This window comes from Vreelandella boliviensis LC1, from assembly GCF_000236035.1.
Classification (GTDB): domain Bacteria; phylum Pseudomonadota; class Gammaproteobacteria; order Pseudomonadales; family Halomonadaceae; genus Vreelandella; species Vreelandella boliviensis.
In genome coordinates, this window is record NZ_JH393257.1 from 1,716,684 (window position 1) to 1,763,446 (window position 46,763).

Annotated in this window: 43 protein-coding genes and 1 riboswitch; of the genes, 16 read left to right on the forward strand and 27 right to left on the reverse strand. The window is 56.6% G+C overall.

The annotated features are described in order from the left end of the window. From KUC_RS20005 to hemP, 5 genes are all read right to left on the reverse strand, one after another. Positions 1–377 (reverse strand): iron chelate uptake ABC transporter family permease subunit (locus KUC_RS20005; protein ID WP_244264761.1); only part of this gene is annotated, 377 nt, incomplete at its 3' end. Beyond that, entirely contained in the window at positions 374–1,267 is an 894-nt protein-coding gene (locus tag KUC_RS07660) for a heme/hemin ABC transporter substrate-binding protein (RefSeq protein ID WP_007112593.1), read from the reverse strand. The genes KUC_RS20005 and KUC_RS07660, both read right to left, overlap by 4 nt. Then, positions 1,264–2,337: a heme degradation protein gene (locus tag KUC_RS07665; protein WP_007112594.1), complete on the reverse strand. Its 1,074-nt coding sequence runs from the start codon at positions 2,335–2,337 to the stop codon at positions 1,264–1,266. Before KUC_RS07665 ends, KUC_RS07660 begins: the two co-directional genes overlap by 4 nt. Positions 2,338–2,368: 31 nt before the next feature. Next, the gene (locus tag KUC_RS07670; protein ID WP_007112595.1) at positions 2,369–4,345 is read right to left on the reverse strand and encodes a TonB-dependent receptor domain-containing protein; all 1,977 of its coding nucleotides are present in this window, start codon (positions 4,343–4,345) and stop codon (positions 2,369–2,371) included. Positions 4,346–4,464: 119 nt separating this feature from the next. Beyond that, on the reverse strand, positions 4,465–4,635 hold the full coding sequence (hemP, locus tag KUC_RS19310) for a hemin uptake protein HemP (RefSeq protein ID WP_007112596.1): 171 nt from the start codon (positions 4,633–4,635) through the stop codon (positions 4,465–4,467). Between the two features lie 240 nt (positions 4,636–4,875). On the opposite strand from hemP, the gene KUC_RS07675 reads away from it, so the two are divergent. Next, positions 4,876–6,969: a PhoX family protein gene (locus KUC_RS07675; protein WP_007112597.1), complete on the forward strand. Its 2,094-nt coding sequence runs from the start codon at positions 4,876–4,878 to the stop codon at positions 6,967–6,969. 83 nt (positions 6,970–7,052) lie between these two features. On the opposite strand, the gene KUC_RS07680 is transcribed toward KUC_RS07675, so the two are convergent. Continuing rightward, positions 7,053–7,388, reverse strand: coding sequence for a hypothetical protein (locus KUC_RS07680; protein WP_040479869.1), 336 nt, complete (start codon positions 7,386–7,388; stop codon positions 7,053–7,055). A gap of 185 nt (positions 7,389–7,573) precedes the next feature. Between KUC_RS07680 and KUC_RS07685 the strand changes: the two genes are divergently transcribed. Continuing rightward, positions 7,574–8,467 (forward strand): LysR substrate-binding domain-containing protein, encoded by an 894-nt coding sequence (locus tag KUC_RS07685; RefSeq protein WP_007112599.1) that lies wholly within the window; start codon positions 7,574–7,576, stop codon positions 8,465–8,467. 71 nt (positions 8,468–8,538) lie between these two features. On the opposite strand, the gene KUC_RS07690 is transcribed toward KUC_RS07685, so the two are convergent. Next, positions 8,539–9,210, reverse strand: coding sequence for a TetR/AcrR family transcriptional regulator (locus KUC_RS07690; RefSeq protein ID WP_007112600.1), 672 nt, complete (start codon positions 9,208–9,210; stop codon positions 8,539–8,541). Between the two features lie 101 nt (positions 9,211–9,311). On the opposite strand from KUC_RS07690, the gene KUC_RS07695 reads away from it, so the two are divergent. The 3 genes from KUC_RS07695 (at position 9,312) to KUC_RS07705 (ending at position 14,671) form a co-directional block, all read left to right on the forward strand. Further along, entirely contained in the window at positions 9,312–10,472 is a 1,161-nt protein-coding gene (locus KUC_RS07695; protein WP_007112601.1) for an efflux RND transporter periplasmic adaptor subunit, read from the forward strand. Beyond that, a complete protein-coding gene (locus tag KUC_RS07700) occupies positions 10,459–13,533 on the forward strand; it encodes an efflux RND transporter permease subunit (RefSeq protein ID WP_007112602.1) in 3,075 nt (1,024 codons plus the stop codon). The genes KUC_RS07695 and KUC_RS07700 overlap by 14 nt, the downstream gene beginning before the upstream one ends. 208 nt (positions 13,534–13,741) lie before the next feature. Continuing rightward, positions 13,742–14,671 (forward strand): sensor domain-containing diguanylate cyclase, encoded by a 930-nt coding sequence (locus tag KUC_RS07705; protein WP_007112603.1) that lies wholly within the window; start codon positions 13,742–13,744, stop codon positions 14,669–14,671. Here the strand turns inward: KUC_RS07705 and KUC_RS07710 are convergent. Continuing rightward, entirely contained in the window at positions 14,668–15,429 is a 762-nt protein-coding gene (locus tag KUC_RS07710; protein ID WP_007112604.1) for an SDR family NAD(P)-dependent oxidoreductase, read from the reverse strand. The genes KUC_RS07705 and KUC_RS07710 overlap by 4 nt on opposite strands. Positions 15,430–15,676: 247 nt before the next feature. On the opposite strand from KUC_RS07710, the gene KUC_RS07715 reads away from it, so the two are divergent. Further along, the gene (locus KUC_RS07715) at positions 15,677–17,023 is read left to right on the forward strand and encodes an aspartate aminotransferase family protein (protein ID WP_244264762.1); all 1,347 of its coding nucleotides are present in this window, start codon (positions 15,677–15,679) and stop codon (positions 17,021–17,023) included. Positions 17,024–17,031: 8 nt separating this feature from the next. Here KUC_RS07715 and pdxR read toward each other — a convergent pair whose 3' ends face one another. Then, positions 17,032–18,519 carry a MocR-like pyridoxine biosynthesis transcription factor PdxR gene (gene pdxR, locus KUC_RS07720; protein WP_040479872.1) on the reverse strand — a complete coding sequence of 496 codons (1,488 nt, stop codon included), beginning with the start codon at positions 18,517–18,519 and terminating at the stop codon, positions 17,032–17,034. A gap of 257 nt (positions 18,520–18,776) precedes the next feature. Between pdxR and KUC_RS07725 the strand changes: the two genes are divergently transcribed. From KUC_RS07725 to KUC_RS07740, 4 genes are all read left to right on the forward strand, one after another. Beyond that, positions 18,777–19,634, forward strand: coding sequence for a transporter substrate-binding domain-containing protein (locus KUC_RS07725; RefSeq protein WP_007112607.1), 858 nt, complete (start codon positions 18,777–18,779; stop codon positions 19,632–19,634). A gap of 89 nt (positions 19,635–19,723) precedes the next feature. Beyond that, positions 19,724–20,365, forward strand: a complete 642-nt coding sequence (locus KUC_RS07730; protein ID WP_007112608.1) for an amino acid ABC transporter permease — start codon at positions 19,724–19,726, stop codon at positions 20,363–20,365. Between the two features lie 9 nt (positions 20,366–20,374). Continuing rightward, a complete protein-coding gene (locus KUC_RS07735; RefSeq protein WP_007112609.1) occupies positions 20,375–21,040 on the forward strand; it encodes an amino acid ABC transporter permease in 666 nt (221 codons plus the stop codon). Beyond that, positions 21,033–21,809, forward strand: a complete 777-nt coding sequence (locus KUC_RS07740) for an amino acid ABC transporter ATP-binding protein (protein WP_007112610.1) — start codon at positions 21,033–21,035, stop codon at positions 21,807–21,809. Before KUC_RS07735 ends, KUC_RS07740 begins: the two co-directional genes overlap by 8 nt. Before the next feature lie 15 nt (positions 21,810–21,824). On the opposite strand, the gene KUC_RS07745 is transcribed toward KUC_RS07740, so the two are convergent. Further along, positions 21,825–23,135, reverse strand: coding sequence for an NAD(P)/FAD-dependent oxidoreductase (locus tag KUC_RS07745; protein WP_040479876.1), 1,311 nt, complete (start codon positions 23,133–23,135; stop codon positions 21,825–21,827). A 213-nt stretch (positions 23,136–23,348) separates the two neighbouring features. Between KUC_RS07745 and KUC_RS07750 the strand changes: the two genes are divergently transcribed. After that, on the forward strand, positions 23,349–24,044 hold the full coding sequence (locus tag KUC_RS07750; protein ID WP_050804818.1) for a GntR family transcriptional regulator: 696 nt from the start codon (positions 23,349–23,351) through the stop codon (positions 24,042–24,044). Positions 24,045–24,069: 25 nt separating this feature from the next. Here KUC_RS07750 and KUC_RS07755 read toward each other — a convergent pair whose 3' ends face one another. Genes KUC_RS07755 through KUC_RS07770 form a run of 4 tightly spaced genes read right to left on the reverse strand, consistent with a single transcriptional unit; the run spans position 24,070 to position 27,759 of the window. Further along, the gene (locus tag KUC_RS07755) at positions 24,070–24,744 is read right to left on the reverse strand and encodes a GntR family transcriptional regulator (protein ID WP_007112613.1); all 675 of its coding nucleotides are present in this window, start codon (positions 24,742–24,744) and stop codon (positions 24,070–24,072) included. Beyond that, complete coding sequence (locus KUC_RS07760) at positions 24,741–26,126, reverse strand: aminotransferase (RefSeq protein ID WP_083825755.1); 1,386 nt, start codon at positions 26,124–26,126, stop codon at positions 24,741–24,743. The genes KUC_RS07755 and KUC_RS07760 overlap by 4 nt, the downstream gene beginning before the upstream one ends. 12 nt (positions 26,127–26,138) lie before the next feature. Beyond that, positions 26,139–26,834, reverse strand: coding sequence for an aspartate/glutamate racemase family protein (locus KUC_RS07765; protein WP_007112615.1), 696 nt, complete (start codon positions 26,832–26,834; stop codon positions 26,139–26,141). Then, entirely contained in the window at positions 26,827–27,759 is a 933-nt protein-coding gene (locus tag KUC_RS07770) for a 3-hydroxyacyl-CoA dehydrogenase NAD-binding domain-containing protein (RefSeq protein ID WP_007112616.1), read from the reverse strand. The genes KUC_RS07765 and KUC_RS07770 overlap by 8 nt, the downstream gene beginning before the upstream one ends. A 204-nt stretch (positions 27,760–27,963) precedes the next feature. On the opposite strand from KUC_RS07770, the gene KUC_RS07775 reads away from it, so the two are divergent. Beyond that, the gene (locus KUC_RS07775; RefSeq protein ID WP_083825756.1) at positions 27,964–28,773 is read left to right on the forward strand and encodes an SDR family NAD(P)-dependent oxidoreductase; all 810 of its coding nucleotides are present in this window, start codon (positions 27,964–27,966) and stop codon (positions 28,771–28,773) included. A gap of 70 nt (positions 28,774–28,843) precedes the next feature. Continuing rightward, positions 28,844–30,283: an aldehyde dehydrogenase family protein gene (locus KUC_RS07780; RefSeq protein WP_007112619.1), complete on the forward strand. Its 1,440-nt coding sequence runs from the start codon at positions 28,844–28,846 to the stop codon at positions 30,281–30,283. A gap of 20 nt (positions 30,284–30,303) precedes the next feature. Here the strand turns inward: KUC_RS07780 and KUC_RS07785 are convergent, their stop codons facing one another. From KUC_RS07785 to KUC_RS07820, 7 genes are all read right to left on the reverse strand, one after another. Next, positions 30,304–31,068, reverse strand: a complete 765-nt coding sequence (locus KUC_RS07785) for a M15 family metallopeptidase (RefSeq protein ID WP_007112620.1) — start codon at positions 31,066–31,068, stop codon at positions 30,304–30,306. A 46-nt stretch (positions 31,069–31,114) separates the two neighbouring features. Beyond that, positions 31,115–32,389, reverse strand: coding sequence for a TRAP transporter large permease (locus KUC_RS07790; RefSeq protein WP_007112621.1), 1,275 nt, complete (start codon positions 32,387–32,389; stop codon positions 31,115–31,117). A 91-nt stretch (positions 32,390–32,480) separates the two neighbouring features. After that, positions 32,481–32,972, reverse strand: a complete 492-nt coding sequence (locus KUC_RS07795; protein WP_007112622.1) for a TRAP transporter small permease — start codon at positions 32,970–32,972, stop codon at positions 32,481–32,483. A gap of 95 nt (positions 32,973–33,067) precedes the next feature. Continuing rightward, positions 33,068–34,105: a TRAP transporter substrate-binding protein DctP gene (gene dctP, locus KUC_RS07800; protein ID WP_007112623.1), complete on the reverse strand. Its 1,038-nt coding sequence runs from the start codon at positions 34,103–34,105 to the stop codon at positions 33,068–33,070. Between the two features lie 126 nt (positions 34,106–34,231). After that, positions 34,232–35,158, reverse strand: a complete 927-nt coding sequence (locus KUC_RS07805; RefSeq protein WP_040479881.1) for a LysR family transcriptional regulator — start codon at positions 35,156–35,158, stop codon at positions 34,232–34,234. A 74-nt stretch (positions 35,159–35,232) separates the two neighbouring features. Continuing rightward, positions 35,233–36,570 (reverse strand): D-amino acid dehydrogenase, encoded by a 1,338-nt coding sequence (locus tag KUC_RS07810; protein WP_338036213.1) that lies wholly within the window; start codon positions 36,568–36,570, stop codon positions 35,233–35,235. A gap of 88 nt (positions 36,571–36,658) precedes the next feature. Continuing rightward, positions 36,659–36,760, reverse strand: a riboswitch (glycine riboswitch). Between the two features lie 105 nt (positions 36,761–36,865). Further along, the gene (locus tag KUC_RS07820) at positions 36,866–38,536 is read right to left on the reverse strand and encodes an isovaleryl-CoA dehydrogenase (protein ID WP_007112626.1); all 1,671 of its coding nucleotides are present in this window, start codon (positions 38,534–38,536) and stop codon (positions 36,866–36,868) included. Positions 38,537–38,743: 207 nt separating this feature from the next. On the opposite strand from KUC_RS07820, the gene KUC_RS07825 reads away from it, so the two are divergent. Beyond that, positions 38,744–39,037, forward strand: coding sequence for a hypothetical protein (locus KUC_RS07825; RefSeq protein ID WP_040480395.1), 294 nt, complete (start codon positions 38,744–38,746; stop codon positions 39,035–39,037). 109 nt (positions 39,038–39,146) lie between these two features. On the opposite strand, the gene KUC_RS07830 is transcribed toward KUC_RS07825, so the two are convergent. Beyond that, positions 39,147–39,719 carry a gamma-glutamylcyclotransferase gene (locus KUC_RS07830; RefSeq protein ID WP_007112628.1) on the reverse strand — a complete coding sequence of 191 codons (573 nt, stop codon included), beginning with the start codon at positions 39,717–39,719 and terminating at the stop codon, positions 39,147–39,149. A gap of 81 nt (positions 39,720–39,800) precedes the next feature. Here KUC_RS07830 and KUC_RS07835 point away from each other — a divergent pair, with 81 nt between their 5' ends. Both KUC_RS07835 and KUC_RS07840 read left to right on the forward strand, forming a co-directional pair. Continuing rightward, a complete protein-coding gene (locus KUC_RS07835; RefSeq protein ID WP_007112629.1) occupies positions 39,801–40,655 on the forward strand; it encodes a sirohydrochlorin chelatase in 855 nt (284 codons plus the stop codon). Positions 40,656–40,758: 103 nt separating this feature from the next. Continuing rightward, positions 40,759–42,348 (forward strand): ABC-F family ATPase, encoded by a 1,590-nt coding sequence (locus KUC_RS07840; protein WP_007112630.1) that lies wholly within the window; start codon positions 40,759–40,761, stop codon positions 42,346–42,348. Positions 42,349–42,376: 28 nt separating this feature from the next. Here KUC_RS07840 and KUC_RS07845 read toward each other — a convergent pair whose 3' ends face one another. From KUC_RS07845 to KUC_RS07865, 5 genes are all read right to left on the reverse strand, one after another. Further along, on the reverse strand, positions 42,377–42,973 hold the full coding sequence (locus KUC_RS07845; RefSeq protein ID WP_007112631.1) for a cell division protein ZipA C-terminal FtsZ-binding domain-containing protein: 597 nt from the start codon (positions 42,971–42,973) through the stop codon (positions 42,377–42,379). A 32-nt stretch (positions 42,974–43,005) separates the two neighbouring features. Next, positions 43,006–43,473 (reverse strand): TspO/MBR family protein, encoded by a 468-nt coding sequence (locus KUC_RS07850; protein WP_040479887.1) that lies wholly within the window; start codon positions 43,471–43,473, stop codon positions 43,006–43,008. Positions 43,474–43,606: 133 nt separating this feature from the next. Next, complete coding sequence (locus KUC_RS07855; RefSeq protein WP_007112633.1) at positions 43,607–44,725, reverse strand: alkene reductase; 1,119 nt, start codon at positions 44,723–44,725, stop codon at positions 43,607–43,609. A gap of 167 nt (positions 44,726–44,892) precedes the next feature. Continuing rightward, positions 44,893–45,264, reverse strand: coding sequence for a hypothetical protein (locus tag KUC_RS07860; protein ID WP_007112634.1), 372 nt, complete (start codon positions 45,262–45,264; stop codon positions 44,893–44,895). Positions 45,265–45,401: 137 nt separating this feature from the next. Next, positions 45,402–46,589: a M24 family metallopeptidase gene (locus KUC_RS07865; RefSeq protein ID WP_040479890.1), complete on the reverse strand. Its 1,188-nt coding sequence runs from the start codon at positions 46,587–46,589 to the stop codon at positions 45,402–45,404. Positions 46,590–46,763: the final 174 nt, after the last annotated feature.

Genomic DNA, 46,763 nt, shown 5'->3' on the forward strand with positions numbered 1-46,763 from the left:
CTGCCAGCGCCGCTGTCTTGAAACAGCACAATCCAAAGCGCCACAAATAGCCCCGCGCCGCTGGCAAGGCCGAGCAGGGTCGGGTCGGCCAGCGGGTTACGAAACAGCCCCTGCATGGCGGCCCCGCTACCGGCAAGCATTGCGCCCACTGCGACGCCTAGCAGTAAGCGCGGTAGGCGCAGTTGCCACCACACCTGAACACTGAGCGGGTCGGCTTGGCCGCTGATAAGTCCCCAGGGGGAAATGCCCAGCGCCCCCGAGGCGGCCGCCCAAGCCAAGGCCAGCAGCAGCGCCGTGGTTAAACCGACGAGCACGCGGGTAGTGCGACTAACCGGCAGCCGCACCCGGAAACGGTAAGTGTTAAGAATGGCTATCATGGGCTTCGCTGGGCGGTGCTGTTTTGAATGCTAGTCGATGCGCCCAGTAGCGCTTCAACGTCCTGGCGTAAAGTGAGGAGCTGGTCGGCCGTGCGTGGGCCAAAGCCGAGCAGCGCTTGATCATTGATTACAATTAACCGCTGCTCTCGACCTGCGGGGGTTAATGCCATACCCGGCAGTTGCCATAACGCGGCTTCGCCGCCCATGGCCGCCAAGCCCCGCTCGGAGACAATCACAACCTCGGGTGCTTGCCGGGCCAGGGCTTCGGCACCCACGCTGTGATAGCCCTGCATCTCGTCAAAGGCATTTTCCAGCCCCACCGCTTCAAGCGCGGTATGCGCTGCCGTGTTACTTCCCGCCGCCCGGGGGGTTAAGCCGCTATGCTGCATAATAAATATGGCGCGTGTGGTCGGCAGGTTAGGCAGGTTGGCTAACCGCGCTAGCTTAGCGTTCAATGCGTCCGCTAAGACGTCACCTTCCTCACGGCGATCGGTGAGTTGGCCAACGGCACGGACTTTATCGCCAATGGCCTCCAGGGAGGGAGGGGCGTTAATGATCTCTATGCCAACCCCCACCGCCGCTAGCTGTTCAAGCACTTCCTTGGGGCCTGCGTGTCCGGCGGCCAGAATCTGGTCGGGTTTAATAGAAAGCACGCTTTCAGCGGAGAGCTGGCGCAGGTAACCCACCGAAGGCAGCTCGGCCATGGCCGGTGGGTAGACCACTGTGTCGTCTCGGGCGATAACGTTGATATCGGCATCCAGGGCGGCCAGGGTCTCGGCGATATCGCCACCCAGCACCACCCAGCGCTCGTTGGCCAACGCGGCCCCGGTGGTCAACCAGCCAATCAGCAGTGCTACCAGCGAGCGGCGTATAAAACGTGCTGTGCTCATGCCACCGCCTCTTGGCTGTCAAGTTCATCCAACAGCTGCCGCCACTCGCGGCGCTCCGCACGGCCTTCCTGGCGCTCTGCGTAAAGCTGCAGCACTAGCGAGCCTTGGGCATCGAAGGCCTCAATGCTGGTGACGCCGCCGTCGCGGTTGGGTTTGCTGACTTGCCAAACCTGATCAATCCCGGTGTCGTCAAGGTGCAGGGTGAACTGCTCGCCAAACAGATTCAGCCAACCACGGGCGCGCTGCGGAGCGGGCAGTGTGCCGGTGCGAATCTGCACGCAGCCGGGGCTAGCGACAAACAGCATCAACGGCAGCTCGCGTTGGCTGGCGTGCTGAAGCACCGTTTCCAGGGCATTCACGGGCAGCGCACGGGTATAGCGGCCTTGCATTAACTGGTTGGCCTCAATACGCTCCAGATGATGGCGCTGGAGGAGGGCAAAGAACTGGTGCACATCGCGCATCGCGCCCCACTCGCTGGCCAGGGTTGGCGCTTCGGGCAGGGGGCGTTTTGAGCGAGACATGCTCTGGGTAAACGCCGGCGTGTCCCGCGTGCCCAAAGCCGCTAGTGCGCCCCAAGGGCGTGGCAGTGGATTCTCCAGAGCAAAGCATTTATGCACGGCGCAGCCATGTTGGTTAAATATCTGCAGGCTCCACCGCCACTGGGGCTCTTCTTCATGAGAGGAAGGCATAGGATGGGGAGAAGGCATAGGATCACGAATCAAGCAGGCCCAGTGCCAGTGGGTGTAGAGCAAACGTAGATCCAGGCCGCCGGGGTCGAGCAGCAGGCCTGTGTGTGGCCCGCCGCTGAGTTCAGGGTAATCGCCGGTTTGCTCCAGCACGGCCAGCCGCGAGCGGGTCAACGCCTTAACCCGCCCCAACTGTGGCAGGTAGGCGGCAAGCTCGTTGGGCGAGAGCGGCAGCGTCCATACATCTCGCCCTAACCGGGCGGCCTGGAGCTCGCCTTCGCTGATGGCTAAGCGTTCAGCAATCTCAATGGCAGGTAGCCGCGGCTGAGCGGCACGCGCCGCGTCAAAGGCTTCGATAATGGCAATCTGTTGGGATGGAATCATGACGCACCTCTATCGGGTTGACTGCATGGATTTACCACTGCCAATTGAGGGTGGCGAACAGGCTGCGCCCATCGCCCAGGCTACCGTCGGGCCGGTACCACACCTTGTCACCCAGATTGGCAAGGCGCAGCGAGGTATCCACGGCCGGGGTGATTTGCCAGCCGAGATGAACGTCGTGCAGGCCATAGCCGGGCAGGCGTTCATCGTCACCCTGTTTATCGAAAGACTGGGCAAAGCGCGCTTGCCAGCCCAGGCGGATATCGCTGTTATATAGCGCTATCTCGCTACCCAGGGTCGCTTCCAACGGTGTTTGGCTGCCCAGCGGTTCGCCAGAGTCGCGGTCTTTGCCGGAAACTTCCGACAGGCCCACAAAGCTGGTCAGAAACGGGAACGCGCTTGGCTGCCAGGTCACCCGAGCGTCATAGCCCCACAGCTGGGCGCGCTGTACGTTCACCGCTTGGGTAGTGCCCGCCCTAATGTCGACCTGGGTATCAATAAAGTCGTCGGCACGGGTGTCGAAGTAGCTGGCGCGCAGCTGCCAGTCGCCTTGATGCCAGACCACGCCGCTTTCCCAGGTATGGCTGGATTCAGGCGATAGGTTGGGGTTGGGAATCCAGTAGTTATCCGGCGTGCAGAAGAACGGGCCAGCACAGAAACCCGCGAAGTGGCGCTCGTTGGCGTAAAGCTCTGAAAGGCTCGGTGCACGGAACGCTTCGGCGTAGCCCGAAAACAGCATCAAGGCGTCATCGGGCCGCCAGGCGAGGCGAAAACGCGGCGATACCTGGTCGTGGACGCTATCAGCGTCGTTTTGACCACTGGCATCGTAGCGGTCATAGCGAGCGCCAAGACCCACGTCAAACTGCCCGGCACCGCCATCGGCTAGATAGCGTCCAGCGGTGAGGGTGGTGTCGAGATAGGCTGCCTGGTTGTCGATATCGGCGTTGGGGAAACCATTGGCTTCGCCCTCTGGCCGTTGGCGGGCTTGCTCCAGCTCGGCGCCGAAAACCAGTGTTTGCGAAAACCAGCCGTGCTCCATGCTGTGGAAGCCGTCGCTCTGTAGCCCGACGCGTTCTAAGGTGCGGTTGGCCTGGGGTTCGTCGATATCCTGCTGGCTAAAGGTAAGCTGCGAAGTGACTTCTGTGGCAGCGCTGGGCTGCCAGCGGTGGCCGAGCTGGACGTTATTGCTTTCCACATCGCGGTCGCGCAGCGGATTGCTGGCATCGGTTGAAAGCTGCTGTGGGTTGGCGGGCTGGGTGGCTTCTTCTTCGTAATGCTGCCAGCTTATAAACAGCCGCTGTTCGTCGCTGGGCTCCCAGCCGCCTTTGAGCAGCAGGCTATTGAGTGTGGCATCGTCTTCGGCTTCATCGCCTCCGGCACGGCGAATATCACCGGATTCACTGCGGCCGATTGAGAATAGGCCGTCCACTTGTCCATTGGCGGTATCGCGGCGACCAAAGGCAGTCAGGCTGCCGCGTAGTTCGTCGCTGGCCGTCGCCCCGCCGATGGAAAGGCGTACGCCGCTATCATCGCCGGGGGCCAATAGATCACCAGCATCCATGCTGGTGAAGCTGACCACCCCACCCATGGCATTGCTGCCGTAAAGGCTGGAGAGCGCACCCCGGGCGATTTGTACCTCCTGAATCAAGCCTGGGTCGAGGAAGAAGTTGCCGATGTGGCCGGTGGAGATATCCTGACGAACGCCATCCAGACGCACCAGCACGCCTTTGCTGCCAAACCCGCGCATGCTGAGTGTTTGACCATTTCGACGCCCTTGGCCAGCGACATGTAGGCCGGGTTGGCGGCTAAGCACGTCTTCGACCCGGCTGGCGGTGGCGAGCACCGCATCATCGCGATTGATAATATCGATAATCAGCGGTGCCCGTGAAAGGTCAGTCGGCGCTCGGGTGCCGGTGACCGTCACTGGGTCAAGTTCGGCGTCGTCTGCTTGGGCGGCTAGCAGTGGGAGCAGCGTTAAACAAAGGCCACCAAAGGCACGTGTGTGGTTCATAAGCCAGAGAATTCCAACAGGGGTAAGTGGAAGAGGTCGCTGGCTGGGTGCGATGGGCTACCTGGCTGGCTTTACTTGGTACATTTTTAAACTAATCAGAGAAATTAGCTGCTAAGGCGTTAGGCGTTGAGGATTAACTTGCCGCTTTTAGTGCGGCGCAATACGTAGCGGCGCTGTTCATGGTGAATAACCAGTTGGCCTGAGCTGCCCAGCAATTCACTGCTATCCACTTCGCGGGGCGCAGATTCCGACGTATCTCCCCGGCGAGTGACCTTATCGGCTAACTGCATGAGAGAATAACTCCTGTGTTAATGATAACTATTAGCGTTAATTTAGCAGAGTTGAGACTGCCTCTCAATAGGTTCCCAATAGTCTCTCAATAGAAGTTGGGGAGGAGGGGGAGGGACGAAACATCAAGTCCCGAGTTCTTCATCCAAATGCAGGCGGGCCGTCATCGTGTTGTCATTGAGCTTCTTTAGTGTCTCCTAACGTTCAATCGTTGACTTACAAACGATCAGAGGGAGACCAAAATGAGTAAAGAGATCGAAGATCATCGCCTGTTTAACCACAGCGGCAACCCACCTTTCGCCGATGTATTGGCGCGCCATGTTTCCCGTCGCGATGTGATGCGCGGTGGTTTGAGCGTGGCGGCTGCCTCGATGCTTAGTTTTGGCGGTGCTGCCCAAGCGCTTGCTTCAAACGGGGCACAAAAAACACCGCTGACACTGGCGTTTGAAGCGGTTCAAGGGTCACTCACCGACGCCGTGGTGGTGCCGGAAGGTTACGTGGCCCAAGTCTTGGTGCCCTGGGGGGCGCCGTTAAGCGCGGGCGACAGCTGGCAGCCTGACCAGCCAATGACCGCTGAGCGTCAGGCGGAAAGCGTGGGTATGCACCACGATGGAATGGATGCCTTTCCGCTGGATACCGAAAGCGCCTCGCGCCGTTTTATCCTCGCGCTGAACAATGAATATATCGATCAAGCGGCGCTCTGGGCACCCCAAGGTGGCCCCACCAACGCGGATGAAGGTAAGCGCCCGGCGGAGGAGTCACGCACCGAGATCAATGCTCACGGTGTGACCATTGTCGAGGTCGAAAAAGACGCCAACGGGCAGTGGTCGCATGTGCCGGGATCGCGCTATAACCGCCGCTTTACCAGCGCAACGGAAATGGATCTGGCTGGCCCCGTGGCGGGCAGTGATTACGTTAAAACACGCTTTTCACCGGCAGGTACTCAAACCCGGGGCACCAACAATAACTGCGGGCACGGCGTCACGCCCTGGGGCACCTACATGGCCAGCGAAGAGAACTGGCCCAACGTCTTTATTCACACCGGCGAGCGCTTCCAGGACGACGCCCGGATTGGTATTCCCACTGAACGCGGCCGCTACGCCTGGGAAACGTCGGCGGGTGATGCTTCTGAAGAGAACGACGAGTTTGCCCGTTTTGATATCACGCCACGCGGTGAGCGCGCCGAGGATGACTACCGCAACGAAGCGCGCACCTTCGGCTACCAGGTCGAAATTGACCCCTATAGCGGTGCCCGCGCAGTTAAACGCACGGCACTGGGCCGTTTCCGCCATGAAGGTTGCTGGTTAGGCAAACTGGAAGCTGGCCAGCCGGTGGTGTTCTATTCCGGCCACGATGCCCGCAACGAGTACGTGTATAAATACGTTTCTGATGCGGTCTGGGATCCCGCTGATGCCAACCGCCCGGGCGAGGCGTACGACCGCCTTGCCATCGGCAATAAATATATGGATAACGGCACCCTCTATGTAGCCCGTTTTCACGCCGATGGCAGCGGTGAGTGGCTGGCAGCGGCGCTGGGCTTGGCAGAGAATGATTTAGCTGGTGTGATTATCAATACCTGCGATGCCGCGGATCTGATGGGGGCAACACCGATGGATCGGCCCGAATGGGCCGCCGTGGATACGGCCTCTGGGGATGTTTATCTAACGCTGACTAACAATTCCCAGCGTAGTGAGGAGGCCGCAGCGCCGACCTTTACCAACGAAGGTGATGAGATTGATCAGTTGGGGGTTGGCTATGTCACTGCCCCGACTAACGCCGCCAACCCTCGTGCAAATAACGGCGCCGGCCACATTATCCGTTGGCGTGAAAGTCGCCTGCCGAATGCGTTTCGCTGGGAAGTGTTTGTCTTTGGCGCGGCGGCTGACGATGCGGATAACCACTCGGGCTTAACCGAAATGAACCAGTTCGCCAGCCCTGATGGGCTCTGGTTTGATGAGCGCGATGATGGTCAGGGCATCCTGTGGATTCAGACCGATAACGGCTATGAAGGCATCACGGAGTACACCAACGACCAGCTGCTTGCCGTGGTACCCAACGGGTTAGACGACATCCAGGGAACCGGCCCGGTGATTAACAGCAGTAACCAGCAGCAGCTCAAGCGCTTTGCGGTGGGGCCGAACGGCTGCGAAGTCACTGGCATTTTTACCACGCCGGATAAAACCGCGCTGTTTATCAATATTCAGCATCCGAGCAATTGGCCCGCGGATGCAAGCGCGCTGATCCAAGACGCCACTGTTGCCGCCAGCGGCCAGATCCGCCCCCGGGCCTCGACCGTGGTGATTCAAAAGCGTGATGGTGGGCCTATAGGGGTTTAAAAATCAGGTACTAAGCGCTGGAGTGATAACAAGCGCGCTATTAAAAGCTTCGAACCTCTCCCAGGCTCGAAGCTTTTTTGATGTTAGGCATGCTGAGCCTGTCGTTTTTTCAGCCGGGCTTCTAATGCGTGAATGGCATCGACCTTCAAGGGCAGTTGGCTAGCCCAGAGAATATCGTCGCGGCAATGACCAATATCGCACAGAACATGATCGTCGTAGTCCAGTAACGGCACTATATGGCGGCGGAAAAGCCAGCGCCGCCGGTAATGCCACCAGCCCATATCCAACGCTCGAATCAGCCGCATTGACGGCATGGCAGGCATGTAGAAATGTAATTGTGGCGGCTTGGGGGGCGGCGCCAGTTGGCTGGCCTTTTCCCAGGCGTTGTGGGCATTTTGGGTAGGATCTTCGCATTTCATCGCGCACCTCCATCGTCACTCCCGCTGCACAGTAAGCGGTGCCTATGCACCGACTGGGCAGGTGTGAACTGTGGTTAATAAGTAGGAGGGTCGCGACCTCTGGTTATCAGCTTGGCGCTTCGCCTTGGATCAATCAAACGAAAAGATCTACACTGTGTGTTAAGATTTTCTGAAAGGTTAGTGCGATGAACCAACTCTCAACCCTACCACCCAGCCGGGCCGCCTTGCCGCTACTGGATAGCGAGGTGCTGCGTACTTTTGTGACGATTGCCGAGAGCGGCAGTTTTACCCGCGCCGCCCAGCAGCTGTTTCGCACCCCTTCCGCGCTGAGCATGCAGATCAAACGCCTGGAAGAGATCCTCGGCCAGACGCTGTTTGTGCGCGAGGCGCGGCATGTACGCCTGACTGCCGAGGGAGAAGTGCTATTGGGCTATGGTCGTCGGCTGCTGAAGCTCAACGCCGAAGCCGTGACCCAGTTTCTTGCGCCGTCCATAGAGGGGCGTGTGGGACTGGGTATAACGGACGACGTGGTGGGGCGTATATTACCGACGGTGCTCGCCCAGTTTGCCCGTTCGCATCCGGCGGTGCAGGTCGATGTCGAGGTGGGACGCAGCAAAGATCTGCTTGCCAGGCTGGACGAGGGCGAGCTTGATCTCGCCCTGGTGATGGCCGGAGGGCCTGGCCAGACCGGACGTGGAGAAATCGTCCACAGCGAACCGTTAGTGTGGGCGGGCCGTGAGGATGGCGTTGCCGTGCAGCGCTCGCCACTACCGGTAACTCTGGCGCAGCAAGGGTGTGCGTGGCGTCGAATTACCCTCAATGCCCTTGATCAAGCGGGAATTGCTTACCGAATCGCCTACTCCTGCGACCACTGTGCCGGGCAGGAAGCGGCTATGCTGGCCGATTTGGCCGTGACGGCTTTTCCGAAAAGCTTGATTCGGCCACCGCTCAAACGTCTTCATAACGAGTCACTGCCCCCGCTAGGTGATTATCAAGTGGCGCTGGTGAAGCGTGCAGGCAGTGGCGATGCTAGCGAGGTATTGGCTGAGCGGGTGGTAGAGGCATTTCGGGAGGGTTGAGTTGATAAGGTAATCCAGCTATCGCCTTTGTTATCGGTCAGTAACGAACGCCCTATCCTCCCGTAGACACATTAGCTAAGGACGCTCCCTTGACTGGGCTTCCCATACGCCGCCAAAAACACATCCACGGCGCTGCTTATTTGGCGGTGAAGCTCTTCATCACTGGGCGGTTTACGCACGCCCATGAGGATCTCTGTGACCAGCATGCCCTGCCACATACTGCACAGTTGGTCGGCGGCAAAGGTGGGGGGGCCAAGGGTTAAATGCCCAGCGCGGGCTAATCCTTCTAACTTCTCTTGTAGCCATTGCTGCATTGCCCAGGGGCCTGCCTCGAAATACGCCCTTAGCAGCTCCGGGTACTGTTCACCTTGGGCGGTCATTACCCGTTCAACCGCCAGCACATGGGGCTCTAATAAAAAGCGCACCAGGCTTAAGCCGACCTCGATCAACGATTGGCGCACCGCCTCGTGGGTGTCGGGCAGATTATCTAACCCGCGGCGGATGGTGGCGGTTTCACGCCGGATCACACTACCAAACAGGGCCTCTTTGTTTACAAAATGGCCGTACACGGTGACTTTTGAAACACCCGCTTCCCGGGCAACGGCTTCCATCGTTACGCCCTCTAAGCCATGGCGAAAGAATAGACTTGTCGCCGCATCCATCATGGCATCCCGTTTCGCCATATCTTTAGGTCGGCCAGCGCGGCGTTTTGGTTCAAGCGGTGTATGTTGCGAATCTTTCATCCAGTGAAATCCGTGCCCATTGAGTAAATAAATATTGAACGTGTGCGTACAGGTATTATAGTGAACGGTATCGTTCAAGAATAAACCATTTCGAGGCTATTATGGGTAGGTTATTAGCGTCTTCTTGGCGCCACCGTCTGCGCGGCGCCCTGGCGGCGCTGCTGATGGTCGGTGTCACACTGGCGGCGGTGTTTATCCTGACCAGCCAGCACAGCACTGCTCAGCAGACCCGCCAGCAAGGCGCTGATAACGCCTTACTGCAGGTTACTAGCGAGGCCCTGGAACAAGCCGAAAAGTTGCAGCGTGATGTGCGCTTAACGGGGCGTGTGGTGGCTCGCCAGTCAGTATCACTGGCCTTCGAACCTGCGGGGCGGGTCACTGCTGTGTCCGCCGACAGAGGCGATGCGGTTGAGCAGGGGGATGTGCTGGCCACGCTGGATACCCGCCGATTAGAAAGCCGCTTGGCGGAGGTCGCCGCGCGTAGTGAAGAAGCGCGTGCCAGCCTCGCCCTTGCTCAGCGCCAGGAGGAGCGTGAAGCGCAGCTAAACCAGAATAACTTTGCCAGCCGCACCGCGCTGGATCAGGCGCGTACCGATCGGCTGACCCTTCAGGCTCGCCTTGCGGCGCTGGCTGCCGAGCGCGATAGCCTGACCGCCGATTTAGATGACAGCACATTAAAAGCGCCCTTTGCCGGGCGAGTGATCGAGCGCTATGTCAGTGTCGGCAGTTTGGTGAGTAGCGGCACAACCGCTTTTGATCTTATCGATGTCGAGCAGTTAGAAGCGCATCTTGGCTTACCCGCCGCGCTGGCGGCCACATTTACCCCAGGTGAGGCCGTTGAACTGAGTGTTAATGGCGCGGCGATCCGCGCAGAAGTGCGTGCCCGGCTCCCCCAGGTCGACCGTGACAGCCGTACCCAGACGCTGGTGGTATCACTGGGTGAGCCCCGCAGCGCCGTACCCGGCGATTTAGCAGAACTGCGCTATACAATCACCGAGCCCGCAAGCGGCTACTGGGTGCCGTTGGACTCCCTGCAAGCCGCTGAGCGCGGCCTGTGGAACGTATTGGTGGCCGAGCCGCTAGTGAGTGATCACTACCGTGTGGCCCAGGCCAGCGTGGAGCTGCTGCATAGCGAAGGAGATCAAGCCTTTGTACGCGGCACGCTGGCGCCGGGTATGCGGCTGATTACCAGCGGCACCCACCGGATTTCGCCAGGTCAGCAGGTCACGCTGAGCGAGGATGTGGCCTATGAAGCGCCTTGAGTGGTTATTTAACCGGCGATTGTTAGCGCTCGCGCTGGGCCTGCTTGTGGTCGCCGGGCTGTCGGCCATTCAAACGTTGCCACGTGCGGAAGACCCCCATTTAGTGGCGCGCATGGCCACCGTACTTGCGCCTTTTCCTGGCGCCACTCCAGAGCAGGTCGAAGCCTTGGTGGTGCGTCCCATTGAGGATGAGCTACGCACCATCGCTGAGATTAGCGTGCTGGAATCCACCTCACGCCAAGGCATTGCGGTGATTAACCTTGAGCTTGAGGACGAAGTGACCAACGTTACGCCGGTGTGGAGTCGCGTACGGGACAAGCTGGCCGATGTCGCCCCTACACTGCCTGACGGTGTGCAAACGCCGGAGCTGCTGGATGATCGCGGTTACGCGTTTAGCATCGTGGCCGCGCTACGCTGGACATTGGACTCCCCGCCCAATCCCCAACTGATGGAGCGCTACGCCGAGCGTTTGGAAGCAGCGTTTCGAAACGTCCCTGGCACGGAGTATACCCACCGCTTCGGCGTGGCGGGGGAGCAGGTAGAGGTGATGGTTAACCCGCTTGAACTGAACGCCCTGGGGCTTTCCGTCGGGCAGTTAGCGGCCACCATTGAGGCCAGCGACGGTCGGCGTACCGCAGGTGAAGTGGTTACTGACGGCCACCGGCTAACGGTGGGGCTAAGCGGTGAGTTCGATACGCTTGATAGGCTGCGCGATATAGACGTGGCGACCCGTAAGGGGCAAACCGTCAGGCTTGGCGAGTTGGCTGAGCTACGCCGCGGCGTACAAGACCCGCCAGCCGCGGTGGCCCTGTTAAATGGCGAGCGTGCGGTGTTTGTCGGCGCACGTATGGCGCCCGGTCAGCGAATTGATCGCTGGGTGGACAAAGCTCAGCAGCAGTTGGCGGTATTTGCCGATGAGTTGCCTGTCGGTATAGAAGTTGAGGAGGTTTTTGAGCAGGCCAGTTACACCAACCAGCGCTTAAGCAACGTTGCAGGTAGCCTACTGATGGGGCTAGTGCTGGTGGTGGCGATCCTGTTCCTGACCATGGGCTGGCGCTCGGCGGTGACGGTGGGGTTGGCGATTCCGGCCACGGCTCTGCTCACTCTGGCTCTTTTTAAGCCGCTGGGTATCGATATCCACCAGATGAGCATTACCGGCATTATCGTGGCCCTGGGGCTGATGGTGGATAACGCCATTGTGATGACCAACGCCCTGCGCGAGCGCTTTTTGAAAGGCGACTCAGCGCTTGCCGCTACCCGGGACACACTGCGCCACTTAGCGGTGCCGCTGCTGGCCAGCACCTTAACCACCATATTGGCGTTTATGCCGATTGTGTTGATGCCAGGCCCTGCGGGGGAGTTCGTGGGGCCCCTGGCCATGGCGGTGATGGTCGCACTGGTAAGCTCTTATCTGGTCTCGTTGCTGCTGGTGCCGGCACTGTCACCCATGCTGTTAGCCAAGGTTGCCGATAAGCCTCCATCGCCCCGAGATAACGGCATCAGCGGTATGGTTAAGCGAGGCTTTCGCCGTACGGTTCGTAGCGCGCTGCGTCATCCCTGGGCCGCTATGATCATCACCCTGTGCGTGCCGATGGGCGGCATGGCGTTGATGCCCACCCTGGACGTGGCGTTTTTCCCACCGGCAGACCGCGACCAGTTTCATATAGAGGTGCGCTTGTCCCCCGCCAGCAGTATGGCCAACACCGAAGCACTGGCCCAGGAGATCGAGGCCATGATTCGTGAGCTGTCGGGCGTCACCCGCGTCTCGGCGTTTGTGGGTGAAAGCGCACCGATGATGTACTACAACGTGCTCACCAATGAGGATAACAACCCAGCGTTTGTGCATCTGATTGTGGATACAGCGTCTTTACAAATCACTAACGAGCGGGTGCCCGCCCTGCAGCAGTCGCTTGATCAGCGTTTCCCCCAGGCCCAAAGCGTGGTGCGCAAGTATGAGCAGGGCCCGCCGTTTAAAGCCCCGATTGAGCTACGGGTCTATGGCGATGATCTAGCGGTGCTGTCATCGCTGGGGCTTGAACTAGCGGGCTTAATGCACCAACTGCCTCAGATTACCCATGTGCGTGCTGGCATGCAGCGTGATTTACCCAGGTTAACCCTGGATATCGACCGCACGGCACTGAGTGATGCGGGGCTAACGCCGCAGCGGTTAGCGGAACAAGTGAGGGCCGCACTCTCGGGGCAATCGGCAGGCATGCTGCTGGAGGATACGCAGCAACTACCTGTGCGGGTCCGCTACGCCGATGAGTGGCGCACTAATGCTGAACAGCTGGCGGCGCTGCGCTTGGTCAGCGATCAAGTAGCGGAGGGCCTGCCACTAGCAGCGGTGGCAGAGGTGTCACTCACGCCTGCCTGGAGCGTGATTACCCGCCGTAACGCGGAACGGGTGCAGTTAGTACAAGGATACCTGGTGGCCGATGCTCTTCCGGCGGTCTCCATGGCCCAGTTGGATGCCAAGCTTCAGGCGGCGTTGGAATCGGGGGCGTTTCATTTGCCTCCTGGTTACCGAATCGAAACCGGTGGCGAAGCCGCCGAGCGCGATGAAGCCGTGGGCCAGTTGCTTGCCTCGGTGGTGCTGCTAGTCATTGCCATGGTGGCCACCGTGGTGTTGGCATTTAACTCCTTCCGGCGGGCTGCCATTGTATTTATTGCTGGAGCTCAAGCGATGGGAATGGGCATTGTGGCGCTGCTGCTAAGCGGACATGCGTTCGGTTTTGTAATTATCGTCGGCATTATGGGGCTGGTGGGGGTAGCGATTAATGCCACCATTATCATTATTGCCGCCCTTGATGACGACGCAGCCGCCCGCAAAGGCGATATCGACGCCATGCTGGCGGTGATCAGTGGCCCCACCAGCCGACATATCGTTTCGACCACGATCACTACCTTTGCAGGTTTAATTCCACTGATGTTGGCCACCGGCGGGCTATGGCCACCCTTCGCGCAAACCGTTGGTTTTGGACTACTTTTAGCGACGGTGGTGTCGTTGTTCTTTACCCCTGCGCTTTATCGGCTATGGGTATCGAAACCTGTTGGCTCATGAGCCGTGCAGCACGAGATGCATCGCCAGAATATTTTAACCGGCATAGCCTGCGTTATGTTAACGATCTGTAATTAATATTACTATTTTAGTAAATTATGAGAGAGTTTTGGCGTAGTATCTCGTGGTGGCAAAGGTAGGGCCTTTCAATATGCCCACTGACGTTTAGCACCATGACCGCACGACTATTTTACAAGGATGAGTAAATAGAATGTATCAACACTATGGACAACCAGGGTCGGAATCTGGTGATGGGCGGCCAGGCCACGCGGTGGCGATTCTTAGTGTGCAGGAACGTGTGCCTGGTATTCACATCGTGGACGTCAATACTGACTATCAGCGCTTGTGGGGTGGCAGCCGCGAAGAGTGGTTGGGCGCATTCCCCATCGTGGTTGAGCAAGAGGCGGCCAATCAACAAATTGTTGCCCAGCTAGGCGATGAGCTGAATGCCAGCGCTAATGGCGACTTTGAAGGCATCAGTGGTCGTGAGGTTTCCCGTCGTCATGATGGCTCACGTCGGCATATCGAGTGGCGAATTACCGCGATGGGGCCTCGCAAGAGCAGCGCGATGACGCTGGTGTTAACTCAGCGCGATGTGACCGAGCAGATGGAGAAAGAGGCCAAACTTAAGCGGCTAGCAACGACGGATATGTTAACCGGACTGGTTAATAGATCGCATTTCGATGCGGTACTGAAAAGCGAGGTCAATCGACAAAACCGTTACGCTCGATCACTTTCTTTGATCATGCTGGATCTCGATTATTTTAAACAAATCAATGATAGCTACGGGCACGATGTCGGTGACCAGGTACTGGTAGCGCTTGCCGATTTGCTTAAGAGTAATCTACGTAAAGCGGATTGTTGCGCGCGGTGGGGCGGTGAAGAGTTTATGCTGCTAGCCCCTGAAACCTCTCTTGAACAGGCTTTGCGGCTTGCTGACAAAATTCGATGTGCAATCAAACACACCGACTTTCCTATTCAAGGCAGCGTCACGGCAAGTTTTGGTGTCGTCGAGGTTCATTCGCAAGAGTCAGTCAAAAGTGTAATGAAACGAGTGGATAACGCCCTTTATCTAGCCAAAGAGAAAGGGCGCGACCGCGTTTCAACGGGTGGCTTATTAGAACCGGCGAAGCAGGCTTAAGCCGGGTCGCGATCAATCGCAAACGCTGACCATGCCTGACGAACGGTCATAATTTCCAAACGATTGATGTTGATATGGTCGGGAAGCGTAGCCAAGTAGTAAAGCTGCTCGGCAATATCTTCTGCTTGAAGTGGCGTCGTACCTCGGTACAGTGCATCCGAAGCAGCCTGGTCGCCTTTAGTTCTGACCAGCGTAAACTCAGTTTCCGCCATGCCGGGCGCTAGATCAGTGACCCGCACGCCAGTACCTAACAGATCACAGCGCAGGTTATAGCTGAACTGTTGAACAAAGGCTTTCGATGCGCCATACACATGCCCGCCTGGGTAGGGCCACTGACCCGCCACCGAGCCGAGATTGAGAATACTCGCGCCTTTTCCAGTTTTCAGCAGCAGCGGCAGCGCCGCGTGAGTGACGTTGACCAACCCTGTGATATTGGTGTCGATCATGGTGTGCCAATCCTCCAGCGCCACCTTTTGCGCCGGTTGCGGCGCCAGTGCCAATCCGGCATTGTTGATTAAACATGTGAGCGGCAGAAACTCCTCTGGCAGACCACTAATCGCCTTTGTTACCGCGTCACTGTCGCGAACATCCAGCGCCAGTGTTAGCACGGGCACCTGCTTAGAAAGCTCCTCCTCTAGTGCTTTTAGGCGCTCTACGCGTCGCCCGGTTAAAATCAACGACCAGCCCGCTTTGGCAAAGCGCTGGGCAGCCGCTTTGCCAAACCCTGACGTCGCTCCGGTAATAAGTACGCTAGGCATTGCAATCTCTCCACGTTATTCAAACTATTTAAAGGCAAATAATTAAAGGCGATGGGCGCGTTCTTACATCACTGTAGGCAACGCTGGTTCAAGCTTTTAGAGCCAGTTGGTGCCTGTCACTGTGACATCGCTGTTTTCCAATACGCCTGTCCTGTTGGCACGTAACGACTGGCCCTATAGCCTAAACGTTTGACTCACTAGGCTGACAAGCACGCTATTTCTAAACGGGTTAATTAGGGTGCTTGCTATGAATACCAATATTGCCGCTTCACATCCACCCGAAAGCGGTGTGGATAATACTTATGTACACACCTTAGACCGCCAGTATGTGTTCCACTCCTGGGCGCAGCAAGGCAGTTTAGACCCCATGGTGATTGCAGGGGCTGAAGGGTGTCGGGTGTGGGACTATCTGGGGCGCTCGTATCTGGATTTTAGTAGTCAGTTAGTCAATACCAATATCGGCCATCAGCACCCCAAGGTGGTCAGCGCGATTCAAGCCCAGGCCGCGAGCTTGTGTACCATTGCCCCAGCCCATGCCAACTTAGCCCGGGGCGAAGCGGCTAAGCGTATTGTCACCAAAGCGCCCGCTGGGTTTAGTAAGGTGTTTTTCACCAATGCGGGAGCGGATGCCAATGAGAACGCTATCCGGATGGCGCGTCTTTATACCGGGCGAAGTAAAATCCTTTCCGGCTACCGCTCCTATCACGGCAATACCGGTTCAGCGATTGCCGCCACCGGCGATTGGCGGCGTGTGCCCAACGAGTATGCCAGCGGGCACGTGCACTTCTTCAACCCTTACCTCTATCGCAGCGAATTTTGGGCGCGCAATGAAGAGGAGGAGTGTGAGCGAGCGCTGCAACACCTGCGCCGGGTGATTGAGTGCGAAGGTGCTAACGCGGTGGCTGCCATCTTGCTGGAAACCATCCCCGGTACTGCTGGCGTGCTGTTACCTCCGAAGGAATATCTTCAGGGCGTCAGAAAACTCGCCGATGAGTTCGGCATTGTACTGATTCTAGATGAAGTGATGGCCGGCTTCGGCCGCACGGGGCGCTGGTTCGCCTTCGAACATTACGACATGGCGCCCGATTTAATCGTCTTCGCCAAAGGGGTGAACTCGGGCTATGTACCCGCCGGGGGCGTTATTATCTCTGAACCAATCTCACGTTATTTCGATGACCACTTTTTTGTCGGCGGCCTGACGTATTCCGGTCACCCGCTGGCAATGGCGGCGATAGTTGCAACTCTGGATGCGATGGAAGCAGAGGGCGTGGTTGAAAACGCTGATGCGATGGGTAATGGCCCGTTAGCCGCAGGCTTGCAACAGCTTACCGAGCGATACGCCATCATCGGTGATTGGCGGGGTGTCGGGGTGTTTCACGCTTTGGAGCTCGTCAGCGACCCGGTTTATAAAACGCCACTGCCAGGGGCGGAAGTGCTGAAACTCAAGCAGCAATTAATGGAAAACGGACTGCTGGTCTTTACCGTTGAGAACCGCATCCATGTGGTACCGCCGTGTATCGTAACGGCCGCTGAAGTGGAGGAGGGCTTAGCTATCTTAGATCGCGTGCTGAAAAACTATACGGCATCACGCTAGACGAGGGGTTAAGTGTTTAGAGCGTTATCGTAGGCGAGGCCCAGGCGCTGTATGCCTGGGTCGATACGCTCCCTCTCTATGGCGCCAAACCCTAGGCGGAAAAAGCGTCGCGGCGGGGCGGCATCGAAGAAGTGTTGAAAACCGGGTTCAATCAACACACCGCGTTGAGCGGCATGCCAGGCCAGTCGCTGGGTATCAATGCTGTTATCTGCCTCCATCCAGAAGGCGCTTGAACGACTGCTGCTGTGGCTCTGGCAGCCAGGCAAGGCCTGTTCAATGGCGAGGCGCATGGCGTCGCGGCGCTGATCGATCTCTTCCACATGCAGTTTGAGATAGCGCTCGTAATAGCCTTGGCAAATAAACTGGGCCAACTGGTGCTGCAACGCGGCGGGTGGGTGACGGTACATCATGCGTCGTAGCGCCCGCAGCTCGTCAATTAACTCTGCATCCGCCACCACGTAACCCATGCGCAAACCGGGTGAAAGTGCTTTGGATAAGCTGCCCATGTAGATGATTCGGGCACTCTGGGCACTGGCTTTAAGCGCTGGCAGCGCAAACTGGTCACCGTGAATCTCGGCGTCGTAGTCATCCTCAATCACGATTTGGTCGCGGTGGGAGATCTGGGCCAATAGCGCCTCGCGTCGCTCGCGGCTCATGGTCACGCCCGTGGGAACCTGGTGGCTGGGCATCACATACAGATAGTCACACTGCTGTGTGCCTTCCAGGCGTATGCCGTCTGCATCCATTGTTTGGTATTGCAGGTTGGCGCCGCGCTGGGCAAATACGTTCATTGCCTCGCGGTAACCCGGCGATTCCAGCGCCACGCTCGTCCCTCGATGGCAAAGCAGTTGCGCAATCAAATAGAGCGCATTTTGCGTCCCCATGGTGATGAGTATCTCTTCCGGCCGAGCAAAAATACCCCGACGCGGCAAAATACGTTTGCGCAGTTGCTCGATGAGTAAAGGGTCATCTTGATCGATGCGGTCTCGCAGCCACGGCTTGTCGCGTTGGGAGCTTAATAACCGCCGGGAAACATCGCGCCATTGGGCGAGCGGGAAGAGGCGTGTATCTAACTGGCCATAAATAAACGGATAGGCATACTCTGACCAGTTGCCGGGTTTAAGAATCCCTTGGTAGTTAGTAGGGCGCTGGGTAATACGCTTGTGCCAGTTTGGTGCAGCGGTTGAAGCGTTACTGCTCTCAGTTATCGCGGTTAAAGCGGCGTTAAGCACTGATTGAGGTTCACTATAATCAGGGTGTAAGTAATAACCGCTACGCGGTCGGCTAATCAGATAGCCATCTTCGACCAGCTTTTCGTAAACAATCGCCACCGTATTACGCGAAATACCCAGCTGTTGGGAAAGCTTGCGACAGGAGGGGAGCGCGTCATCGGTGGGTAAGCTGCCCGTGCGAATGGCCTCTAACAGCGTTTTACGCAGCTGTTCTTGCAGGCAGGGGGCAGCGTTAGGGTCGACCTCAAGACACAGCGTTGTCATGCACACCTCCTCTTCAAACATCCTGGCCATTTAGCTAATTCACTTAAGTACCTCTCTAACAAAAGCATTTTTCGTGCCACTTCAGTTGTCGGCAACTGTCCTTTTAATTTGCGCTAACTGGCTCTAATCGCAGAGAGGATAAAAATCTAGGGTGAAGTTAGCTGCTGCATATCGCTAAACGTTTGAAACCACATTGCAGACGACAACAGTCGAGTGATGTTTTGACTATTTTTTTAAAACCTAGGGGATATCGGACGATGAAAAAAATAGCTGCTTTGGCCTCCACGTTAAGCATTGGAGCACTTGCGTTAAGTGCTTCATTGACCGTTTCCGCTGCGGATTTAGACGAAATAGAGAGCCGTGGCTATATGAGCGTGGCCACCGAAGATAACTACGCGCCGTTTAACTTTATGAGCGGCAGCGACCCGGACGGCTTTATCAAAGACATTTTGATTGAACTGGAGGAGTACGCTGACTTCGAAATCCGCCAGGATATTTTGCCCTGGACAGGGCTGCTAGCATCGGTCTCGTCGGGCCAATACGACATGGCACTGACCGGCGCTTCGGTAACCGACGAACGCCTGAGGGTATTCAATTATGCACCGCCTTTTGGCTCCGCTCAGCACTTCTACATCAAGCGGGCGGGTGATGACCGTATCAATAGCGTTGCAGATTTAAGCGGTATGACGCTGGGCGTTCAAGCGGGCAGTGCACTGCTTTCGCGCCTGCCAGAGCTGGAGGTCATGCTGGAAGAGAGCGGTGGCGAGCTGGGCGACGTCATGCAGTATGAAGCCTATCCAGAAATCTACGCTGATCTCGCCAATGGCCGGGTTGATTACGTTATCAACTCCATCGTGCCGGTGAATGACCTGATCAGTGAACGCCCAGATGTGTTCGAAGCGGGCCAGGCCGTCTCCGGCCCAGGCTATGTGGCATGGCCGATGCCAAAAGACAGCCCCGAGCTGCTGGCCTATATCACCGATTTTATGAGCCACCTGCGCGATTCCGGCCGCTTGGCCGAGCTACAGGAAAAATGGTTTGGCGAGTCCTTTGACGACCTGCCGACAACACCGATCACCTCAGTGGAAGAGTTCCACGAAATGGCCGGTATGTAAGTCACGCGTTCGCCAGTCGCCCAAACGTGTTAGCTGGGCGGCTGTTTTTTTGAGCGAATCGGTTTTCTTACCAAGCCTAGGGGGTGAGCATGGACAGTGGCGCTTGGGGGCTCCTCATTCAGGGTGCCTGGACAACGCTTTGGATATCCGGCATATCCATTGCCATTGGTGTGGTAATGGGATTGCTGATTGCGTTGCTCAGGGTGGCAAAAATACCCGTTCTGCATCAGTTGCTAGGCGTTTATATTAGCCTGGCGAGAGCCACGCCACTGGTGACGCTGGTGCTATTTATCTTCTTAACCGCACCGACCATGGGCGTTAATCTCAACCGCAATGTAGCCGGTATTATTGCGCTAACTCTGAATACCACTGCCTTTAACGCCGAAATTTGGCGCTCTGCGTTTAACAACTTCTCTAAAGAGCAGCGTGAAGCGGCCTTGGCCATTGGCATGACGCCATGGGTCTATTTCCGCCGAATTATGCTGCCGCAAATTACCATTACCAGCCTGCCGGGATTGGTGAATGAGATGTCGTTTCTGATTAAAGGCAGCCCCGCCATTGCGGTGATCGGCGTAGTCGACCTGACCCGTGTGACCAATCGTATTTCAGCAGTTACCTACGACCCTCTACCGCCGATTTTAGCGGCCGCAGCGCTGTATATGCTGATTATCAGTCTGCTGGTATGGCTTCAACGCGTGGCCGAGCGCAAAGCCAGCCGATTGGCCGTTTAGGGAGCCTTTATGAGCAATTGGGACATTCTGTGGTCGTCTTATGACGTATTTTTAAGCGGTTTTTATAACACCTTAAAGCTATTTGGTTTATCCGCCGTGCTGGCTTTTTTAATGGGCAGCGGCATGGTGTTTTTATTGGAGGGTTCCCGCCCACGGTTAAAGATCCCGCTAAGGATATTCATCGATGGCATGCGAATGCTGCCATTTTTGATTCTGGCCTATTTACTCTATTACGGCCTGCCCAGCGCAGGAATTCGCATGAGCGCCTGGACGGCCGGGATTATTGCGTTAGTGATCTATCACGGCGCTTACTTTGCGGAAATTTTGCGCGGCTGCCGCGCCACCTTTGCCCAAGGGCAGGTAGAGGCTGCAATCGCTCAAGGATTTTCGCAGCCCAAGATGTTTCTGCGCATTATCTTGCCGCAACTGATTTTGAAAACCCGCGGCTTGTTGGGCAACCAATTGATTATCCTGCTCAAAGACACTGCCTTTCTGGTGATTATCACCGTGCGCGAGCTCACCGCGGCGGCGAGCAGCCTGTCGAGTACCTACTTTATTCCCATGGAAGCATTCATCGTGGTGATCGGTTTCTACTGGCTAATCAGTATTGGTTTAGAACTATTTATCAAAATGATTGGCCGTTTTGGCGCCAAGCGAGGATTCGAAAATGCCTGAGACCGCCGCTGTTAGTATTCGTAATCTTTCCAAAAGCTTCGATGGCACCGAAGTGCTGCGGGATGTGTCGCTAGAAGTACAGCCCGGCGAAGTGGTCAGTATTTTGGGCTCATCGGGGTCGGGTAAATCTACCCTGCTACGCTGCATTAACTGGCTCGAACAGCCAGATCGAGGCGACATCCGTATTGATGGCGATCGTATCGGCGTTAGCGACACCGGAAAACCAATGTCGCGCCGTGAGTTGGCAGGTATGCGCGCGCGCTTGGGAATGGTGTTTCAGGGCTTTAACCTCTGGCCTCATTTAAGCGTGTTGCGCAATGTCACTGAGGCGCCTATTCATGTCCAAGGCTTGAGCAAAGCCGAGGCTGAAGAGCGGGCTATGGCGCTGCTCGAAAAAGTCGGTATGGCCGATAAACGCGAGCAGTACCCCTACACGCTTTCCGGCGGGCAAAAGCAGCGGGTAGCGATTGCGCGGGCGCTCGCTATGCAGCCCAAGGTGATGCTGTTCGATGAGCCCACTTCAGCCCTTGACCCAGAGCTGGTAGGGGAAGTGCTTGGGGTGATCAAAGACCTCTCCAAAGAAGGCTACACCATGGTGTTGGTGACCCACGAGATGGAATTTGCTCGGGCAGTCTCCGATCAGGTGGTCTTTCTGGATAAAGGCATCATTATTGAAAAATCCCACCCCAGCGAGTTCTTTGAGAACCCTAAAACCGATCGAGTAAGGCGCTTCCTGGAAATTGAAGCGCCTACGGTGCCTACGGTATAGAAGGCACTAGCGTGATCAGACGCCGAGCTTGTCGCGCAGGCCATACCACCATGAGCCGATAACAGAGTAGGGCACACGGAAGGTTCGGCCGCCGGGGAAGGGGTACCAGGGCAGGCCGGCAAACACATCAAAGCGTTTGAGATCACCGTCGATCGCCTCGGAGAGAATGCGCCCGAAGGTGTGCGTGCCGGTTACGCCATGCCCGCTATAGCCATGGGCAAAATAGGTGTTGTCGTTGATCCGACCCATTTGCGGCACTCGGGTGAACGATAGCGCGAAATTGCCACTCCATGAATAATCGATCTGGATGTCTTTGAGCTCTGGAAAGATCTTGTAAAGATTGCGGCTTAGCTTGTTCTGAATATTCAGGTCGCTGGTGCCGCCATAGACCGATCCACCGCCAATCAGCAGGCGCTTGTCCGCCGATAGCCGATAGTAATCCGGGATATAGCGAATATCTTCGACACAGTGGTCAGTGGGTAAAAGGCGGTTTGCGAGTTCTTCACCCAGTGGGCGCGTTGCCATTATCTGTGTGGTGACTGGCATCACTCGCCAAGTAAGTGTTGGCACAACGCCACCAAGATACGCATTGCCACAGATCACCAGGGTCTTGCAGGTCATTTGCCCCGTAGCAGTCTGCACGACGGGCCGCGCTGCGGTCGTATCCACCGAGGTGACCGGTGACATTTCATAGATCGTGCCACCAAGACGCTCAATAGCCGCAGCCTCACCGAGGGCCAGGTTCAGCGGGTGAATATGGCCTCCCTTATGATCGACCTGACCGCCGATATAGCGGTCTGTTTTGATATGTTGACGAATCCCATCGCGATCAAGAATGTCCTGGCAGGTGATGCCGTAGCGTTCCCATAGTTTCTGACGTGCTTCGAGTTCGCGCATATCGGCCGGGGTGATAGCGGCGAGGATATTACCTTTCTTTAGATCGCAGTCGATAGCGTAGGTAGCGGCCCTTTCACGGATGATATCGCCGCCCTCGGTTACCAGGCTGGCAACAAAGCGAGCAGTATCCTCTCCGAATTGCCCACCGATTTTCTTCAGACTGGCATTCAGCCCGTTGACGATCTGCCCACCGTTGCGCCCCGAGGCGCCCCAGCCAACCCGCGCGCCTTCGATAATCGCGACACTATAGCCCTTCTCAGCTAAGTGCAGCGCCGTGGATAGACCGGTAAAACCGGCGCCAATAACACACACATCAGCTTCCTGGTGGCCAACTAGCGCTGGCCGTTCCGGGCTTGGGTTTGCTGTAGCGGCATAAAGACTACCGGTATGTTCGCCAGTGCCAGCATAAGACTTATTCATCGCGCTCATAATACCCTCCAATGCAATACGTTGTTGTTAAATGTGATAGCATTTTTGATATAGTGATACTTATAAGGCTTGTGTTAAGCTCGTGTCAAGCTTGTGTCAAAAAGGCGCAATGCTATGATCGGGAAAGTTGATAAAGAGTTAATGAAAAGTTAATTAAAAGTTAATTAAAAGGTGAGGAAAGCATTGAGCAAAAAGCTGAATGGACGACAGCAGATGGATCAGACAGCCCCTTCTATTCCGGATGTCACATACACCGCTGACATGACGACACAGGAACATGCCTATTTACGTTTGCGCCAAGCGATCATGGTGGGTGCTTTCCCGCCGGGCCATAGGTTAACGATTCGTGGGTTGGCGCTGGATTTAGGGCTTTCACAAACGCCGATCCGTGAAGCAGTGCGCAGGCTTTGCTCTGAAAACGCGATTGAGGTGCTGGGCAATCGTCGTCTTCGTGTACCCATGATGACGGCTGGGCGTTTTGAGGAGCTTATTCAGCTGCGCACCGTGTTGGAACTGCATGCCGCCGCGCGCAGCTTGCCGCATGTCTCGGATATTGTGATCGACCGCATGGCGGTGATCGACACTGAGCTTGATGGTGCCGTTGTGGCCAATGACCCGGTGGAGATGACGCGCCTCAACCAGGCATTTCACCGGGCGTTGTACTGTCTTAACCCTGATCAGGCGGTCATGCCACTGGTTGAGAGCATATGGCTTCAGCTAGGCCCGTTTCAGCGTCAGATGATGTCGACACACAAAACGCATTACTGTATCGACCGGCACAAAGAAATACTGGCGGCGTTAAGACAACGAACACTAGAAACACTGTCCCAGGCGCTGGTGGCCGATATTCAAGAGGGCCTGGCCCTGGCAGGGAAAGATGCATTTCGCGAAACGCAGGTGCCTGCCTGAGACATGTCGCTTAGCCGGTGATGAACTATTCAAACTGACCGTTCTCCATCAGGAAGGCATGCCCATCGCGGATGTCGCGGGTTAACAGCTCGACGACTCCCTCGCTGTCCCTATCTTCAAGGCACTTGACGATCTCGTCGTGATAATCAAGTTCGAGGATTCCGCGCAGGTCATTGTCAAACTGCCCGCTGAACTGGCGCAGAAACGGCCCGACTTGTAGCCACAGCGTCTCAATCAGGAACAACAAGGAGGGAGAGCCACACGCCGCATAGATCGCGAATTTGAAATCGTGATTGTGGTAGAGGTAGGCGTCGATGTCCTGATCTTCTGCGGCGGCGGTCAATGCCACGGCTACCTGCCGCAGCTTGAGAAGCCCGCCCCGGTCCAGCTGCTCAACGGCCTGACGCGCGGCGGCGGGTTCGCAGACCAGCCGCGTCGTCATAAGGTCGTCGAAACGCGCCTTCGTCATGGCAGGCAACACCATCGAGCCATTGGGTAACTGTTCCAGGGCACGCAGGGCCTGCAGGCGCATTAGCGCCGAGCGCACAGGCATGTCGCTCGTCCCCAGCTCCTTAGCCAGTTTGCGTGAGGTCAGCTTGCGCCCCGGTGCAAGCTGACCTGACATGAGGGCGTGGCGTAGTCGTTCATAGACGACCTCGTGTAACGGCTGGGTTTCAACGGGAGCTAGGCCAATGGTCATGCCAACAGTGCCTCCAGTTCGGGGGTTGCCGCGTCCAGTGCGCGCGCGTAGCGATCGACGGCCTCAATGATCTCGGCCTCGCTGATGGTCAGCGGTGGAGAAAAGGAAGTGACCGGCAGATACGGTAGTGCTCGGGTTAACACGCCTGCAGCGGTGGCATGTTTGGCGACGATCTTATGTGGGGCACTGGCTTTTGGGAAGCCTGAAAACTCGACGGCTGCCATCAGCCCCACGCCGCGAATATCACCAACGAACGGATTTTCTCCTACCCGGTTGCGCAGCGCTTTCAGCAAAACGGGGCCTAGTAGTGCCGCGCGTTCAGTCAGGTTTTCCTGCTCCATCACATCGAGATTGGCCAACGCAATCGCCGCACCGACTGGGTGGCCGGAATAGGTGAAGCCGTGCATCATAACGCCCATTTTCTCGGATGCGCCTTCGAATACGTCCCACATGCGCCGTGAAATAAGTGAGGCCGACATTGGAAAGTAGGCGCTGGTGAGCCCCTTAGCGAGCGACACGATATCCGGGCGAAGGCCATAGGTGCCGGAGCCGAACCAGTTGCCAGTCCGGCCAAAGCCGGTGATCACCTCATCGGCGATGAGTAGAATATCGTGGCGCTTGAGAACCTCTTGGAGCTTCTCGAAATAACCCTTGGGCGGCAGGAACACGCCGCCAGTCCCCATGACCGGCTCGGCGATGAAAGCGCCGATGGTGTCGGCGCCTTCCCGTGTGATCATCTCTTCCAGCTCGGCGATCAAGCGGTCGGTAAACGCTACCTCGCTTTCACCCTCCTTGCCAAAGGTGAAATAGTGCGGGCAACCGGTGTGCAGTACGTTGGCCAGCGGCATATCAAACGCGGTGTGATAGGACTTGATCCCCGTCAAGCTGCCTGAGGCCAGCGTCAGACCATGATAAGCCCCTTCGCGAGCGATGATCTTTTTCTTCGCGGTTTTGCCACGCAGATTATGGTAATAGTTCATCAGCTTGATGGCCGTGTCGTTGGCGTCTGAGCCTGAGTTGCCGAAGAACACCCGCGCCATGTCTGAACCGGGTACCGTACTGCGAAACAGGTTCAGCAGGCGGTCGGCCAGACGAATGGTCGGCTCTGCGGCGGCACCCCCAAAACAGTGCTGAAAGCTGAGCTGCTGCATCGCTTCCGCGCCTGCCTGCACCAACTCTTTGCGGCCATAGCCGACGTTCACACACCAAAGCCCAGCGCCCATATCAAGCAGCGTTTCCCCGTTGTCTCGGGTGACCGTAACGCCATTGGCGGAGGTGTAGATCGCTGGCCCATTTTTTTGCAGGTCGCTGATTGAGCTGACCGGATGAAAATGGCTCTCCTGGTCCATCTGAGCGAGGGAGCGGGTTGTGCACTCATTCATGATGCAGTCCTTTCAAGACGATGCAACCAGCCGGCGCAGCGCGCGGACGGAGCTGTCTGGGGTTGTAATGATGGGGCAGTCGACGTGAGGCTGCAGGGCTTTTGCGGCACGTGCCAAGCTAAATTGACCGAGCAAGATAACATCCTGCGCGCCAAGGTTATTACAGACGGATAAAACCGCGGCATCATGCCCAGCGCCGTCACCCGCTTTGAGCGCGGCGAGCGCGCCCTCGGCCAATATGGGCGTGATATGGATCTGTTTGCCCTTCGCTTTTGCCATATCCTCAAGCTCTTGGGTCAATGATGGCAGCGAAGGTGCAAATGTGACGACCAGCGCAATGCGCGTGCTATTGCTCAACGCCTCTTCGAATGCAGCTTCGTTGGGGCGCAGCACGGGAATGGAAAGGTCGGCTTTAACCGCATCAATCGCGGGCCCGAAGGCTGAACAGGTAAACAGAATTGCCTGAGTATCTTGCGTGCCGTTGCCCGCCGCCGCGTAGCGCCCCAGTGTTAGGAAACGCTCCCTCATGGCTTGGTTTAGCGCGCCGGTCCGTGCCAGGTCGACCGCGAGGGATGTATCGAGTAGATCGGCGGTTTGTGCTTCGGGCCATAACCGTGAGAACGCGTCGCGTATCGGGATAACCGATTCTTCGAGGGCATGGATAAGGCCGATGCGAGGGCTATTCGTAGATAGTGCTTGATTAGACATGAGGGGCCTCCTTGCGTGCACGCAAGGCGGAAATCAGCGCTTTGTCGCGTACGGCTTCGAGTTCGGCAATACTGCGCCCGGCAGCCTCGCGTTCGACACCGGCGACCAGTTCGGTTTGGACTTCCTCACTTAGCGTGGGATTACCAAGGGATGCCCAGCGGCGCTCCTGGCTCGGCCCGAGGTGGGCAAGATACCCCGCCATGCCGCCTTCACCGCCGCCTAGATGGTAGGCCATATGCGCACCGAGCACTGACCAACGCAATCCTGGTCCATTGACTAAAGCAGCGTCAATCGCTTCGACATCCGCAATACCGGCCTGAACCATGTGCACCGCTTCGCGCCACAGTGCCGACGCTAAGCGATTGGCGATATGCCCCGTGGCATCTTTCATCAGCCGCACCGGCACCCGTTCCGCGGCGCGGTAGATCGCTTCTGCCCGGCCCAGGCGTGCAAGGTCGGTGCCGAAGATCTCCACCAATGGCACCAGGTGCGGTGGGTTGAAGGGGTGGGCAGTGATCAGTTTTGACGGATCTTTTAGGCCAGGGCTGAGATCGGACCAGGTGAGCGCTGAGGTGGAAGACGCAAGCACGGCGCTATCCATCATCAACGGCTCAACCAGGGAGTAGAGCGCATGTTTGAGCGGGATATTCTCCGGTGCATTCTCCTGAATTAGATCGGCCTCTGACAGGGCGTCCGAAAGGTCGCTGCAGAGCGTCAGCGTGCCCCGCGTAGCGGTACGCGGAGATGCCTCTTCTAGTTGAGCTAGGGGCGCGCGCATCCTTGCCTCGACCTCTTTAAGGGCTTCTGGTTTGGGATCCCAAACCCGCACGTCTGCCCCGTGGTGCACGAACAATGCTGCCCAACCAACGCCAATCAGGCCTGCGCCAAGAATTGCTATCTGAGGTGTTTGTGTGACCTGTGTCATGGGAGTGCTCCTTGTTATTTTTGCGATCGCATTTTATAAAATATAGCGTCTTTGTAATAAATTGAAAAGTCGTTTTATATAGGATGTTTATTTTAATAATTAAAAATAATGGCATGTTGATGGAGTAGTATTGACTTTTGCGATCGCAAAATATAATCATAAAAGGAAGATGACTATATTCTAGGCAGCCCAGCGGGGATAAAGATGAAGAACAACACGATCGCCAGCACCGCCGCCAGCTCAAGCTCAAGCTCAAATTCAGGCACAAAACAATGCGCCATCGTTACCGGCGCTACCTCGGGAATTGGTGCGGCCATAGCCCGCGCCCTGGCGGCACAGGGGTTCGCGCTGTTTCTGGTCGGGCGTCGGGAAGCAGCCGGGCAGGCACTGGTCGACGCGCTTCGGGCCGAGGGAGCCGTGGTGACATTTTATGCGGTGGACCTGTCGGATAAGGCCGCCCCAGAGGCGATTATTGAGGCTGCGATCGCAGCCTTCGGCCGGGTTGACGTGCTGATCAACAATGCCGGGCTGCTAAGCCGTGGAAGCGCTGAGGAAACCTCCGATGTGGAGTGGGACCAGGTGATGGATGTCAATCTTGGCAGTGTCTTCAGACTCTCACGCGCGGTTATTCCCCTTTTCCGGGCGCAGAGCGGTGGTGTGATCGTCAATATCGCCTCGGACTGGGCGCTAGTCGGTGCGAAAGGCGCGGTAGCCTATGCGGTATCGAAAGCCGCGGTCGCGCAACTAACCCGCTGTATGGCGCTGGATCACGCCCATGAGGGCATTCGCATCAATGCGGTCTGTCCAGGCGATACGGACACCCCCATGCTGGCGGCAGGCGTTAACGGAGACGAACGCATCGCAACGCTGGCCGAATACGGTGCCTCGATACCGATGGGGCGCGTTGGCACCACTGAAGACATTGCACGTGTCGCGGCCTTTCTGGTCTCGGACGCGGCAGGGTACATGACCGGGACGCTGATCCCAGTCGATGGCGGCGCGACCGCCGGCTAAAACAAGTCGCTGACGAAAACACGTCGCTAACTAAAACACGTCGCTAACTAAAACAATGGGAGAACGGGTCATGGGCGAAATGAACAACAATTTAATCGGTGGCGTATGGCGCGAGGCCGATGATGTCTCAGAAAACACTAACCCCTCCGATGTGACGGATCTGATCGGGCTTTATGCCCGCGGCGGTGCCCAGGATGTGACCGATGCCGCCGAAGCGGCAGAGGTCGCAATGCCCGCCTGGGCCGGCGCGACCCCTCAGCTGCGCGCTGATCTGCTGGACCGCGTGGCCGCAGAGATCACCCGCCGCGAAGATGAGATTGCGACGATGCTGGCCTGCGAAGAGGGTAAGGTTCTGTTAGAAGCGCTGGGAGAAGTTCGCCGCGCCGCGCATGTGTTTCGTTTTTTCGCCGGAGAGGCGCTACGTCTGACGGGGGATGCCCTGGCCTCGGTGCGACCCGGCGTGGATGTGGAGGTGACCCGCGAGCCGTTAGGCATTGTCGGTATCATCACCCCGTGGAACTTCCCCATCGCGATTCCTGCGTGGAAAATTGCCCCTGCCTTAGCTTATGGCAACTGCGTGATCTTTAAGCCAGCGGAACAGACGCCGGGCTCAGCCCACATATTGACCCAGATTATTCATGAGGCGGGCTGCCCGGCGGGTGTTTTCAATCTCGTTATGGGGCGTGGCTCCGTCGTCGGTGAGGCGATGACCACGGATCCGCGCATCTCGGGAATTTCCTTTACCGGGTCGGTGCAGGTAGGGCGGCAGCTGGCTGGCGCCTGCGCGGCGAACATGAAAAAACTTCAGCTAGAGATGGGCGGTAAGAACCCGGTGATCGTGATGGACGACGCCGATCTGGAAACCGCTGTTTCTGTCTGTCTCAACGGTGCCTTTTACCAGACGGGGCAGCGCTGTACCGCATCGTCGCGTCTAATCGTACAGTCGGGCATCCATGATGCCTTTATCGCGGAACTCAGTCGCCAGATGCAGGCGCTCAAGGTGGGGCATGCGCTCGCCGAGGGGATGCAGATTGGCCCCGTCGCCGCCCGGAGTCAGCTCGAAAGCAATCTTTACTACGTGGCGCTCGCCGCTGAAGAGGGCTGCGATGTATTGGGTGGAGAGCAGCTCACACGCGACACTGAAGGGTATTTCCAGGCACCCGCACTTTTCCTTGGGGCGAGTAATGCCATGCGTAGCGCCCGTGAAGAGATCTTCGGCCCCTGTGCCAGCGTGATTCGTGTCGATGACTTTGAAGAAGCAGTAGCGCTGGCCAATGACACCCAGTTCGGTCTGTCGTCGGGGATTTGTACCACCAATCTACGCTATGCGCGGGAGTTCAAGCGCCGTTCTGCCGCTGGCATGGTGATGCTCAACTTGCCGACCGCGGGCGTGGATTATCACGTGCCCTTTGGCGGGCGTAAAGCGTCGAGCTTCGGGTCACGTGAGCAGGGTAGCTATGCAGCCGAATTCTATACATCGGTGAAAACCGCCTATACGTATGCCGGTTAAAGCTAGTGTCTTCACAGCCATTACCCCAACTGCCTGCGCCAACGGTTCTCAATGGTATCCAGCTCTGCCGGGCCGTACTGCGCATGATCATGCGGCCCGTAGTAGGCCCATAATTGATCGCCGTAATCAAAGTGCCACCATTCGCTGGGTAGGTTGGTGAAGCCTTGCCGATGCATAGTGTGATACAGCAGACGGCGGTGGTCCCGCGCCTTATGTTGTTGCGGGGTAAGCATTTCCAGATGCTCAAAATAGTCGCTATGAGAGGCCGGAAGCGCCTCGTCAAACAGGGTACCCATATCCAGTGGGAGACCATCGGCATCACAGAGCGTGACATCGACGGCGCCGCCGGTGAGGTGCGGGCTGGGGGCTAAAGGGTCGCGGCTGGGTACCGATACGAACTCTCTTGTACGCTCTAATAGCTCCGCTTCGCTAAGGTCAGGCTGGTAGTGGTGGATGGCCTCATGCAGGGTGTCAAACAAGTACTGCTGTACCCGCCATGGCCGCCAGCCATCCAGTACGATCAACCCGATGCCGTCGGGTAAGCTACGTGCACCAGCGAGTAGCGCCCGATAAACCCCCTCGCGAACAAAACACTCCGCTACCGCACCCGGAATGCCCAGTCGCGCATAGGCGGGGAACACGCTGACCGGTGCCGGGGCGAGGCTCATCGGCACCAAGCGCTCACCATTATCTTCAATGGGCGCACGACGCAGCAGTTCCCAGCAGGGGGCAGGGTGGCTGGGGATAGGCGGCAAGGCCTTTAATAGTGTGTTCAAAGGCATCATGTTATCCAAGGAGGGTGTTATCCAAGCTGGTTATCAACACTGGCTATCAAAATTGAGTAGGTAGCCACAGCGTCAGCGGTGGAAAAAGTATGAGTAGAATAAGCACCGCAATTGCCGTCAGCACAAAGGGCCAAATGGTTCTAAATAGCGACACTATCTCAAGCCGACTGACCGCGGCGGCCACGAACACACAGGCACCCAGCGGTGGCGTGATTAACGCAATGGTAATGTTCAGCGTGATGATGACGCCCAGGTGGATGGGGTCAATACCCGCCATCATAGCCACCGGCGCAAAGATAGGCGTCAGTAGCATTAATGCCGACACCTCCTCCATAAACATTCCCGTGATGAAGGTGATCGCGCTAAGCAGCAATAAAATAACCACGCTACTGTCCACGTAGGGTGATAGCAGTGATACAAATTGCGCAGGCACTTGCGCATAGGAGAGCAGCCAGCTAATCGTCGCCGATGCCGCCATGATTAGAAAAATCGCCGAGGTTAAGCGTGCCGTATCGAGGATCGCTTGCCAGCACTCTTTAAAGCGTAAACCACCCAGCACAAAGCCGCATAAGGCCACATACAGCGCTGTCAACGCGCCCGACTCAGTTGGGGTAACGAAGCCAAGTACGATACCTGCCACAATTATAAAGGGGGCGATAAGCGCGGGTAGGGCGGCCACGAAGGCCATGCCAAGTTGTCCGATCGAGGGCAACTGGCCACTTTTGGGTAATCGGTGGCGCCAGGCATACCAGGCGTTCATGCCCATAAAGGCAACACCCAGCAGTAGCCCTGGCACGACGCCCGCCAGAAATAGATCGCCTACTGAGGTGTTCGTCAGTGAGGCGTAGAGGATCATAAAGATACTGGGGGGAATAATCGGGCCGATCAGCGAACTACCTGCGGTCAACCCAGCGGCAAAGGCCCTTGAGTAGCCCTCCTTCTCCATGGCAGGTACTAACAGCGACCCCAGCGCGGAGGTATCAGCCACCGCTGAGCCATTGACACCTGCGAAGAAAACGCTCGACACCACGTTGACGTGGCCCATACCGCCCCGCAAGTGCCCCACTATCAGGCGGGCGAATCCCATCAAGCGCTCGGTTAAGCCGCTGACGTTCATTAGGTTGCCAGCGAAGATAAACAGCGGGATAGCCATTAAGGAGAAAACATTGATACCGCTAAAGAATTGCTGGGGCAGCATGCGCGGAATCATCGAGGGGTCGACAAACAAAAAGCCCACTATCGCGGTGGTAAGCAGCGCAATGAAAAGAGGAAGCCCAAGCAAAACGTGGCCAAGGAAAACCGCTAGCATAGTGACAATCATAGGGAGTCCTCAACGGTCTTAAACAGTGAGCCCTCAACGGTCTTAAACAAGGAGCCCTCAGCGGTCTTAAAAAGTGAGCCCTCAACGGTCTTCATAAAGAGTCCTCAACGGTCTTGAGTGGCGCAGGGCCATAGAGAAGCGCATGCCAAGCGAGTAGCAAAAAGCCAATGGGTAGCGATAGGAGGGGCACCGTGCGGCTAATGCCGAGCCCTGATGTGGTAAACATGCTGACTGATAACGCATAGCGATAGCTTACCCATGCTCCACCCGCTGCAATCAGCAGGGTGAGTAGCCACTGGTACACATTCAGCAAACGTGCGAAGGGGGCTGGCAGTAGCTTCTCCAACAGGCCGACGCGCATGTGACCCCCTTCCGACCAGACGGCGCCAGCCGCGAGCATCACAGTGGCGATGATCAAAAAACGCGAGAGCTCGTCTGTCCAGATAGGCGCACCACCGGCGATGTAGCGGGCAAACACCCCATACAATATGGCTGCAACATTGAGGGACAGCAGTGTGCCCGCCAGGGTCAGGGTAACCGGGCGGCTGATCGCCAGTAGACGGGATCGAAGCGTATTAAACATGGCAGCCTTCCATGAAGCGCTAGAACATTAAGCACAGAAAATAGAGGGCCAGTAAGGTACCAGCCCCTGTGGTTGCAGCAGTGTTGAAAAGCCCGTTAGTCGAGCAGATCGCTCATACCCGCATCTTCCAGCGCCATATCGATCCAGCGTTGCTCGATATCACGCTCTCCGAGCCACTCAAGGTAGGCGGGCTGACCGATGTCGCGGAAAGCAGTGAGTTCTTCTTCAGAGGGACGAATCACTTCCATGCCTTGCTCTTCCAGGTAGGCGATACGCGCCTCGACCTGATCCTCGTTGTGCTCTCGGGCATTGTGATTAGCTTCGGCGACGGCCTCCATAAAGTCGCTGCGAAGCTCATCATCCCAACCTGCGATCATTTCGCTATTGCCCACTAGGAACTGGTTGGAGTACTGAATATTGGCCAGGGTCAGGTAGTCCTGCACCTCGTAGAGGCTGCCCAGAATGATATACATCGGCGGGTTCATCTGGCCATCGGCCACCCCTGTGCGCAGTGCCATGTAGGTCTCTGTCCAGGGAATCGGCGTGCCAGAGGCGCCGAAGGATTCGTAGAGGGCTACCTGACTGGGGTCCATGGCCCGGAAGCGCAGTCCTTCGAAGTCGTCAGGGTGGCTGATAGGCCTTTCGTTATTGGTGAACGCCAAAAAGCCCCCCTCTTCCACGACGGCTAGCATATCGATACCGGCACGCTCCTGCAGAGCATTGCTGACTTCCTGCCAATACTCACCTTCATCGAAGAAGCTACGCGCCGCCGCAAAATCGTCGAACAGAAACGGAATAGCGCTGACGAAGATCTCATCAACGAGAGGAGAGACACCCGCAAATGACGCCACGTTGAGCATCGGCGTGTTCATGGTTTGCTCCATACGCTCCTGCTCTTCGCCCAGCATGCTGTTGGGGTAGAGCGCTAACTCGATCTGGTTATCGGTTTTCTCCTCAATCAGCTCCTTTAGGTTGGTGGCGAAAACGTGGACAGCATTCTTTTCCGGGTCAGGGGCGCCGTTGTAGCTCAGATTAATCGTGGACGCTGCAAGGGTGTTTCCTGCCATCAATGCAGAGCCAATCAGGCAAGCTGAAATGAGTCGTTTAGGTGTAAACATAGGTTGAGCAAGCATCGTAAGTCTCCTGGTTTATTGTCGTGAGCTATGAGGCGCTGAGGGCACGTTATTAGATTTATAAGGAGTGCCTACTAGAAGACTATGTATTGAGGTGTTGACTATGCAATACCTAAACTGTGGCTTTTATTGCAACAGTCGTGGCGCATCGGCCGAGAAAAACCGCATGCCTTTGTGTAAATGGTCGATACAGGTGGTCGACGCGACAGGGAGCTCTTGTCCTTTCAGGCTGACAATTTGGGCGCGCGTACCATTCATCACCGGATACTCCATCGGCAGCGTGAAAATTTCGCCGCGCTCAATCTCATCCATTACGGTGAGTTCAGGCATAAACGTAACGCCAATGCCTGAGCGGACGAAATTCTTTAACACCGAAACAGAGTTGGTATGCAGGCGAGCTTCAAGATGGATACGCTCCTGGTGAGCCACCATATTGACCATTTGCCGCATACCGAAAGGATTATCCATTAACGCCAGGGGCCAATCCTTTAAGTCATGCATCGTCACGGGACGGCCCAGCGTGCTCAACGGGTGATTAGGGGGCACAATAACATCGAGCGGCTGGCGCGTTTCTACATGGCAGAAAAGTTGCGGGTCTACCGGCGGTGCATAAAGTAGCGCTATATCGACTTCACGGTCTTTGAGTAACGACATCGCTTCGTTGACACCCGCCATGCGGATTTCAACATTGATACCTGAAAACGCTGACATAAAAGTGCCTAACGGTGCGGCGATCAGGTCAGCGATAAATCCTTCTCCCACGGCGATGCGAACTTCCCCTTTCGCTAGGCCCTGAAGTGCCATTAACTGGGAGAGCACGACCTCTTCTGAAGCCCGTTGGGCATGGTAATGATGCACCAGCAACTGGCCCGCCGCGGTTGCGCGCATCCCGCGTCCGTGACGCTCGCATAGCTGGGTATCCAATTCTTCTTCTAGTGCTTTTAATTGTCGGCTAACGGCGGAGGCATCGACATTTAGGTGGGCGGCGGCGCGCCTGAGCGAGCCGCGGCGAATCACTTCATTGAGGTAGGTTAATGCACGCTGGTTAAGCATAAAACACACCTGTGGTGGGGTGTTTTATATCTTAACGGATGCCAGGCCTTCCAGTGTGGTCATTTTAAGTGAGGCTAGGTAAGCGGCTGGGTTGCTTGCTGAGTGCGGGCGTTTTTATCCTCCACTGCATCCGCTAGCATATCGGCGGTGACCGCGGAGAGCGTCCAGCCCAGGTGACCGTGGCCGGTATTATAGAAAACCGTGGGTAATTTACCGCGGCCGACCTTGGGCAGCATATTGGGGAGCATCGGGCGCAGGCCCGCCCAGGGCACCACGCGGCGGGTGCTGACGCCGGGGAAGCACTCTTCCACCCAGCGAATCAGCGGGCGAATCCGGTTGTCGCGTATATCGCGATTAAAACCGTTAAACTCGGCGGTGCCGGCGATACGGAAGCGGTCATCGCCCAAGCGGCTGGTCACCAGCTTGGTTTCATCATCCAGCAAGCTAACGGTAGGGGCGGCCTGTTGGGAGGCGGCATCGTCAAGCTGCACAGTAATAGAGTAGCCTTTGACCGGGTAAATATTGACCCGGTCGCCTAGCTTGGCAGCCAGGGCTCGGCTGCCTACGCCTGCGCATACCACCACGCTATCAAAGGTTTCGCGCACCGGCTCGCCGCCGAGATCAGCGCTATCATCGGCGGTAATCCAGGCGTGCTGCTCGTCCGCGCCGATATCCTGCACGCTGTGGCCATATTTAAGCGTTACGCCGCGACGTTCGGCGGCTTGCGCGAGGCCGTGGGTAAACTTGTGGATATCGCCAGTGGCGTCGCTTTCGGTAAAGAAGCCGCCGTAGTAGTTGCCCGCCAGGGTAGGTTCGATGGCACGCATTTCCTCGGGCGTCACCGGCTGTCGCTCAAGGCCGCCTTGGCTGAGCAGTTGCGATACCTTCGCGGCGTGGTCATAGCCCTTTTTATCGCGGTAGATATGCAGAATACCTTTCTGCTTTAAATCGAAATCGATCTGCTCTTCCTGCGCCCATTGAAACAGGTGCTCGCGTGCTGCAATGGCCAGCCGAGCAGTTTCTGTGGTGTTGGCAGAGTAGCGGGGGATAGAGGCGATAAATTCGCCAAACCAACTGAGCTTATGCCAGCTTGGGCGGGGATTAACTAAAAGAGGGGCGTCGTTTCTGAGCATCCAGCGCAGGCCCTTGATAACGGTCGGCCAGTGGTTCCACACTTCAGCGTTTGAGGCTGAAAGCTGACCGCCGTTGGCAAAGGACGTCTCCATCGCCGCGTAGCGATGTTTTTCAAACACGGTGACCTCATAGCCACGTTTAGCCAGGGCGTAGGCGCTGGTAATGCCGGTGATACCACCACCGATAACGGCAATGCGTTGCATAACTCTCTCCAGATTGTATGAGCGTCGGGAATCCCACCTAACGGCGTAAGCTGCTGGGCGTACCCCTTCCGTCATGGAACCTGAGAGATTCACGCATCCGTTGGGTGCGCTTGCTCCTTCGGTGGGCTGAGTGACGCAGTCATCAGCCGCTCTTCGGAAAGTGATGATGATAGCGGTCCGGTTGCCTGAGAGTTTCCGGGGCTGTTGCTCCTTCGGCGCTGGCGACATCGACTGTTGATGCGCCAAGCTCTCCCGCTATCACATTGGTGCTTATTGTTTTGAACATGGTCAGTTTGAACATGGTCAGTTTTAACGTGTTCAGTTTTAGCATGAAAGACGACCATGGTCGTGAACGCTTATTCCACGGGGTTCACTCCAAGGGCTGGGCTCGTTGGATGATCGCCGCGCAATCCAGTCCGGTGGGCAGCGTGCCTGTATTGAGGCCACTGCGTTCAGCTAGCCGGCCAGCGCAGAATGCATCGGCCACATAAGCAGGAGCGTGCTGTACTAGCAGGGCGCCCTGTAACGCCAGGGCCATACCATCCGCCAACTGACGAGCGCGGTACTGAAGCGCTTGGGTATCCTGCATCTCCCGCTGTAATTGCTGAATAAAGCGGTCAAGATGCCGATTGGCGCCCTTGGAAAGGCCGAGCTCGGCGAAATAAGCGTCGAGTACTTCAGGTTGTTTTTCAATCGCGCGCAGGATGTCCAAACACTGCACATTTCCGCTGCCTTCCCAAATGGCGTTGATGGGCGACTCGCGCAACAGGCGTGCCATTATGTGGGTTTCCATGACGCCGCTACCGCCGATGACTTCCATCGCTTCATAGGCGTGGTGGGGCGTGCGCTTACAGATCCAGTACTTGCCGACCGGCGTGGCAATACGTGCAAGCAGGCGCTCGTGCTCGTTGTCTTGCTGATCCATCGCTCGGGCCATGCGCAGCATCAGGGCGGTAGCAGCTTCGCTCTCGATGGCCAGATCGGCGAGCACGTTTTGCATCAGCGGCTGTTCGCTCAAACGCGCCCCGAACGCATGGCGATGAGAGGCGTGGTGAATCGCCTGGGCGGTGGCTTGGCGCATTCCGGCAGCGGAGCCAATCATGCAGTCGTAGCGGGTCATGGCGACCATCTCAATAATGGTGCGCACGCCGCGGCCTTCTTCGCCCACCATCCAGGCAAAGGCGCCGCGCAGCTCCGTCTCGCTGGAGGCATTCGCCACGTTGCCCATTTTGCGCTTTAGCTGCTGGATATGGAGCGGGTTCTTGCTGCCGTCGGGCCGCCAGCGCGGCAGCAAAAAACAGCTCAAGCCGCCGGGGGCCTGGGCGAGCACCAGAAAGGCGTCGCACATCGGCGCGGAAACAAACCACTTATGCCCTACTAGCTCGTAGGCTTCCCCTGGCCCGCCTTGATCGATCGGATAGGCGCGAGTGGTGTTCAGGCGTACGTCCGAACCACCCTGCTTCTCGGTCATTGCCATGCCCAGGGTGATGCCCTGTTTGTCAAAATAGGGCACGTTGCGTGGGTCGTAGTGCGGCGCGGTGATTTTATCGCCCCAACTCTCAAGCAGGCTGGGCTGATGGCGTAACGCGGGCAGGGCAGCAAACGTCATGGTGATCGGGCAGCCGTGAGCCGCTTCCACCTGGGTGTGCAGAAAGTAGTTGGCGGCCCGGTTTACATGGGCGCCCGGCCCTGGACTTCGCCAGGGGCTCGCGTGCAGGCCGTGTTCCACCGCGGTTTGCATAAGTTGGTGATAGGCCGGATGGAACTCAATCAAATCAACCCGGTGGCCTTGTCGGTCGTGGGTCACCAGTTGGGGTGAGTAACGGTTGGCGTCAAACCCTAAGGCGATGGCCTCAGACGAGCCTGCCCACTGTCCAAATGCCTTGAGTGAAGCGTCGTCAGTGCCGCCTTCGCGTTTAACACCCTCCTGAAGCGCGCGATCAGTGGTGTAGCTGTTGTAGTTCTCCAGCGACGGTGGCTGGTTTTCCACCTGATGGGTGCTGGCTTGGAGTTGGTCGGCAAGAGGATAGTGGTGAGTCATAGCAAGAACCTAGCGGCTAGAGATGATAATTGTGTTTATTTAAACGTACGTTTTATAGTTCTTATCGTAGTTGCTTGGTAGGAAAGACGCGAAACATTGAAGGCGATGGGGGGCGGGATGTTGTGCTGCTTTGCTCAGTCAGCGTATTTAACCGACAATGCGGCTTATCCTTCTCAGTCTTGAGTATTATCAATGCAAGCAAATGCGATGCAGACAAACGGCTTTTTTGACGAAATCGGCCAGACTATCGGCGAAGCCATCCGCGTGGTGGTGGAGTTTCTGTTAGGCATTTTCACCAACTTCTTTGCTGCGTTCGGCGATTTTATTGACGGACTAACTAGGTCGTTGGGAATCAATGATTCGTTTTTCAGCATTGGCGTATTAGTGATCGGGCTGCTGATTCTGTGGGGCGGTTTGCGGGCGTTTCTGCGCGGCTCTTTGATCGGCGGTATTGTACGTACCGTGTTGGGGCTGTTTATTCTGTCGTGGTTGATGATGTAGATACACCGAGAGGGTTTAGCCTTCCTACCTAATAAGACGAGCGAGCTTGGGATTTGTTTATAAAATTATTATTAAAAATGACCAATAGGTAAAAAACAGCTTAATGGGCTTAAAAGTGTCTCAATTGCTGCTCTAGCGCAAAAATATGCGTATCTTCCGCGCCCAGTTCCTGCAGCGCCCTGGCCAGATTGACCAGGTAGTCGCGGTTGGGGCCACTTGGGCCATGGGCACTGGCAATTTGCTGGGCCATCTCGGCAAGCGGCGCCTCGCCTAGAAAGGCCGGATTGTCATCGCTGGCTAGATAAATAAGCCCTTCGCTCTGTTCGACCCCGTTGCCATTGTCATCAACAAAGGTCAGCGGTACTTTTTCCCGCAAATAGCCGTTTTTCTCCCGCACATCCAGCGGTGCTAATACTTCCGGGGTAATGCGGTAGGCCATACCGTGGCAAATCGAATCCTTGGCGCGGATCAGCGTCGCTACACGCCCAGGGGCTTCAGGGGTGCCACGATGGTCGTGGGAAGCCTGCCAAAATCGCCTTTCCCAGCCGAGAATATAAGCCGGGCGGCGCTCCAGGAAGTCAAAATCGGCCTTCCAAATCAGCGAGCCGTAACCAAACAGCCAGATAGCCGCATGGCCCTCGAAGAAGTTTCTTTGCTGGTTTAAGGCAGTGGTGTCAAACATCAGTATCAAGCATCATGTTCTCGGCGTATTTGTTTCAGCGTCTATCTTATCATGTCACTGACGATCACTTGGGAGACAGACATGCGCGCGATTTTTCTGGTCGATAATGGCTCCCTGCGGCCCCAGGCAACGCTGAATTTACGCCGCGTGGCGGCCTCGCTTAGCGAGCTGATTGGCGAAACCGTGCAGGCGGCTTCGCTACTGCACTCTAATAAGATTCCAGCCGCGGAGGTTGAGGGTATCCCAGCGATAACGCTTGGCCCCAACGCTGAGCGCAGTGCTGAACAGGGGGCAACGGAGATTGTCGTAATTCCGTTCTTTTTCGGCCCTAGCAAAGCCCTCACCGGCTACCTGCCTGAACGTATGGCCACGCTGCAAGAGCGCTTTCCCCATGTGAAAGTGCGTATAGCCCAGCCCTTGGTGGATGAGTTCGGTAGTAATGACCTGCGTTTGGCCCATCTGCTGGCTGACAACGTGCGCGACAAACTTCAGCCAGGTACTAAGCCGCATGTGGCGCTGGTGGATCACGGCAGTCCGATTCCTGACGTTACTGCCGTGCGTAACCGCCTAGCGGGGCAGCTTAGCGTGCTGCTTGGCGATGACGTAGCCTGTGTCGCCGCTGCCTCCATGGAGCGCCGCGAGGGGGATGAATATCGTTTTAACGAGCCGCTGTTGGAAAACTTGCTGACGCTTCCCGAGTTTAAGACAGGCCCCGTTATCTTGGCGATGCTGTTTCTTTCGCCGGGTCGTCACGCTGGGGAGGGCGGCGATATTGCAGAAATATCTGCGGCCGCTGAACAGCAGCATCCAGAGCTTTCCGTTACCACGACTAAACTGGTGGGGGAGCACCAAGGGGTTGTCGATATTTTGCACTCGCGACTGCGCCAAGCGCTTGATGATCAACGCTTTCTAATCGATATCCCGGCAATCACCTGATATGACGAAAGTCTGATGGGTGAATACCCGTCCAATAGCGCGTAGAATCGCGAGCCTTTCTATTTATCTTATTGTAAATGACACGCTAACCGGGCTCCTTTTTGTGATCGCAACCGCTAATATCACCATGCAGTTTGGGGCCAAGCCCCTGTTTGAAAATGTCTCCGTTAAATTCAATAACGGCAACCGTTACGGCCTGATCGGCGCGAACGGCTGCGGCAAATCCACCTTTATGAAAATTCTCGGTGGTGATTTGGAGCCCTCTTCCGGCCAGGTGATGCTGGATAGCAGTACCCGGCTAGGTAAGCTACGACAGGATCAGTTCGCGTTTGAGAACGAGCGCGTTATCGATACCGTGATCATGGGCAACGTCGAGCTCTGGTCGGTCGCGGCCGAGCGCGAGCGTATTTACTCGCTGGCAGAGATGAGCGAAGAGGACGGCATGGCCGTCGCTGATCTGGAAGTGCGCTTTGCTGAGCTTGACGGCTACACCGCTGAGTCCCGCGCAGGTGAACTATTGCTGGGCTTGGGTATTCCCATTGAGCAACACTCCGGCCCGATGAGCGAAGTCTCTCCCGGCTGGAAGCTGCGCGTGCTGCTGGCCCAGGCGCTGTTCTCAGACCCGGATGTACTGCTGCTTGATGAGCCAACCAACCACCTGGATATCAACACCATCCGCTGGTTGGAAGATATTCTTAAAGCGCGCAGCAGCACCATGGTCATCATCTCCCACGACCGCCACTTCTTAAACAGCGTCTGCACCCATATGGCGGATCTGGATTACGGCGAAATTACCCTGTTCCCGGGTAACTACGATGATTACATGACCGCCGCCACCGCGGTTCGTGAGCGTCAGCACTCGGATAACGCCAAGAAAAAAGCCCAGATTGCCGAACTGCAGCAGTTTGTGAGCCGCTTCTCTGCCAACGCCTCAAAAGCCAAGCAGGCCACTTCGCGGGCGCGCCAGATCGACAAAATCAAGCTGGAAGATATCAAACCTTCTAGCCGGGTTAGCCCCTTTATCCGCTTTGACCAGGCCAAGAAGATCCACCGCAATGCCGTTAACGTGGATGGCATTACCAAAGCGTATAACGGCGAGAAACCGCTTTTTGAACGACTATCCATGACTGTGGAAGCCGGTGAGCGAATTGCCATTATCGGCCCCAACGGCATCGGTAAAACCACGCTGCTGAAAACCCTGGCGGGCGAGTTGCACCCGGATGGGGGTGAAGTTAAGTGGACAGAAGCCGCTGAGCTGGGTGTTTTTGCCCAGGATCATAGCGACGACTTTGCCGTCGATGCCACGCTGTTTGAGTGGATGTCGGCATGGACTCAAGGTGGCGAGCAGGTAGTTCGCGGTGCTTTAGGGCGGATGCTGTTTTCCAGCGATGATATCGGTAAGTCGGTGAAGGTGATTTCTGGTGGCGAGCAGGGGCGCATGCTGTTCGGTAAGTTAATCCTCACTCAACCCAACGTAATGCTGATGGATGAGCCGACCAACCACCTGGATATGGAATCAATCGAGGCGCTCAACTTAGCCTTGGAGAACTACCCCGGCACGCTGCTGTTTGTCAGCCACGACCGCGAGTTCGTGTCATCGCTAGCGACGCGCATTATTGATATGCAGCCGGAAGGCATTGTCGATTTCAGCGGCAGCTACGACGACTACCTGCGTAGCCAGGGAGTGGTGTGACGCTGTTGGTGTCAGTCTCTTTGACAGTTTATTCGTCGATAATTTGCTCAAAGGTACTGTCGGTGGCGGGTTCGCGCTCGGCATTGAGCATTTTGCCGCTAAACACCGTCTGCATCTCTTTGGCGAGCTCTACGTAGACGTGCATCTGCTGATTACGCCGCTTACGTAGCGGGGGTTTCACTAACAGGCTAATACCCTTAATGGGCTCATGGGTTTCCCCACGCAGCAGGTCAGGCATTTCCCCTGGTGGAAAGGCGTTAGCGACCGTGACGGGATTTGATGGCTGCTGACCGTCGATTAAAAATATCTTCTTGAGAGCGTCGGAGTGGGCGCCTTTCTCCCGTAGCCAATGGGTAAGGCGCTCGTCTGAATCTTCGCTAGGCTGATCAAAGACTACGAATAGCGAATGCTGCTTGACTTTCTTAGTTTGCTTTGAAGGTGCAGGGGTGTCAGGTTCCTGCTCTTCTTCAGAGTTATCTACTTGTACCCGGCGAGAGGCTGCGACTTTCGCTGCGCGCCGCCGTCTGCGCCAAGGCACAATGATATAAATAAATATCGTCGTTGCCATGGCGGCCAATACCAGCGACGCGAAGGCTAATAGTATTATGGTGGTAGTGCGATCCATAGTCTCAAAACCCTTTGTTTTTTAATTAGCACTCAGGCGTTATTTAAGCGAAAAATGCTGGCATTGAGCGCCAGTGCAAGTGCTACCCAGAGCCAGTAAGGCACCATAAGCCAAGCGGCTAGCGTGCTTACTTGGTAAAACAATGCGATGGCGATCGTAATGAACGCCAGTAACACTATGATATTTACCAGTGCAGCAACAATTTGTTTACGCCCAAAGAACAGCCATGACCATGCTGCATTGGCTAAAAGCTGTAGCACGTAAACCGCTAAGCATGCCGTGCGCCATGCTGATTCTTCGGCCATATATATTCGCCATGCGGCGATAGCCATCAATAAATACAGTATGCCCCAGGCGATAGGGAAAGCGATATCCGGTGGTGTCCATTTTGGCTTACTTAGTTCGCGGTACCAACTATCGGGCCGAAAGCGTGCGCCAGTTGTAGCGGTAAGGCCAACCAGCAGAAGAGATACCATTAGTGCTGATAACGAACTAAGCATTCATCACCTTTTCGTTCAAACTAAAGAATCAATAGCCTAGCAGCGTTTTGCAATAAGTAGGTATAAAAAAAGCATCACCGAAGTGATGCTTTTTAATCTTAAGGACTTAGCGAACCGCTAAATCAAGCGTGTCTTAACTTCTACGATCATAACCGTTGTCCATAAATGGATAGTCGGTATAGCCCTTTTCATCACCGCCATAAAAAGTTTCGTGATTCGGCTCGGTGAGTGGTGCGTTAACGCGGAAGCGTTCCGGCAAATCGGGATTGGCAATATAGGGGCGTCCGAAAGCAACCGCATCGGCAGTGTTTTCACTAATGCGGGCTTCAGCGCGCTCGGCATCGTAGTTGCCGCAGTAGATCAGGCTGCCGCTAAAGCGCTCACGCATCTGCTCACGGAAACCGTCAGGGAAGGTGATATCGCCACCGGCCCAGTTGGGTTCGTTAAGATGCAGATAGGCGAGGCCGCGCTTGGAGAGCTGCTCGGCCATGTAGAACGCCATGGCTTCCGGCTCATCGTCGGTCAGGCCAAACAGTTCGATAAACGGCGTCATGCGAATGCCGACCCGGTCAGCGCCATAGACATCAATCACCGCATCTACCACTTCCAGCGGGAAGCGAGCACGGTTCTCCAGCGAGCCGCCGTACTGATCGGTACGTTTGTTGGTGCCGGTCGCCAGGAACTGGTTAAGCAGGTAGGCGTTTGCCGCGTGGACTTCGACCATATCGAAACCGGCACGCTTGGCGCGGACTGCCGCCTGGCGGTAGTCGTCTACAATGCCGGGAATCTCATCGGTTTCCAGCGCTCGCGGTGTGCTGGTAGGGTGCTGGCCTGCAGTGCCATCTTCAAACTCGACGAAACACTGAGCGCCTTCACCTTTCAGCGCACTCGGCGCAACGGGCTGTTGGCCGTCAGGTTGAACCATTTCATGGGAAACGCGCCCAACGTGCCACAGCTGCAGGGCAATACGGCCGCCTTTAGCATGTACCGCGTCCACCACTCCTTTCCAGCCGGCTTCCTGCTCATCCGTCCAAATGCCGGGTGTATACACATAGCCCCGCGCAGTGGGGGAGATATTGGTCGCTTCGCTAATGATCAGACCCGCTCCGGCGCGCTGGCCGTAGTAAGCTTCCTGCATTTTACCCGGTACGCTATCGGGTGTACGCGAACGCGTCAGCGGCGCCATAATGACGCGGTTAGGCAGCGATAGGCTGCCCATCTGGATGGGAGTAAACAGTGTTTCGAAAGCCATCAATTAAGCTCCTTTTGAATGCTTCGATGAAATAGTAAGCGTTAGAATAGACCAGTTTACTAGTTAACGCCAACGATCGTATTATCAGGCCGTTACCCTGTGTGACTTCTTCTAAAAGCAAAACCCCCGCTTTAGATAAAGCGGGGGAGACGTTAAATCAACTTTTGCTAGCGCCGCTGCCAAGGCCAACGCCGCTTGACGGGGGTATCGATCTGCTGCAGCGCGCTAGAGAGCGGCAACATAATGGCACCCAATTGGCGATAGCAGACGGCGCTGCTGAGCACCCCGGGGCACTGCTTGAGCAGCAGCTCGCACTGCTGGGAGGCGATAAAGAGCTGTTCGGTGACCGGTGGGGCGAACAGCGGTTTGGCTTGCTGGCAGCAGCGAGTAAGCTCCCGCGAAAGCATAGTGAGCATACTGGTATCGAGCCAGCAGGGCAGCGGGTCTTCCAGGCGCCCAGCAATCGAGTGCTGAACCGCTTCAAAAGAGGTGCGCAAAAATATCAACGTTTGGCGAAGTTGGCGCTGCTCACTGGTCATGGTGCTTACCTTTACCTCAAATGATTGTCACCTCATATAGATGAGAGATCTAAAAATAGTGTTTCTCATTTGCATCTATGTTGACGATAGCGCTACTCCATTGACCTGTCAATACGGTGACTATAAGGCGCACTCACCTATGAGTGCGCCTCAAACAACCGCCAGTCGTTATTGGTCAGCGGTTTGGCTCCGTGTTCGGTCACCACCACAGTGTCGCTTATTCCGACGCCCCACTGGCCGGGCACACGTAGGCAGAGCGGTAGGTGAAAGACCATATTAGTTTCAAAAGTGCGGGTCTGGCCTTTGGCGATAAAGCCGGTGCCCTCCACCCAGCTAGGTGGAAACTGCGCACCCACGGCATAGCCAAATACGCCAGAGAAGAACAGCTGGTCACGCTGGGGAGCAAGCAGTGCATCGGCGGTCTGGGCTGCGGCATCAAAGGTATTGCCTGGACGCATGGTGTCGCAGAGCGCTTCAAAAATTGAGCGGCAAAGATCCCGAGTGGCGGAGAGAGCTGGGCTTGGCACGCCTGTTACCGCGGTGCGCATCATGGGTGCCGTATAGCGTTGATAAGCGGCGCCGAACTCTAAGAAGACCGGCTCATTGGCCTGGATAACACGCCGCTTATGGTTGACATGAATCACGCCAATGCGGTGTCCACTGGTCACAATGGGCTGCAGGCTCATAAACTCGCTGCCATTTTCGAGCAGCGCTTTGGCGCCGATGGCGGCAATATCGTTATCGGTCATGCCGGGGCGAATGCTGTGTATCGCGGTTTCTAACCCTAGGGCGGTGATTCGCGCGCTCTCTTGCAGCATCTCAAGTTCGGTGGGGCTTTTTACAAGTCTAATGGCATCAACCACCATGCCTGCTTCGCTAAACCGCTCACGACCGATAGTCTGCATCAGCGCATCAATCACCCCAAAGCGCAGTCCGCTGCTCCAACCATCAATGCCAATTAGCTGGCAGGGGTGAAGCAGGTCTGCCAACGGTGTGATGATTTCGTCCAGATTTTCCCAGCGATAGCCGATGATCTCATCCACGCGAGCAGTTACCACTGCGGCACCGGTTTCAATCGAGGCGACTTGCAGCACTAACCGCCCCTGCGTGCAGACCAGGCAGGCGTGAACAGAGACTTCAAAGGTGTGATAGCCGGTGAGGTAATTAATGTCGGCGGGGTCGGTGAGTAACAGTGCGTCTAACCCCTGTGCAGTCATCGCCTGACGAACATTATCCAGGCGTGCCTGATACTCGGCAGCGGGAAAGGGCACTTCACTCTGGGCGAGCGTTTCCGCGAGGGCTTCGCGGTAGTGGTGATAATCCATAGCGACCTCCATCAATAGGTAAGGTCAGTATAGGCACCTGCTTTAAGCTCGCTTTTATCTCCCTCAACGCTAGCGATAAATGTTACCCATGCCTCCATGGTGTCTGGTAAGACAGCTCAATCGTTTGGCTTGAAGGCCCGCTAGGGCCTGTTGACGTTTCATCGCGAACCGCGT

Excerpts from the sequence above, each read along its gene's own strand:
- KUC_RS07660 (WP_007112593.1), bottom strand. The coding sequence starts at position 1,267 with ATGAGCACAGCACGTTTTATACGCCGCTCGCTGGTAGCACTGCTGATT.
- KUC_RS07665 (WP_007112594.1), bottom strand. The coding sequence starts at position 2,337 with ATGATTCCATCCCAACAGATTGCCATTATCGAAGCCTTTGACGCGGCG.
- KUC_RS07670 (WP_007112595.1), bottom strand. The coding sequence starts at position 4,345 with ATGAACCACACACGTGCCTTTGGTGGCCTTTGTTTAACGCTGCTCCCA.
- hemP (WP_007112596.1), bottom strand. The coding sequence starts at position 4,635 with ATGCAGTTAGCCGATAAGGTCACTCGCCGGGGAGATACGTCGGAATCT.
- KUC_RS07675 (WP_007112597.1), top strand. The coding sequence starts at position 4,876 with ATGAGTAAAGAGATCGAAGATCATCGCCTGTTTAACCACAGCGGCAAC.
- KUC_RS07680 (WP_040479869.1), bottom strand. The coding sequence starts at position 7,388 with ATGAAATGCGAAGATCCTACCCAAAATGCCCACAACGCCTGGGAAAAG.
- KUC_RS07685 (WP_007112599.1), top strand. The coding sequence starts at position 7,574 with ATGAACCAACTCTCAACCCTACCACCCAGCCGGGCCGCCTTGCCGCTA.
- KUC_RS07690 (WP_007112600.1), bottom strand. The coding sequence starts at position 9,210 with ATGAAAGATTCGCAACATACACCGCTTGAACCAAAACGCCGCGCTGGC.
- KUC_RS07695 (WP_007112601.1), top strand. The coding sequence starts at position 9,312 with ATGGGTAGGTTATTAGCGTCTTCTTGGCGCCACCGTCTGCGCGGCGCC.
- KUC_RS07700 (WP_007112602.1), top strand. The coding sequence starts at position 10,459 with ATGAAGCGCCTTGAGTGGTTATTTAACCGGCGATTGTTAGCGCTCGCG.
- KUC_RS07705 (WP_007112603.1), top strand. The coding sequence starts at position 13,742 with ATGTATCAACACTATGGACAACCAGGGTCGGAATCTGGTGATGGGCGG.
- KUC_RS07710 (WP_007112604.1), bottom strand. The coding sequence starts at position 15,429 with ATGCCTAGCGTACTTATTACCGGAGCGACGTCAGGGTTTGGCAAAGCG.
- KUC_RS07715 (WP_244264762.1), top strand. The coding sequence starts at position 15,677 with ATGAATACCAATATTGCCGCTTCACATCCACCCGAAAGCGGTGTGGAT.
- pdxR (WP_040479872.1), bottom strand. The coding sequence starts at position 18,519 with ATGACAACGCTGTGTCTTGAGGTCGACCCTAACGCTGCCCCCTGCCTG.
- KUC_RS07725 (WP_007112607.1), top strand. The coding sequence starts at position 18,777 with ATGAAAAAAATAGCTGCTTTGGCCTCCACGTTAAGCATTGGAGCACTT.
- KUC_RS07730 (WP_007112608.1), top strand. The coding sequence starts at position 19,724 with ATGGACAGTGGCGCTTGGGGGCTCCTCATTCAGGGTGCCTGGACAACG.
- KUC_RS07735 (WP_007112609.1), top strand. The coding sequence starts at position 20,375 with ATGAGCAATTGGGACATTCTGTGGTCGTCTTATGACGTATTTTTAAGC.
- KUC_RS07740 (WP_007112610.1), top strand. The coding sequence starts at position 21,033 with ATGCCTGAGACCGCCGCTGTTAGTATTCGTAATCTTTCCAAAAGCTTC.
- KUC_RS07745 (WP_040479876.1), bottom strand. The coding sequence starts at position 23,135 with ATGAGCGCGATGAATAAGTCTTATGCTGGCACTGGCGAACATACCGGT.
- KUC_RS07750 (WP_050804818.1), top strand. The coding sequence starts at position 23,349 with ATGGATCAGACAGCCCCTTCTATTCCGGATGTCACATACACCGCTGAC.
- KUC_RS07755 (WP_007112613.1), bottom strand. The coding sequence starts at position 24,744 with ATGACCATTGGCCTAGCTCCCGTTGAAACCCAGCCGTTACACGAGGTC.
- KUC_RS07760 (WP_083825755.1), bottom strand. The coding sequence starts at position 26,126 with ATGAATGAGTGCACAACCCGCTCCCTCGCTCAGATGGACCAGGAGAGC.
- KUC_RS07765 (WP_007112615.1), bottom strand. The coding sequence starts at position 26,834 with ATGTCTAATCAAGCACTATCTACGAATAGCCCTCGCATCGGCCTTATC.
- KUC_RS07770 (WP_007112616.1), bottom strand. The coding sequence starts at position 27,759 with ATGACACAGGTCACACAAACACCTCAGATAGCAATTCTTGGCGCAGGC.
- KUC_RS07775 (WP_083825756.1), top strand. The coding sequence starts at position 27,964 with ATGAAGAACAACACGATCGCCAGCACCGCCGCCAGCTCAAGCTCAAGC.
- KUC_RS07780 (WP_007112619.1), top strand. The coding sequence starts at position 28,844 with ATGGGCGAAATGAACAACAATTTAATCGGTGGCGTATGGCGCGAGGCC.
- KUC_RS07785 (WP_007112620.1), bottom strand. The coding sequence starts at position 31,068 with ATGATGCCTTTGAACACACTATTAAAGGCCTTGCCGCCTATCCCCAGC.
- KUC_RS07790 (WP_007112621.1), bottom strand. The coding sequence starts at position 32,389 with ATGATTGTCACTATGCTAGCGGTTTTCCTTGGCCACGTTTTGCTTGGG.
- KUC_RS07795 (WP_007112622.1), bottom strand. The coding sequence starts at position 32,972 with ATGTTTAATACGCTTCGATCCCGTCTACTGGCGATCAGCCGCCCGGTT.
- dctP (WP_007112623.1), bottom strand. The coding sequence starts at position 34,105 with ATGCTTGCTCAACCTATGTTTACACCTAAACGACTCATTTCAGCTTGC.
- KUC_RS07805 (WP_040479881.1), bottom strand. The coding sequence starts at position 35,158 with ATGCTTAACCAGCGTGCATTAACCTACCTCAATGAAGTGATTCGCCGC.
- KUC_RS07810 (WP_338036213.1), bottom strand. The coding sequence starts at position 36,570 with ATGACGGAAGGGGTACGCCCAGCAGCTTACGCCGTTAGGTGGGATTCC.
- KUC_RS07820 (WP_007112626.1), bottom strand. The coding sequence starts at position 38,536 with ATGACTCACCACTATCCTCTTGCCGACCAACTCCAAGCCAGCACCCAT.
- KUC_RS07825 (WP_040480395.1), top strand. The coding sequence starts at position 38,744 with ATGCAGACAAACGGCTTTTTTGACGAAATCGGCCAGACTATCGGCGAA.
- KUC_RS07830 (WP_007112628.1), bottom strand. The coding sequence starts at position 39,719 with ATGTTTGACACCACTGCCTTAAACCAGCAAAGAAACTTCTTCGAGGGC.
- KUC_RS07835 (WP_007112629.1), top strand. The coding sequence starts at position 39,801 with ATGCGCGCGATTTTTCTGGTCGATAATGGCTCCCTGCGGCCCCAGGCA.
- KUC_RS07845 (WP_007112631.1), bottom strand. The coding sequence starts at position 42,973 with ATGGATCGCACTACCACCATAATACTATTAGCCTTCGCGTCGCTGGTA.
- KUC_RS07850 (WP_040479887.1), bottom strand. The coding sequence starts at position 43,473 with ATGCTTAGTTCGTTATCAGCACTAATGGTATCTCTTCTGCTGGTTGGC.
- KUC_RS07855 (WP_007112633.1), bottom strand. The coding sequence starts at position 44,725 with ATGGCTTTCGAAACACTGTTTACTCCCATCCAGATGGGCAGCCTATCG.
- KUC_RS07860 (WP_007112634.1), bottom strand. The coding sequence starts at position 45,264 with ATGACCAGTGAGCAGCGCCAACTTCGCCAAACGTTGATATTTTTGCGC.
- KUC_RS07865 (WP_040479890.1), bottom strand. The coding sequence starts at position 46,589 with ATGGATTATCACCACTACCGCGAAGCCCTCGCGGAAACGCTCGCCCAG.